Source organism: Paenibacillus sp. J22P90, from assembly GCF_059692195.1.
Genome location: NZ_JCAUAY010000002.1, coordinates 1,211,100 through 1,268,770, shown reverse-complemented (window position 1 = coordinate 1,268,770; position 57,671 = coordinate 1,211,100). Strand labels below are relative to the sequence as shown.

Genomic DNA, 57,671 nt, shown 5'->3' with positions numbered 1-57,671 from the left:
TACAAGGAAACGGGTTGCCCTAGCTCAACAGATTTGTAACCTGCCAAGGCGACAATCGTGGAACGCAAGCCATCTTCGCCTGTAATCGGAACCTGTTCGCCATTCAACAAGGCATGAACGAATGATTTCACTAGATAATCATCCATGGAGTCTCCCCAGAAATTCCAGATGCCTTTCCCATTCTCTAGACTATAGAGGTCATTCTTTTGTGCAAAACCATCAATGGATAGGGTTCCTTTGGTACCAACAACCGTCATGGTGACATCTCCCCAAGTAGGGAAGGCGGGGTTACGCGACCAGCTTGTGTCCAATACGCCAACAACACCGTTTGCGAATTTAACATGGATCATCCCGGTATCATCAATGTCCAGTTGTTCGTGAAATAATGTAGCCGCATAGGCATAGACTTCTTTCACCTCAGACTGGGTAAACCAATTCATTAAATCCATGACGTGAACCGTATGATCTAAAAGGGCTCCGCCGCCAGATAGCTCGGCTTGAAGAAACCAGCCGGAAGGAAGTGAGCCGCGATTGGTTCCCTTAATGGCTAAAATTTCGCCAATCTGGCCCTGATCAATGGCTTCTTTCGCTTTAATCACGGATGCCAAGTAGCGGCAAGGAAATGCGGTCATCAGCTGAACGCCGCCCTCACGGCAAGCCGCAATCATTGCTTCCATTTCAGCAAGGGAGATGCCGAGTGGTTTTTCACAAAGCACGTGCTTACCAGACTTCGCCGCTGCAATTGTGATCTCAGCATGACGGGAATTCTCGGAGCAGATCACAACCGCGTCCACATCTGTAGCAAGCAAATCCTCATACTTTTCGTAATAAGGGAGTTCATATTGGCTGATGACTTTATCGACGCGGGTTTGAACTTCGTCAGAAAAGCCGACAACTTCAACATTGGCCAAAGCCCTCAGTGCATTTAAATATGAGTAGGCATGGCCATGAGCAAAACTAATCATTCCGATTTTTAATTTTTTCATGGTGTTTCCACTCCGATCTTTGAGCTCTGTAGCAGCTGAACAGATTGACCTGTTTGGACAGATTCTATCGCAGCTAGCGTAATTTCTAACGCTTTATAGGCATCGCGCGCAGTGACAACTGGCTCTGAGCCTTCTTGAATGCACTTAATAAAATGCGCTATTTCTATATCATAAGGACTTGCGTACCCTGGGCTTTGCGGCACTTCTGCAAAACGACGGCCTTCAGCTTCGGAAGGAGCTTTGACAATTTGCAGGGAGCTGCTCTTCAGACTATCGCTGCGAACGATGCCCTTGCTGCCTGCGATTTCCACCGCGGTTTGGAACGGACCGTGATAGCCCCAGAAAGCTTCCAGATTCGCGACAGCTCCGCTTTCAAATAGCAGCGTAACCAATGCGTAATCGATCCCATTCACAGTTCGGTTCAAGCCGTAGACAGATTTTACTTCACCGAGCGCCCAACGTAAGAAGTCGATATCGTGGATCATGAGATCGGCAATAACGCCTCCACTTTTCTCTGAATCGCTAAACCAAGGTCGAGCATTTCCTGGGTGAGATCCAATACGTTTGGCATGGGCTACACCAACGCGTCCTAGCTTCCCTTGATCAATCGCTTGCTTCATTTGAACGTATTCAGGAAAGAATCGGACCACATGTCCGACAAAAAGCCGAACCCCATGCTGCTCACAGCTACGGATCATTTCTGCGGCATCACCAAGATGTAAAGCTAGCGGCTTTTCACAAATGACATGCTTGCCAGCTTCCGCTGCCTTCAGTGTAAATTCTTTATGTAAATAGCTCGGTACTGTCACGCTGAGGATATCGAAGTCCGTGTCGCGGAGCATGTCCTCGAAGGAGGTGTATGCTTTCGCTCCCGTTTTAAGGGAAAGCTCTTGTGCTAAACTAACATCCAGATCGCAGACGCCTACCAATTGCACATCTGGGATATTCATGTAACCGAGGGCGTGTACGTTCCCCATCCCCCCGCAACCAACTATGGCTACTTTCATGCTACTTAACTCCTCCGTTTCATCTTTCATATTTATTAACTGCTAACTACGTTATATGATATACATATTGCTGCTTATCGGAAATGCGGGCATTTATGCTTTTTATATCCATATTTGTGTTTATTGAAAGTGGGGTGCCTACGTTACATGCAAATTTTTAAAGAACCGATCCCCTATCAAAACCCATTACTCTGCATGAAAGTGTGGAGATTCACGGCTTCGGGTAAAGAAGGGACAAGCTCGGATGTCTGGCATTATCATAAAGAAGTTGAGTTCATTTTGGTCGAGAAGGGAACGCACGAGATTCAGACGCCTAATCATACCTATATCCTTGAAGCTGGGGATGTGGTAGTTATTGGCTCTTCTCAATTGCATAGAGGACGAAAGCTCAGTGACAAGGATCTCAGTTATATCGTGCTTCATATTGATTTCCAGCCCTATTTTGACCCGGCCATGATGATCTACTATCGGCATTTCTTGGAGATTCTCCACCCCTTAGAAAAGCTGAATTACATATTTCAGGAAAACGAAACTGTGAAAAGCGGCATTGCCAGCATTATCTCGGATACCCACGATGAGGTGATGGATAAAAAGAAAGGCTACGAAATCGCCGTTAGTATGCATATTAAACATTTGCTTTTGTTGCTGCTTCGCTATGACACGCGTGAGCTGTTAACTTCACAAGCGCATGTGGATGCGGACGTGGACGTGATTCGATCGCTCGTCACCTATGTGGATGAACATTTGACAGAGAAAATAGACATGGGAGTCGCCAGTCAAATTGCGGGCATGAGCTATTCGTATTTTTCGAAGTATTTTAAAAAGAAGATGGGATCGTCCTTTACGGATTACGTTAATCAAAAACGCATTTCAAAAGCGGAGCGATTGCTTGTGACCGAAAACCGCAGCGTGAACGAAATTGCCGAATCTGTGGGCATCGAAAATATGGCTCATTTCTATGAATTGTTCAAGCGATTCAACGGATGTACGCCGAAACAATATTTGCACAAAATGATGGGGAGAGACGGCCAATTTTCATAAGTGTCCGGTGTATGTAAAAAGAACCGAGTCTGTCCATGGACAGCTTCGGTTCTTCTCCTATTTAAGTATGAATTTAGGATAGCAATTTCAAAAACTCACGCATAAAACCTGGCAAGTCAGGCCACGCATGTCCGCTGACGAGCTTGCCATCGACATGCAGGGTATCTGTCGTATAGTTGGCACCGAGATTCTCCACATCTAATCGACAAGCGTTATAGGCGGTCATAGTACGGCCTTCGAAATAACGATTATCTTTTAAAGCGGCGAACACTTGCGCCCCGTGGCAAATGGAACCGACTGGTTTATTTGCTTCAAGGAAGTGATTAACAATCCGTGGAACATTTTCATTCGAACGAATGTATTCGGGAGCTCGACCGCCAGGAATGATGAGACCATCATACTGACTAGGATCAACATCAGCGAAAGCGATGTGGGAGGGCAGGAGATGTCCAGGTTTCTCGGTATAGGTCTCCCAGTCTTCAACAAAATCGTGAACAACGGTGCGGAGCACTTTTTTGGTGGGTGAAGCAATAATGGCCTCAAACCCTTCCTCTAAAACGCGAAAATAGGGATAGTAAACCTCCAAAACTTCTGCAGCATCACCAGTTAGAATTAAGATCTTTTTAGACATGGTATCACTCCTTGGAAATGGTTGGTAATCCATGTTTAATTATGAACAAACCTCTATTATTTGTATATGGGTGGAAAATGAAAGGAATTGTCGATTGTTGGACATTCAATATACGTCTATAATAGAAATACAGAATTCTGACTTATGAGGTGGATAATAAAATCATGAAAGCATACTTAGAGTTACTACAGGATATTTTAAATACCGGTGTTGAGAAAGGTGATCGTACTGGAACTGGGACGATTTCTACCTTTGGACGTCAGATGCGAATCAACCTGCAGGAAGGCTTCCCGCTTTTAACAACGAAGAAACTGCATATTAAATCCATCGTTCATGAATTGCTGTGGTTCGTGAGTGGCAGCACGAATGTGCAATATTTGCGAGAAAACGGTGTTACGATCTGGGACGAGTGGGCTGATGAAAATGGGGATCTAGGCCGCGTGTATGGCGCGCAGTGGCGTACTTGGCTTGCACCGAACGGGCAAGTGATCGATCAAATCGAGAAGTTGATTCACCAAATTAAGACGAATCCTGATTCCCGCAGACACTTGGTGAGCGCATGGAATCCTGCTGAAGTTGACAACATGGCGCTGCCGCCTTGTCATTATGCGTTTCAATTTTATGTGGCGAACGGTCGACTCTCTTGCATGTTTCAAATGAGATCTGTGGATACGTTCCTAGGGTTGCCGTTTAATCTGGCGTCGTATGCCCTCTTAACACATATGATTGCTCAGCAGTGCGATCTCGAAGTTGGGGATCTGATTTGGAACGGCGGCGATGTGCATATTTATCAGAACCACGTTGAACAGGTGAACAAGCAATTGCTGAGAGAACCACAAGAGCTGCCAACGCTTCATATTAAAAGAAAACCAGCTTCCATCTTCGATTACCAATTCGATGACTTTGAATTTCTGAACTATACACCGCTGCCGGGTATCAAAGCGCCGATTGCGATTTAAGGAAGTTGCTGCAGCGAAAAGGAGAGTTTTCAGTTGAGTATTTCATTTATTTTTGCCATGGATCGCAACCGTGCGATCGGTGTTAATAATACATTACCGTGGCATTTGCCAGGTGATTTGAAGTTTTTCAAAAACGTGACGATGGGGCACCCCATCCTGATGGGACGCAAAACGTACGAATCCATCGGCAAGCCGCTTCCTGGAAGACGCAACATCATTCTCACGCAAAATACAGCGTACCAAGCCGAAGGCTGTGAAATCTTCCACTCGGTTGACGAAGCGATTGAAGCGTTCCGTGACCAGGAGCTATTCGTAATCGGCGGGGCGGAGATTTTCAACCTATTTGCCGCCAGCGTGACTCGCATGTACATTACGTACATCGAGCATGAGTTCGAAGCCGACACCTTCATGACGGACTTGGACTTGTCTGCGTGGACTTTGGTTTCTTCTGAGCAAGGCGAGCGCAATGAGAAAAATCCTTACGAGTACTACTTCCGGATTTACGAACGAGCGTAGCATTAATAGCTACACGAAAGACTTCCATCAGACTTAGCGACAGCGAGAGGACGTATGTGCCTCAAAATGTAAAAATCCCGTCTCAGCCACAGGCTGGAACGGGATTTTTAAGTTGGCTATTTTTCTCCAAGAACCTCTCCATGAGCTGAGAAATGCAATAGTGCAACCTTTTTCTATCAAAAAAACGATTTCAGCTAAATTGGATGCAAATAGGCATCTATTTCTGCATTTTCAGGTCAGTTGAGACATTTTCGACTCCAAAAGATGCCTTTTTGCATTTATTTAAAATCTTGAAGTGAATTCCAGTGAAAAGGATGCTTTTTTGTATTTTTGCCACCTGTAAACAGCCTTTGCATGTGAACCGTGATTACGCACGTTTTCTAACCAACGATACGATCAAAGCTAGCGCGCCAAGCACCACTGCAGCTATGGAGAGGTACAGGGATGTTTTGGATTCTGAATCCCCAGCGGAACCAGTGCCAGCTGTTACATTTCCGTGGCTATCTGTCGTTGCTCCAGCTGCTGCTTTCGCTTTCACGGTTGTGACAGAAGCTGGCTTGTCAGATCCGTTCGCGCCAACCCATTCCACGACAGAGCCATCCTTGTAGGTTTGGTAAGCTTTCCAAACGATTTGCGTAGCCGTATCAGCCACTTTTCCTTGCATGCTGAAATCACCGAATTCGGTAGCGCCTAAACCTTCACCTGTTGCAGTCCAAGTAACACCAGTGATTTTGCCTGCAGCGTCCTTAGCGATGTCATATTTCCAACCCGCTTTAGGCTCAAAGCGAGAAATAGCGACGGAATCCAGCGGGAATTTAACTTCGACTTTCGTAGTCGCACTATCTTTCTCGGAAGGAACACGAACCGTAAATACTTCATAACTTCCTTGTGTAGCTTCTTTCGGATATACGACGACGTGAGCACTGGCGATTCCTACAAGAAGCATGGAGGCGATCATCATCGAGCTTGCGGTTAACATAAATTTTTTAAACATGGAAATACATTCCCCTTTCAATATCAACTCTTACCATGTTGTCCATATTACCTGATAGACAAGCATATGAGTATGACTCGAGTGGGCTATTTTTTCGACTAGTTTTGTCCTTTTCGTGTCAGTCCGTGTTTTATGGCAAATGCCGTGAGCTGGACACGATTCTCGAGCGATAGCTTGACGAGAATATTTTTCATATGGTTTTTAACCGTATGCTCGGAGATGAGCAGCTTCTCGGCAATGACCCGATTATTGTCCCCTTGGGCCACATAAGCGGTAATTTCTTGTTCACGCGTAGTGAGCATGTGAGGGCTGGGACCTTCTGTATGTACGCCGATCGAGGAGCGGAAGCGTCCAAACAGCTTGTCGGCCATGCCTCTGGCCACCTCCGAATTATCGTCGAGCAGTGCACGCAGGTAGCTAAGCCATTCATCGGGATCCATGTTTTTGAGCAAGTACCCTTGTGCGCCGAATTGTAAAGCAGTAAACAGATCAGCCACATCATCGGATACGGTAAGCATAACAATGCGTATAGCGCCATACGCTTGTTTGATGTGCCGTGTAGCTTGCAAGCCGTCCATTGGCGACATATGGATGTCCATTAAGACGACGTCTGGCGCCAGCTCCCCGCACAGTCGGATGGCCTCTTCACCGCTGCTGGCTTCCCCAACGATAAAGAAATCAGCGCAAGGGGCCAGCATGCTGTGTATCGCTTTGCGAGCCAAAGGATGATCATCTACGATAAGAACGCGAAATGGCATCTGCTCCATCATCAGCTATTCACCTTTCTTTCGGCTTGTACAATTAGTTTCGTGCCAGCGCCTTGCTCACTCTGAAGCTCCATAGTGGCCCCAAGCTCGGAAGCGCGTTTCTGCATGAGGTCGATGCCGTAGGTCTTGCTACTATCCGTCGCCGATGTGAGTTGCATTCCGCATCCGTTATCGGTGATGAGTAGTCGCCAGCCATCGCGCCCAGCTTTCAATTGAATGGCAGCATCTGTTGCCATCGAATGCTTACGAATGTTCGTGAAGGCCTCCTGCATAATGCCGAATAGCTGAACTTCCTCACTAGGTGAGAAGCTATCCTCTGTAATCTGCACGGTCTTCTGAAGCTCAATGCCGGATACCAACCGCCAGTTCTCTAAATAGGCATGAATGCGTTGGCCAAACGATGTTCCTTCTTCTGGAGGCGTTCGCAAATTAAAAATAGCTTGCCGCAGCGAATTGTCGATCTCGGAAACAGCCGCTTTCGCTTCTTCGATATCCCCTTGGCGCAGCTTCACATTAAGGAAGAAGAGGGTTTGAGCTAAATCATCATGCAATTCACGTGCCAAACGCTCACGCTCTTCAAAGACCGCTCTGCGTGCTTCACTAAGCATGATTTTTTCATTACTGCGCTCAATACTGCCAAACATCCATGAGGCAAACAGATACGATAAGAGCAGCGTGATAACCGTAATCGTGAAATTACCGGCCTCCATCGTCAAATACCGCAGCAAATATTCGTGTCGTATATATTCAAAACCACCAATAATCAGGACGGGCACCAATACCGTAAAAAGCTTGTACTTACGCAAGGACATACAGCAGGTCAGCTCCTATTCGAAATAATAGATGAAGGTATGTGTTTCACAGAATAAATGGATGTCGTATTTGGAACGGTTTCTATTATATCAGATCTCGTTTAGAATTCTTCACAAATAATCGGTGAAGGTACTTCTCATAAGATGTACACGTGTGCTACATTATTGATGGATCGTAACACGAAGGGGAAGGGCGTGATTGATTTACGATGTGGAAATCTTTACTGCTTGAGAGAAAAAGCTGGGCCGGATACGTTGGCTTTATAATCCTGCTTCACGTATTAGGCTTGATTGGTTTATACACCGTTGCCAAATCATCTCCTGCGTTCTGGGGGATTGGACTCCTGGCTTATACATTAGGGATGCGTCATGCGTTTGACGTTGATCATATCGCAGCCATCGACAATACAGTGCGAAAGCTTGTGCAACAGAAGAAGAACCCGCTAGGTGTTGGTTTTTATTTCTCGCTAGGTCACTCGTCTGTCGTATTCGTGATGGCAATTGTGACTGCGTTCTCCGTCCAATGGGCAGCACGTGAGCTCCCCTGGATGCAGCGTTTCGGCGGTGTCATTGGGGCTTCCGTTTCCGGACTTTTCCTCGTCATTATTGGTGTCATTAACTTACTGATTCTGATTAGCTTGTATAAAATGTTCCTGAAGTTCCGCGGCGGCAAGTACGACAACGATGAGTTTGAAGAGCTTTTAGAGTCTCGGGGATTTATTACAAGACTGATTAAGCCGCTTTTCTCTTTCATCACTAAAAGCTGGCATGTGTACCCATTAGGCTTTCTCTTCGGTTTAGGCTTTGATACGGCAAGTGAAATCGCGCTGCTCGCGATATCCGCACATGCAGCCAAGGATGCGATCCCGTTTATCGGCGTCATCTCGCTTCCGCTTTTGTTCGCAGCCGGGATGAGCCTATTCGATACAGCGGACGGCATGTTCATGACCAAAGCGTACAAGTGGGCATTCCATACGCCAATGCGCAAGCTGTATTACAATTTGACCGTTACCGCACTTGCAGTGGTTGCGGCACTGATCATTGGCGTAATCGAGCTCGGACAGGTACTCTCCGAAGAATTCAGTATGGAAGGGACGTTCTGGACGTGGCTGCAAGAAATTGATTTTGGAACGTTAGGCTTTATTCTGGTGGGGATGTTCGTCATCGCGTGGATCGTTTCAATTGCCGTCTGGAGAGGCATGAAGCTTGAGGAACGTTGGGGTGCAAAGTACAATCCGTAGAAGAAATTGGCCTCAGCGAATCGCTTGGGGCTTTTATTGTGCATGGTGAACAATGGAATATGAATTTTTTCTAAAGGTAATGCTAGAAAAAAGGATTTTTTCATCTATTCGTTGAAAATAGTCTAGTACTTGAAATTGTGAAAAAGAAAGTAGGACGAATATGATTGAGTTTAAGCATTTGTCGAAAGTATATCCAAATGGTACTGTTGGGTTGAATGACATTAACCTTACCATACACCCAGGGGAGTTCGTAGTTATTGTAGGTTTATCAGGGGCAGGGAAGTCCACATTGCTTCGTTCAATTAATCGTCTGCATGAGACAACAAGCGGTGAAATTTTAATCGATGGAAAATCCATTACTAAAGCGAACGGCGCGGGCTTACGTCGGATGCGTAGAGATATCGGGATGATTTTCCAAACCTTTAATCTAGTCAAAAGATCCACCGTTATTCGCAACGTCCTATCTGGCCGCGTTGGGTACCATTCCACACTCCGTACGATGTTCGGCTTGTTCCCGAAAGCGGATATTGAGCTTTCGCTCAAAGCGCTGGAACGTGTAAACATTCGGGAAAAAGCCTATTCACGCGCCGATGAATTGTCCGGCGGTCAACAGCAGCGTGTGTCCATTGCGAGAGCACTCGCTCAGGAAGCGAAAATCATCCTCGCAGATGAGCCTGTTGCGTCACTGGATCCGCTCACAACCCGTCAAGTTATGGATGACCTGAAACGAATTAACAAAGACCTCGGTATTACAACCGTTGTCAACCTTCACTTTATCGACTTGGCTCGCGAGTACGCAACGCGCATTATCGGACTTCGTGCAGGTAAGGTCGTCTACGATGGACCAGTTGCCGATGCGACGGATGATGTGTTCTCCGAGATCTACGGCCGCGCCATTAAGAAGGACGAGCTGCTGGGGGTGCAGGAGGAATGAGTTCAGCAACTTTCAAAAAACCTCCACGCACGAAGCTTTACATGATTATCGCGATTATGCTGCTATTCTTGATCGGCAGTATTTATCAAACAGATGCGACGCTGACAAGATTGGCGACGGGAACGCCGGAAATCTTTAAATTCATCGCAGAAATGTTCCCGCCAGACTGGCTGTTCTTTGCAGACATTTGGAAGCCGATGGCACAAACGATACAAATGTCCATCCTGGGTACGGTCGTTGGAGCGCTGTTCGCATTCCCAATGGCGCTGCTAGCGGCGCGTAACGTAACAACCTCACCATGGTTGTCGTATCCAGCTCGTTTTATTATGAATTTTGTTCGTACCATTCCTGATTTACTCTATGCAGCCTTATTTGCCGTATTAGTTGGCTTTGGTCCAACAGCGGGTACATTGGCGCTCATTTTCTTTACCTTTGGTATTATTTCAAAGCTTTCGTACGAATCCACCGAAGCTATCGACCCAGGTCCGCTTGAAGCGATGACCGCGGTTGGCGCTAATCGGCTCAAGTTGATCCGTTTCGGAGTCCTGCCACAGGTTGCACCTACGTATCTGGCGCATTTTCTGTACACGTTTGAAGTGAGTATTCGTGCTTCCGCAATTCTCGGTTTGGTTGGCGCGGGTGGTATCGGCTTATTGCTCAAAAACACACTCGATCTGTTCCGTTATGATCAGTCTTGTGCCATTGTTATTTATACGCTGCTGATCGTTGTTATCATTGATTTGGTAAGTACACGATTCCGTACGTATTTGTTAAAAGGAAGTGCCAAGCCGATGTCTGAAACAAAAGCTAACACCTATAAAATTATTGGTGTAGCGGCTGTGATCGGTCTACTGGTTTGGGCGTTAACAGGCTTGGAATTAACAGGTTTCCAACCAACTACTTGGATTCTTACAAAAGCGATGATCAGTGGATTATTCCACCCTGACTGGGCTTATGTCTATATTCCTGAAGGGGAAGATTTACTCCGTTCCCTACTTGAAACCTTGTCCATTTCCTATTTAGGTAACTTCGTATCAGCGATTGTCTGTCTGCCATTTGCTTTCTGGGCCGCGGCGAATATGAGCAAGTACCGGGCTGTTTCGGGCACTGGAAAGCTATTCCTCAGCGTTATTCGTACGATTCCGGAAATCATTATGGCTTTGATCTTTATTAAAGCTGTTGGACCGAATGCGTATGCAGGTGTTATGGCGCTTGGCTTGCACTCTGTGGGCATGTTAGGCAAGCTCTATGCCGAGGCTATTGAGAACATGGATATGGGGCCTACAGAGGCTATGACGGCCGTAGGAGCGAACTTCTGGCAGCGGATGTCGTTCGCCGTCATTCCACAGGTCATTCCAGACTTCATTTCGTATACCCTGTACCGCTTCGAAATTAATGTCCGTTCTGCGACCTTGCTTGGAATCATTGGTGCTGGAGGGATCGGGACACCGCTCATTTTCGCACTGAGCGCCAGACAGTGGCCGCGTGTAGGTATTATTTTGATTGGGATTATCGTGACGGTCTCTGTCATTGACTATATCTCAGGAACACTGCGAAAACGGATCGTTTAAGCGTAAACCATGCATGGCAAATAAAAAAAGGCAGTTCCTGAAGGTCTGGAGATCTTCAAGAACTGCCTTTTTTCATTCTAGATCCAGCTACTTACGATTCCCGCCTTGAGCAACCAAATAGAGGATACGGGGCTCACGAAGACGATGGGAAGCTTGAGGAAGAGGTTCGTCTGGCCCTAGGATCTCGATTTGATCAATCAACGTAATCGGAATCATAATGTTGTTTATTTTTAATAGCTGAAATTCTGGATAGTACTGCGATATGGCCCCCTGTACTTCATCTGTGCCGCACCGGATAATGACTTCTGTTTTTCGCATGATCAGCATTTCGTACATCCCGTTTTTCACCCCACAATGAGTTATGACACGCCGACAAAGTAAACGTTTGATAGCTGTAAGTAAACGAAAAGATTGGACGGGCGTGCCACATTCATAATATGCAAGGAAAGTCTGGTATAGAATGTAAATTTAGAAGGAAAAAACCACCGCGTCATGGTTGCAAATGCTCATGCTGCGGTGGTTTTGTGTACATTATATTGTACGATAGTGGAAATCTTATTTCAAGCCCATAGCTTTGTTAGCTTCACGAACGATGTTGAATTTATCGTCAGTTGTTGCAACATAACCTTGGTGTGTGTATACATCGATGATCACTTTTTTACCTTCTGGATCGTTGCCAATTGCAATGAAAGCATCTTGAATTTTCTTCTTCCAAGCTGCATCCATATCGGAACGAACAGCGATTGTATCATTAGGAATTTTATCAGAGAAAGCAAGAACTTTCGTTTGTTTGAAAATATCTGGGTAATCCTTCAACATGTTAGTACGGATATCTTGGAACACGCCTACTGCATCAACTTGACCGTTCAGAAGTGCAATTATCGCTTTATCGTGTCCTTGGAATTGAACGCCTGTTACATCTTTAACTGGATCTACACCAGCGTTTTTCAAAACAAGACCTGGGTAAATGTAACCAGCTGCGGAAGTAACACCTTGCCAACCCATCTTCTTACCTTTCAAATCAGCTACGGATTTAATTGGGGAATCGGCTTTGACAACGATCATCGATTTATAGAAATCAACAAGATCTTTCGTTGGTTGACCTGTTGTATCATCAACGCCAAAACGTTGTGCTTGTACAAGTAGATCAGCAGCTTTACGGTTATCGTGAGCAACAACATAGTTACTTGGCGGCAAGAAACCAACGTCAACTTGTTTGGAAGACATAGCTTCAATAACAACGTTGTAATCTGTGGAAACGGAAACTTTAACTGGGATTCCTAGTTTATCTCCAAGCAATTTCTCAAGAGGCTTCGCTTTTGCTTCAAGTGTTTCTGCGTTTTGGGAAGGAACGAATTGTACTTTCAATTCTTTAGGAACGAAACCTGCAGCTGCTGGAGTTGCTGTTGCTGCTGTTGTTGCTGCTGCAGTAGAGGAAGCAGCTGGCTTTTCTTCTTTTTTCGCGCAACCTACAAGAGCACCTGCAGCTACGACCATTGACAAACTAAGTACGACTAATTTTTTCATGTTTTTTTGACCTCCGTTTAAATATTTACTTTTTATCTATGATGTACTATAACATTATCATAAGAGATATGGAAGATAGTGTGAAGTATTTGTTAAACTGACAATGCTTATGTAATAATTTACAATTAATTGGAATTGGAGTGAACCGTTTGACGAAGACAGGGCAAGAGAAAATAAGTCATATTTCGATTTTAGAAACGAGTGACCTCCATGGGAATATGTTTCCCATTCACTACGCAAATAATCGTCCCAACGATGTGGGATTGTCAAAAATTTCAACGTTAATTGCTGGGGAACGAGCTAAGGAAGCTCATGTCATAGTGATTGATAATGGAGATCTGATCCAAGGTACCCCGCTGGCGTATCACCACGCTCGTTTGGACAATGAACCCATGAATCCCATGGTGCTGGGATTGAACTATTTGAACTGTGATGCAGCTGTTCTGGGAAATCATGAATTTAACTATGGGATGGACGTATTGCAAAAAGCGGTCAGAGAATCTGAATTTCCCTGGTTATGTGCCAATATTGTGAACGATGCGACGGGGGAGCCTTTCTTTGGCAAGCCGTTTCTCGTTAAGGAATTTCCTGAAGGCGTACGTGTAGGGATTCTTGGGTTAACTACGCCCTACATTCCGAATTGGGAGGACCCGAAGCATATCGTCGGTTTAAGATTCGAAGATCCGATTGCGGCAGCGCGTACCTGGGTGCAATATCTCAAGGAGCAGGAGCGTGTGGATGTCGTTGTGGTTTCTTACCATGGCGGATTTGAACGAGATATTGCCACTGGCGAGCCTACAGAGCCATTAACAGGGGAGAATCAAGGGTATCAGCTGTGTATGGAAGTTGAGGGAATTGATGTGCTACTCACAGGCCATCAGCATAGAAGTATTGCTGGCGTGGACATTAACGGCGTAACTATCGTTCAACCAGGGACTGCCGGTGTTACACTTGGGAAAGTGAGCATCGCGCTAGAGCAAATGGAAGAGGGCTGGCGAATTGCTTCCAAGCAATCGGAGCTTCTATCTGTTGCGAATGTGGAGGCAGACAAGGTTCTGTTGGAGCGAATTAGTTCCTATGAATCGAAGACACAATTGTGGCTAGATCAACCGATTGGCAAGCTAACGGGGGATATGCTCGTGAAAGATCCTATGCAGATTCGTACGGAAGACAATGCGCTGATAGAGTTCATTAACAAGGTTCAAATGGAGCTGTCAGGCGCCTCTATTTCCAATACGGCGTTGTTTGATAATGTTTCACCTGGTTTTCCGGCGGATATAACCATGCGGGATATCGTGTCCAACTATATTTACCCGAACACGCTGAAGGTCATTCGGATCTCTGGTCAGGATATTAAGGATGCATTAGAGCAGTCTGCGGAGTATTTTGAATTGGCGCCAGATGGAGCTCTTCAAGTAAGCAAGTCGTTCATGGAACCGAAGCCGGCGCATTACAACTATGATATGTGGGAGGGAATCTCCTACACGCTAGACATTTCCCGACCTGTTGGGAATCGGGTTGTACAGCTGGATTACGAGGGGGAAGCGATGAATCTCGCAGCCTCATTCGATGTGGTGATGAACAACTATCGCTCTGCTGGCGGAGGCAATTATGCGATGTTCCAGAATAAGCCGGTGATCAAAGATATTCCAACGGATGTCGCTGAGTTATTGGCGGGATATATTATGGAGCGGGGCACCATCGAAGCGAGTGTAAACCATAACTGGAAAGTGATTTGGAAATAGTTTGCATAAAAAAAGCCTGACAAGAGCGTGGGAATCGAAAGGTTCTCTGCTGTTGAAGGGCTTTTTTTCGTATAGCCCAATGTGCTGTTCAAAACCTCGGTTACCTCATAACCTTTGTGATTGAAATAGATGCTTTTCTACACGGTAAGGATTGGCTATTATTAGTTTAGTACGTTAATCGCATGAGGGGGTTTTACATTTGAACGCTGGGACAACGATTGAACTATGGCCTGGAGCCACGCAGGATAGTCAAGGTGAGAAGAATCAAGGCTGCCCAAGCTTAACCTTATTCCCCGTAGAGGGAGATGGCTTGCGTGCAGCAGTCATTGTATGCCCGGGTGGTGGTTATGGCGGGCGTGCTCCACATGAGGGTGAGCCCATCGCAAAATGGCTAAATGGGCTTGGCATTTCCGCTTTCGTGTTGAATTACCGCGTAGCTCCTTATAAACATCCGATACCTTTGCAAGATGCGCAGCGGGCGATTCGGACAGTGAGACATCACGCGGAGGCATGGGGAGTTGATGCTAATCGTATTGGTATTCTAGGTTTTTCGGCAGGTGGTCATTTGGCCGCGACAACAGGCACGCATTTTGATGCAGGAGATCAGACCTCCTCGGATCCGATTGAGCACCAAAGCTCCCGACCAGATCTTATGGTGCTATGTTATCCTGTCATTTCATTTGGGATCAACGTGCATCAAGGTTCACGGGTGAATCTGATTGGCGCAGATGCAAGTGAGGAGTTAGTCAACGATTTAAGTAATGAACTGCAAGTAACAGCAGATACGCCACCAACTTTCCTATGGCACACTGCGGATGATGTTGCGGTTCCTGTTGAAAATAGCTTGCTTTTTGCTAGTGCGCTTAGCCGTAATAAGGTGCCCTTCGACTTGCATGTCTTCGAGTCGGGAATTCACGGAATCGGGATCGCAGATGATCATCCAGAAGCGTATGTCTGGCCAGAGGTTTGCGCAAATTGGCTGAAAAAGCAGCGTTTTGCATGACCCAGCTTGTCTACGAGTGCCATCCGTTAGGGGATTCAGCGATCGTGATCCGGCTAGGGTCGGACATTTCGTTAGCTAATCTACATAGGGTTACAAAGGTAGCGAAATACATAGAGGATAACTGGCACGATGGCTTTATCGAGTTGGTTGCTGCCTATACAACCATTACCATTTATTATGATGCTTTTCGCATTTATAATCATTCTTCCGAAGTTGTGTTAAAAAGTGGACGTACCTATCAGGGGTCAACTTGGCTCCCTTATGATCATGTCTTGCAGTACATCGTGCAGTTTTTAGATGCGTATAAAGAGAACGGTGACCAAGCCGGGCAGCTGGGAACGATCATGGAAATTCCTGTTTGTTATGAGGCGGCCTATGCACCTGATTTGGCGGAAGTAGCCGCCTATCATCAGGTGAGTACAGATGATATCGTGAAGTGGCATACCTCCCGCGTGTATCCGGTGTATATGATTGGTTTTGCACCAGGCTTTCCCTATTTGGGCGGGTTGGACGAAAGACTTGCGACACCACGCAAATCAGTACCTCGCACACAAATTCCAGTCGGATCAGTGGGCATTGGCGGAGCGCAAACAGGTATCTACCCTTTTGAAACACCTGGTGGCTGGCAATTGATTGGGAGAACTCCAGTTCGTATGTTTCGTCCAGAAGCGAATCCCCCTTCTTTGTTACAGGCAGGGGATCAAGTGAAGTTCATACCAATCACATCCGAGCAGTATCAAGCGCTTATAGAAGGGAATTCGAGGAATGGGCTTTGATGTCAAGCAACCTGGTCTTTTGTCCATGTTACAAGATGAGGGACGATATGGTTATCGGAAGCACGGTGTGATTGTGGCTGGGCCGTTGGATCGGTTTGCTCATCGTGCAGCGAACTTGCTGGTTGGCAACGGTCGCGAAGCGGTGACCCTGGAAATGACGCTAAGCGGGGCTATGTTAGTTGCCCAAAAAGATATGCTAGTCGCCATTTGCGGTGCAGATATGGAAGCGAGTGTTGACGGAAGCTCAAGTTCGGCACCTATGTGGCGACCTTTTGTACTTCCGACAGGAAGTGAACTGCAATTTCGCTACGCGACACATGGTTGTAGAACGTATCTAGCTGTGCATGGCGGTTTCAAGGCGGAACATGTGATGGGAAGCCGCAGCACCTACCAGAGAGCGGGTATTGGTGGATATGAGGGAAGAGCTATTCGTGTAGGGGATGAGCTGGAAGTTGAAACAGGTGATTTGTCTTCTCGGCTCATGAACGGAGTCGAGCTACAATCCAAGTCGGTGAGTTCATGGATTCGTCCTGCTTATCGTGACAATCCACTGATACGGATCGTCAAAGGCAAGGAAGCCTCCTTATTTACAGGAGCAAGCTGGTCGAGATTGCTTTCCCAAAGCTTTCAGGTGACCCCGCAATCGGATCGCATGGGGTATCGGTTGTTGAATGAGTCGAAGCTGGAGCTTGAAGCAGGCATGTCCTATGAAATGATCTCGGAAGCAGTTGTTGCGGGAACGCTTCAGGTGCCCTCAAGCGGGCAGCCAATCTTGCTGATGGCGGACTGCCAGACAACAGGCGGCTATCCGCGAATCGGCCACGTGATCACGGCCGATCTTCCGTTGGTCGCTCAAGTGAAGCCAGGCGGCAAGCTGCGTTTTCAAGAGGTTTCGCATTTCGAAGCGCAGGAGCAATTGCTGCTGCAGGAGATGGATTTGAAGCTGCTGGCGGCGGGGATGAGGGCTTGGTTGAGGGGGATGGGGTGAATATCACAACCCCACGGTAACTTTCAAAACTTGAAACCTACAAAATGCAAGCATAGTATGAGCCGAAAAGGTAACTGCTACGACAAAGCATGCATTGAATCCTTTCACTGTGTGCTGTAAAAGGAGTTTATTTACTGCACGAAATTTCAGACAAAGGCCCAGGCACAATGTGAAATTAAAAAAAGGCCATTCCGTAAAGGATGGCCTTAAAAACTTGCCATTGTAGATAGCGCGGAGAACCGTAAAAGACGACAGGTCGATAGGGTACAGTTCAACTCGGGAGTGGCTTTAACTTCATAGTTAAGAGGGAATACTTGTGATGACTTGTTGGTATTCTTCGTGATTATAAGATTCCCCGAACAATAATCGAAGATCATTACAGGAAACTAATAATGGCAGCAGCATAAGTCGTTCTTCCTCAATACGAAGCGTAACCTCGTCATGTTGATTAGCACGCATGGTTGAAATGACTTGATTGACTTGTTCAGACAGCCATGCAATTTGATTCGTTTGCAGCGGGTTCGATTCAACGCTGCTTTGCAAACCTGTGATTGCGAACTGAATTGAACGCGGGAATTCGGAATTGAGCAGCAGGAATTCCATGACTTCCGCGCGCCTCACGTCATTGGCATGAAACTTGCGAAAGGCTTCATAGCCGCCGCAAGATTTCAGGAGAGAAATGAGCCGGTAATAGCGGATTTCGTCATCCAGCCATGTAGCGTCCGTCATCAAATTTGTGAAACTCGCATTGATCAATTGCACCGTATTGCGCGTTCGCTCTACAAATTTGCCAACCTGCATACAATTCCAATTCTCTCCACGAATCATCACAGAATCCGCAACACCGTTAAAGAGAGAGAGCCACTCGCTTATGCGCTTATAGAATAGATAAGGGGTCTGTGACATAATATGGCCAATAGCTTGATCCTTCAGCCATAAATAGAAAGAATTGATAATATCCCAGAGTTCGCCTGGTAGGATGGGCCGAATAGTGCGAATATGATTTCTGACCTGCTGAATACTAGAGAGAATACTAGTGGGATTCGACTGTTCAAAGGTCAAATAGTTAAGGATCGTCCACTCCGTAAATTGCGGGTACAGTGTCTTCAGTTCCGAAGCATCGCCAACGGCCGCAGCAAGCCGCTCCCAGGCATAGTCTTGATCTCCTTGCATTAATTCATGACGCATCGTGTAATTTACGTTGATGACTCTGGCGTAGTTCTCTACTTGTTCCAAGGAACGTCCGATCGAGAACAACAGGTTCGCATAGCGATTAATCAAGTTTATCACCTCGTAAGTGCTCTATATTTGGAATGGCTACGACAATACCCACGTATCTTTGGTACCTCCGCCTTGCGATGAATTGACGACGAGCGATCCTTGTTTAAGTGCCACGCGAGTTAGACCGCCGGGAACGACATAAGTCTCGTTGCCTATGAAGGTGAAAGCACGCAAATCGATATGACGTGGTGCGATACTACCATTGGTGAGGGACGGGCTACAGGACAGCTTCATCGTAGGCTGGGCAATATAGCGCTCAGGATGTTGGACGATTTTCTCAGCAAATGCTTTAATTTCTTGCTCTGTGGCGGAAGGGCCGATTAGCATGCCATAGCCACCAGATAATGAACGCTCTTTGACCACCATGGTGGATAAGCGGGACATGACATATTCTCTTTCATGCGGTCTAGTTAAAATATAAGTAGGAACATTATTCAAGATTGGCTCTTCATTCAAATAGTAGCGGATCATGTCTGGCACGAAGGCATACACGGCTTTATCATCAGCGACCCCAGTTCCGGGTGCATTGGCTAAAGCTACATGTCCAGCTAGATAAGCATCCATAAGTCCAGGTACGCCTAATACAGAATCTTTACGAAAGGCGAGCGGATCCAAGTACTCATCATCAATTCGCCGATAAATAACATCTACTTGACGTAGTCCCTGTCTGCTTTTCAAATAAACAATTCGATCTATAACAACGAGGTCCCCGCCTTCAACAAGATCTATGCCCATTTCTTGTGCTAGAAACGAATGATCATAATAGGCGGAGTTATAAATGCCCGGAGTCAGCAAGACGATAAAAGGGTCTGGTTTAGCATTTGGCGCCAAGCTGCGCAAGCTGCTTAACAAGGCATTCAATCCTTGATCAATATCGCGTGTGCGGTAATCAAAGAACAAACTCGGAAATAAATTCGTCATTAAGGAACGGTTCTTATAAACATAGGACAGTCCTGAAGGCGTTCTTAAATTATCTTCAAGGACGTAGTACTCGCCGGAATGACCGCGAATAATATCAATACCTGATATCGGAATATAGACACCGTTAGGAACATCGAGGCCAATCATCTCAGGCACAAAATAAGGATTGTTGATAATCATGTCACGAGGAATTAGTTCATCGTTCAAAATATGTTGTTCATGGTAGATATCCCATATGAAATGATTGAGCGCTTTAACCCTTTGCTTCAAACCAGCGTCCATCGGAGCCCATTCGTCCGAAGTTAGGATGCGTGGAATCAAATCGAATGGTATCGTTCTCTCCTGTGTGGACTCCTCTGGTTGATTGCCATATAGGGTAAAGGTGATCCCTTGCGTCACCATCTCCGATTGCATGATTGCATCTCGTTTTAATAATTCCTCAGGCCCCATACCAGACATTCGCTGCAGCATGGTACCATAGTGGGGTCTTACTTTCCCTCGCCCTTCAAACATTTCATCATAAAAAGCTAGATGTTCATAATCAGCAAAAAGCTGGTTCATGTTATCCTTCATCATCAGCATAGCCATGACAGAATCCCTCCACTGTTTTTTATCACTTCATCCTCGATAGGAGTGTAAACTTATATAACATACGGATAACACAGGCTAAGTATAGAGCAAGGGTACAATGAAAGGTTGTCGAATCAGCACGGCATAAATGTGTCTATTTTATGACGATTAATGAACGGCCCGCTGTACAAATAATTTACCAACTTATTTATTGCTGATAAAAAAAGTAAGATTAAAGAAATATGTACTTATCATGCAATCCAATTCTAAGATTAATCATCAGGGAGGTTCCTGCAGTGAGATTCACGATTCGAAGCAAGCTGGTAATCAGCTTTATTTCTGTTGCATTCTTTGTAACCGTAGTCAATATTACAGCCTATTATTACAATGACAAACTGAATGTATCGTTCAATGAATTATTAGACCAGCAAGGTACGGTACTGAGTAAAGCCAAAGATATTCAGTATTTGTCCGTGCAGGAAACCAACAGCTTGAGAGGTTATCTGTTGACGCATGATTCCGAATTTCTAACGGAACTCCAGACAGCGAATGAACAGCTCAATCTTCTGACTGGCCAAGTCGGTTCGATGCTCAAACAGCCTGAGGTGAAAGAGTCCTTCCAGAAATTCTATGAGATGAATCAATCCTTCTTGCGAAACTATGAGAGAATGCTGGATACGCTCAAAAAAGATAATAATCAAGAGGCTGCGTTAGCTTACTTCCAAAGTGACGTGTTACCCATCGGCCAGAAGCTAGGAGCATTTTCTAAAGCTTTTGCAGATAGTCAACAGGCTCTAGTAGATCAGGGTAAACAAGAAAACAGCTCGATGGTTGATTTCGTGAATGGTATGACAGCTATACTAACCGTGATCACGTTCCTATTGACCTTGTTAATTGGTTTGCTACTTTCTCATCGTATCACTAGCAATTTGTTCAAAATTACAAGTGTCATCACAGGCTTCACGTATGATTCGAACACGGCCTCCAAATTGCCGCACATCGAAGTCCGCACTGAAGATGAGATTGGCGACATTGCGACTTCTTTTAATGAAATGGCCAAAACCTTAAATAACTATGCCATTTTGGAACAAGAGCAGCGCTGGCTTGAAACGAACGTCGTCGAAATGGCGATGAAATTTCAAAGTGTGCATAACTTGGAGTCCTTGGCACAATTGTTCATTACGACCATCACACCGCTCGTCGATGCGAGTTATGGTGTATTTTATTTGAATCAAGGCAATGGTTGGCGTCAGCAATTAAATAGACTGGCATCTTATGCCTACCAGCCAATGAGCCTTGGTGCCGAGTCCTTTAAGCAAGGAGAGGGGCTTGTCGGACAAGCTGCTTTAGAAGGACGTACCATTTTACTTAACAATATCCCAGAGAATTACATTCAGATTTCCTCGGGTTTAGGGAAGGCAGCCCCAGCTAGTCTGCTCATAATGCCTGTGCAATTCGAAGAAGAAGTCGTAGCTGTCATTGAACTGGCCTCATTCGGGACATTTAGTATGATACAACAGACATTTCTGCAACATATCTCCACGCATTTAGGCAGCGTATTAAGCAGCTTGACTGGACGTATGCAGGTTGAGCAGCTGCTGGCTGAATCACAGGTGTTAACCGAGGAACTGCAAACGCAGTCCGAAGAGCTGAAGGGCATTAACGGAAAGCTAGAAGAGCAATACAAAAACTCCGAGCAGAAGACGAAGGAATTAGAGAAGACCAAGTCGTTGCTGGAGGAAAAGGCTAGACAGCTTACGCTTAGCTCCCAATACAAGTCGGAATTCTTAGCCAACATGTCACATGAGCTGCGTACTCCTTTAAATAGTTTGCTCATTTTATCGAGCATTCTGACAGAAAATATCGATGGCAATTTGAATGATAGTCAGGTGAAATATGCCCAAACGATTCATCAATCGGGGAATGACCTGCTTGAATTAATTAACGATATTCTCGATCTGTCGAAGATCGAATCAGGCAAAATCGATTTGGTTCACGGGATGGTTGGGTTACGCGACCTTATTGACTCTTCCGAGCAGCAGTTTCACCCCGTAGCTCGTCAGAAAGGGCTGAAGTTCACAACGATTCTCGATACGGATCTGCCATCCGGGATTTATACAGATGAGCAGCGTTTATTGCAAATAATCAAGAATCTGTTGTCGAATGCCTTTAAATTCACGGAGCGGGGCGAAGTGAAGTTGCACATACATCGCGCGGATAAAAAGTTGCTCGTTGACCAAATGAAACCGCTTGCGATACAGGCTGGGATTGCTTTCTCCATTACAGATACAGGTATAGGAATCCCGCTGGAAAAGCAGAGTCTTATATTCCAGGCGTTCCAACAGGCAGACGGGACAACGAATCGCAAATATGGCGGTACTGGATTGGGTCTCTCCATCAGCTCCAACATGGCACATTTGTTGAATGGTGCGATTTACGTTCAAAGTGCGGTAGGGCATGGAAGCAAATTTACTCTCGTCGTTCCTTGCGAAGAATCGAATGTGTTAGAAATCCCAGCGAGACAGCAACTTGAATCAGCTGCAACCCTTGCGAATAGCCTTGACATTGAGGAGCCTTATGCACCGAATGATGTGGAGCGTGATGATGAGGTCTGGATCGGTAAAAAAATACTAATAGTCGACGATGATATGCGAAACATTTACGCCACTACGATTGCGTTAGAAAGCAAGAATGTGACCGTGTTTTTCGCTGAAAATGGCGTTTATTGCTTGAAAATCCTAGAGGAGCACCCTGATGTGGATCTGATACTCATGGATATAATGCTGCCCGAAATGGATGGCTACGAGACCATGCGTACGCTGCGGCAAATGCCGGGCTTCGCCACACTCCCTATCATTGCTTTAACGGCGAAGGCGATGAAGGAAGACAAAGAGAAATGCCTTGAAGCTGGTGCATCCGATTACATCAGTAAACCCGTAAAGCTGGATCAGTTATTTGACCTGATTCATTATTGGCTCAATAGATAGGTGGTTAGACTTGTGTGTATGAACGATAATGAACAGATTGACGACCGGGAACGAATTGAAATTGAACTTTTACTCGAAGCACTTTACCGGTATTATGGCGTAGATTTCCGGAACTATGTGTTCCCGACGATACGTCGCCGAATTTGGTATCGAATCCGAGCAGAGCGCCTGAAGACGATCTCTGGCTTACAGGAGAAGGTACTGCATGATCGACATACGTTTAAGCAACTCACCAATGACTTCTCAATTAATGTGACAGAGCTATTCCGAGACCCCAGCTTTTTCGTGGCTTTCCGGAATAAAGTCGTTCCTCTGCTACAGCATTACCCAAGTGTTCGCATCTGGCATGCTGGATGCTCAACTGGCGAAGAAGCCTACTCTATGGCTATTCTGCTGGATGAGGAGAACCTGTTGAATAGAACGCGTATCTACGCGACAGATATGAATGAGGCGGTCATCGAAGAAGCCAAGCGTGAATCATTTCCAGTCGAACGCATGCAACAGTATGTGCAGAATTATATGCTCGCAGGCGGCAAGAAATCCATACAGGACTATATATCTGTCTCTAATGGTCGTGCGGAATTTAAGCCATATCTAGGTGGTAAAATCACATTCGCCCAGCACAACTTAGCTGTTGATGAATCTTTTAATGAGTTCCATGTCATCATTTGTCGTAACGCGATGATCTACTTCAATGCATATCTTCAGAACCGCGTACATGAATTGTTCTATCAAAGCCTATCTCCAATGGGATTCCTTGGGCTTGGACATAAGGAAAGCATAACCTTTACGAGTTTCGCAGACTGTTACAAGGAGATGGAACATAATGAAAAGCTTTACCGCAAAATTAGATAGTCCACTGTCGAAAGTCAATATCTTAATGGTCGATGATCGACCGGAAAATTTAATTGCCATTGAGGCGATACTGGACTCGCCGAATTACCAATTGTTCTCTGCCCACTCGGGGGAGGAGGCCTTGCGGCATGTTTTGACGACGGAATTCGCTGTCATTCTATTAGATGTACAAATGCCAGGTATGACGGGCTTTGAAACAGCTAGATTAATTAAATTAAGAGAGCGCTCGAAGTATGTTCCTATCATTTTTATAACAGCTATTAGTCAGGCTGCAGAGCATGTGAAACACGGGTATGCGGTCGGTGCTATTGATTATATTTTCAAACCATTACATCCCGAAACGCTGAAAATGAAAATCGAAGCCTTCATAAAAATGTATCAATATCAAGAGCAAATCAAGCTCCAGAATGAATTATTAAAAGTAATTGGTGAGACTTCTAACGATACAATCGTAACTGTCGATGAATATGGCTATATGCAAACGCTGAATCCAGTAGCAGCCAAAATGTTCGGCTATATGCCGGATAAGCTGGTCGGTCAACCTATTAATCGGATCGTCCCTGAGCTATCTTCCAGACTTTTTGCACAGAAGAATCAGACTAACGAACTTATTGAAACAACAGCTCTACGAAAAGAGGGGATCCCGTTCCCGGTCGATATTCAAATTGGTAAAACGAGCATCGTTGGGCAACAGCTCTACGTGTGTTCCATTCGAGATGTCACAGATCGGAAAATGATGGAAGAAGAGCGTTTTCGCCAAATTTTCGATACGATGCCTTGCCTGATTTCCCTACGATCGATGAAAGACAAACGCTACATTAATGTCAATGCAAGGTTGCTAAACGCTGTAGGCCTTACGCCAATCGAAGTTTATCATGAAACAGCCGACTTGTTGCAATATATTGTTGACTCCGATGACCAGAAGAAGCATGATCCTTGGCAAGCCGCACAGAATGTGCGCATTCGGTATATGACGCATACGGGTAATTTGTGTGAAGCTTTAATGTCCAATGAAGTCATGCAGGTGCGTGGAGAAGATTGCCTCTTAAGTGTCGTGACCGATATATCGGAACGCGTCTTTCTGGAGAAGGAAATGATTCGATTGGATCGGTTGAATTTAACGGGGGAAATGGCAGCTGGGATCGTGCATGAAATTCGCAATCCAATGACGACAGTGCGTGGTTTCTTGCAGCTGTCCAAAAGCCATCCATCCAATGAACACACCGATATCATGATCGAAGAATTGGATCGGGTGCACAACATTGTGACTGAATTTCTCTCCGTTGCTGCTCATGCGCCGACGAAGCGCACGCAAAGACAACTAAATACCATCATCGAGAACTTGTTTCCCCTTATCCATTCGAAAGCGATGATTGGGAATCACAATGTTGTGCTGGAATTAGGAGAATGTCCGCACATTCTCTTGGATGAGAAGGAGATTCGCCAGCTCATACTGAATCTCGTTCTGAATGGGCTGGATGCAATGATAGCCCGCGGCACATTAACAATCAAGACATACGCGAAAGAGGGGCAAGTGGTGTTAGCGATATCAGATCAAGGCCAAGGTATTAAAGAGGAATTCCTCGCCAAGCTCGGTACGCCGTTCTTCAGCACGAAGTCCAATGGGACGGGGCTAGGTTTATCGATATGCTATGGCATTGCCGAGCGACATGATGCTGTAATCAAGGTGCAGACGAGCTCAGGGGGAACGACATTTTTTGTGAATTTTAACCTTGATCATTTGGGGAATCCGTCTGAAGGTTAATGTGGAAGCTTGCGAAGGCGTTCTATTAGCGGTAGAAAATGGGGAGAGCATCCCTCTGTGGGAAATTACCACTAAGGGAGCAACCTCGGACCTCGGTGTCTGGTAAGCCAGGGACAATTGACTGGTTCGCTCTCTTCCGTAGCTAATTATTAATGGGAATCTAACTGCAAAAGTCGGATGAAGAAACAACAATTGGAGGATGCCTTCGAATTTGTGTCGTATAAAATCAACAAACTAGATAAGACAAATATTCCATATTGCATGACATTACGCTTCCATCCGTTAAAGGTAAGACAATAAAAATAGATCATGTTGTTGTTTCTAAAAATGTGATATTTTTAAATGAAACAAAGATTTATACAGGCTGGATTACAGGAGAGGAAAAGTCAGATTATTGGACACAAGTCATTTATAAACGTAAGAAAAAGCTCTGTAATCCGCTTAGACAAAACTATGGACATATTCAAGCATTAAAAGCATGATCGAGTGAATTTGAGGAATTAACTTTTACTTCGATAATATGCTCAGTAAATATACCCCAAATGGAGAATTTCCAATTAATCCTCTGAGTGAGTTGTGTGGGGGGCGTGTAGCAGGAGCTGGGTGATGAATGGGATTAGTAGTGAATGAGCTGAGTAATGATGATTGAAGATGAATGATTAAAGAATGAAAGATTGAAGAATGAGCGAATAATGATGCCAGAGTGGCATTCATTGAAGTGGAGGGTGAAGTAGTCATGTTGCGCATTGACTTGAATTGCGACATGGGCGAAGGCTTCGGCGCTTATCGCCTCGGCCGCGATGCGGAGCTGCTCGACTATGTCAGCTCCGCCAACATCGCCTGCGGGTTCCACGCAGGCGATCCCGCAACCATGCGCAGCACCGTGCAGCTGTGCGTGCGCAAGGGCGTTGCGATCGGGGCCCATCCGGGCCTGCCCGATCTGCAGGGCTTCGGCCGGCGCGAGATCGTGATCACGCCGGCTGAGGCTTACGAGCTGACGTTGTATCAGCTCGGGGCGCTGCAGGCGTTCGTCCACGCCGAAGGCGGACGCCTGCAGCACGTCAAGCCGCATGGCGCGCTCTACCACATGGCTGCGAAGCGCCATGAGTTAGCCGCCGCGATTGCGGCTGCAACGGCCAGCGTCAGCGCGGAGCTGACGCTGTATGGCCCGCCCGGCAGCGAACTGCTGCGGGCGGGCGCCGCCGCGGGGCTGCGGACCGCGAGCGAGGCTTTCGCGGACCGCAGCTACCAGCGGGACGGCTCTTTGACGCCCCGCGACCAGCCGGGGGCGCTGCTGGAGAGCGCCGCCGAAGCTGCGGCGCAGGTGGAGCGGCTCGTCCGCGAAGGGAAGGTTTTCTCCCGTGAGGGAGAGGACCTGAGCATGCGCGCGGACACGATCTGTATCCACGGCGATGGCGTTCACGCCGTGGAGTTCGCGCGCGATATCCGCGCGCTGCTGGAAAGAGGCGGCATTGCAGTCATGCCGCTTGGGACCTAGCGTAACGCTAGGTCCTTTTTTTTTGCATTTGTGACAACCCAACTCCCCCAGCAAGTATCCGAATTACCTCACCCCAAACTCTACCACCAACCATCTCCACAAATCACTTACAACTCATCCAACCCTCACCATCATCTACTCCTCACACATCCTTCCATTGGCAGAAACGTTCTGTGATTCCCCTGCATCTTGCTGGTATCGCGGCATTATCTACAGCTAGTAAGTCTCTTTTCCTCTAACATTAATCGCAGGAAACGCGAGCGGGTAAGCGATGAATGGAACTTCAAGATCGGAACATGACCAATAATGACTGATGCTACCAACGAGTTTCAAATTACAACTGACAAAATTTGAAATTTGTTACTGACCTAATTACTCGAAGAGTATATTGCTTGCCAGTACGGCAGGCTCAGTCGCATCCTGCACATCCTGCACTTCCTCCACTCCTTCCACACCCCCAACAAGGAAAGAATCCCTATAACCATTCTTTCACTTGAGACCAGCTCCGCAATATGAGTTAATAGGGTATGTAGCCGGCCGGCTTCCATGCCTTCAGAAAGGAGTGATCAAGGTGATTACAACGCAAACAGAGGTGATCTCTGCGTAAGCAGAGATCACTGTTCCAAGCGGGGGCCCTAGGCCCTCGCATAACTTTTACGAACGAGTAGACAGCGAGAAGCTTTTTACATATAATGAGAATTGTGAACACGAAGTGAACACAACAATAAACTATGGTGAAGGGAGTGCTTTTTAATGTACACAATGACAATGACAGTAGCGATGAATGTTGCGGCCGCCGCAGAGGTACTCGTCTCCTAACTGAATATCATTCGTGGAATAACCGTTCACCTGAATTGTATAATTGCATATACAACCGACAGGCACGATTATGATCGTGTTTTTTTTATTCCATTTTTGAGAATGGTAGGAGGTTAAGGGGCGATGAAGATACTCTCTGCAAATCCGTCGAAGTTTTAGTTTTGCGACAATTTGAGGAGGTTTTCATCCATGAGTTATAAGAACGGGAAAGATGTTCTTCCCCCTAACCTATTAAAACAATTACAAGAATATATCCAAGGCGAAATCGTGTATATCCCTAAGAAAGAGCAGAAACGTGCTGGCTGGGGAGAAAATAACGGCACTCGCATCATTATTGAGCGGAGAAATCGTGAGATTTTCCGTTTGTATCAAACGGGATCGACCGTATTGGAGCTGATCAAGGTGTTTCATTTGTCCGAAGACAGCATTCGCAAAATTATTGTTAAAACACGTGAATTAACAGCCAATCAGGCATAGCAGCAGCATCCATCGTGATGCTGCTTTTTTCTTTTTTACCTATCGCTGTAGGAATCCGCAGTTTTCTCGCCGAAAACATTCATATAGATCATTTAGAAGAAATTAGGAGGAGTAGGGATGATAGCCGTATTTGTGTATGGAACGTTACTTGTAGGAGAAAGTAATCATTTTGTTGTCTCTCCGTATTTACTTGACGTGCAACCTGGGGCAATTGAAGGACGTTTATATGATGTGGGACCTTATCCAGCACTAGTCCGATCGGGAGATGAACATACCGTTGTGGGGGAATGGATTCAAGTTACTGAGGCAGGGTTAGCTGCCATGGATGTCTTGGAAACGTACTATGGCCCGAATCATGAGGACAATGAATATGAACGGATATGGGTGAAGGATGTCAGCGGAGAGCGGGAAGGCTGGGTCTATTGCTGGACAAGTTCTCGCGGATTGCCGGAAATCAAAGGCTCTTCATGGAAGTCCCATTTACACGAGAAGAAAGTGTGATTTCTTTCGGGGTTTTCCGACATTTTTCTATCGTGGCTACAGGGATGATGCTATAATTAATGTAATTCATAGACTTGAGGAGAGAGAACATGTCCGCTTATAAAATTTTGCTCGCCGATGATGAGTTGGCTCTTCGATTTCTCCTAACGGAAACGTTATCGGACGAAGGATACGTCATTACAGAGGTTGAGGACGGTCAACAAGCGATCGAACAACTCGGCAAGGAAACGTACGATTTAATTATTTTAGATTACATGATGCCAGAGCGAACGGGCGTTGAGGTATGTTCTTGGCTGCGACAAAGCGACAATGTGAATCGGGACTTGCCGGTCATTCTTTTGACTGCCAAAGCGCTAGAGAAAGATAAAGAAAAGGCGAAGGCAGCAGGCGTCACCACGTACATTGTGAAACCTTTCAGTCCACTTCAATTATTGGACACCATAGGGCAGCTTTTGCAACGATAGGTCGAACAGGTTAGTGATGTGACTAGTTAGATTAAGCTTATAAAGGGTGATGTCTGTTATGAGCCATAAAAACATAGAGAGAATAAAAGAATCAGGTTCAGAAACTGATCGTGATGCAAGAATTCTTAAACAAGGCAAAAAGCTGTTTATGCGTGAATATGACAAGCAGCTCCAGCAGCTGCAGTCTTTGCTGACAGCGGTTCAAGTGGAGCCTGTCTTAGAGGATTTACAGCAAATCTATCGGATTGCGCATACGCTCAAAGGCAGTGCGCCGGTTTTTGGTTATGTGAGAATCGGAAAATTGGCGGAAGACTTAGTTCGGATATGGGAGTGGACGTTAGCGGTTAACTCGTTGGAGGATGAGCTGCTCTCGTCGATGAGTCCGGTCTATGAGTGCTTGGATCGTACGGCTGGCATTATATTTGAGCTGAAAATAGAGCTGGATATCGGCTTAACGGAAATTCAGATGGATGAACAGCAGGATCCTGCTGTGAGTTCGATGCTGCGAACGATGAAAGGCCGCATATTGCTGGTCGATGATGACGATGCACTGCGTTCCTATTTGACCAGAAGATTGCAGCTCGATGATTGTGTGGTTGATGAAGCAGCTGACGTGGAGTCGGCTAAAAAATTACTTCGCGAGCATACGTATGATCTCGTTACGCTAGATCTGATGATGCACCCGCAGTCGGGGTATGAGCTCTTTGAGTTCCTCAAAGAAGATCCTACGCTCAAGTGGCTGCCGCTTATTGTTTTATCCGGACGTGACGATGTAAGTGATAAAGTTCGCTGTTTTCATCTAGGAGCGGATGATTATGTGACGAAGCCGTTTCAGTACGAGGAATTGGCGGCTCGGATATACGGACTTCTGAAGCGGACGCGAAATTTTGAACAATTGGCTTTTCGTGACCCGCTGACAGGTGTGTTCAATCGTCGATATTTTGATCTGCAAATTGGTCTCGAGCTGCAGCGGATTGAGCGCTATCCGGCGCCAATTTCTCTCGTGTTTATCGATATTGACAGCTTCAAAAGCGTTAACGATACGTACGGACATCACGTAGGGGATTTGGTGCTTCAAGGCTTGGCTCACTTAATGCAGGTGAATCTGCGATCTACGGACTTATTGGCGCGTTTTGGCGGTGAGGAATTTGTCATTGCACTACCGAATACATCCGTGGAACAAGCTCGTTCCATCATGCAGGATATCCTTGATAAAGTGCGTGTAAAGCCTGTTGCTCAAAATGATGGGCAAACGTTCTCCATCACGTTTTCGGCTGGCGTAGCGGAATGGCAAGTAGGTATGACCGTTGCGGAATGGGTAGATAAGGCCGATGATGCGATGTACCAAGCGAAGCAACAGGGCAAAAATCGTATTATACTTGCAGACCTCGAGGATGAGGGTGCACAGTTTACGAAGCTTGTCGCCCATGCGAATGCCCAGCTTCAGAAGAAGAAGCTTCTGATCGTAGATGATGATCCGATTCTACGAGCTATCCTGATTTCACAATTGGAGCATTTACCTATTACGATTACGCAGGTTTCCGATGGTGAGCAGGCGTGGCAGCTGTTGACTAGTCAAGCTTTTGATGCCTGTATTTTGGACGGCGTATTGCCAGGATTAGATGGATTTACGATTTTGGAGCAGGTGAAGACAGATCCCAGATCTCTCTCCAAAGAGATGAAGATTCTCATGTTATCTGGGAAAAAGAAGGAAGCGGATGTCGCCAAAGGCTTACGAATGGGCGCCGATGATTATATGACGAAGCCATTCTCGCTCGTTGAGCTGGAGAACCGCGTCAAACAGTTAATGAAACTCGACTAGAAGGAGGGAGCCGTTGCCCCTCCTTTTTGCTTTTTACGGGGGCGAAGTGATGTGCGGTGGCGATGATCTCGACGTGGATGTTTGCGACGCCAGCACTTTCTGCTACAGTAGGGATATGTACGAAGTTACTTATGAAGGAGTAAGATGGCATGTCGGATAAAGAAAATCTGGTGCGTTTCGGTATTTCGATGCCGCAATCCCTTATCGAGCAATTCGATCGATTGATTGCGACGCAAGGGTATGATAATCGCTCGGAGGCGATTCGAGATTTAACGCGCAAGGCGCTTTTAACCTCTAGCAGCATGCAGCCCAACGAAATGGTCGCCGGAACCATTGTGATGGTTTATGACCATGAAATTAGAGATTTACCCATTACGTTAATGGAGCTTCAACATGACTATCATCATGCGATTATTTCGACGATGCATATTCATTTAAACCATCAGCAATGCTTGGAAATACTTGTAGTGCGAGGGGAAGTGCAGAAGCTTCGAGAGCTGCAGCAACGCATTCAGGTGTTAAAAGGGGTCGGCTACGCGGAGCTGTCCGTTACCCATGTGGACGAGCATAGTCAGAGCCATGGACATGGCCATCATCACGGTCACCATCATGATCATCACCATGATCACGATAAGCCCCGCACGGACGAGCAGAATTCGTAGTTCTTCATTTTTTTTGCTAGAATAAAGGACATGGAGGTGCGTTATGTCTGAGAAAAAATGGTTCTCGTTGGAAGAGGCCAATCATTTATTGCCTTTTGTAGATCAGGAACTGAAAAAAATGCAAGCCTTGAAGAGTGAGTTTGAGGAGAAATATATGGAGTTACGCCATAAAAAGAATGAATACGCCGAGAAACCTGGCACGGAAAAGGATCCATTTTTTGTCATGGAAGCTGCGCTGGAATTTCTTCAAATTGAAGCCCGTGGGCTCATTCAAAGCTTTCAAAAGACGGGCATTGAGCTGAAGGATATCGATTCGGGACTTGTTGATTTCCCAGCTCTTATGAATGGAGAAGAAGTGTTGCTGTGTTGGAAGCAAGGAGAGGATCAGATTCGTTATTATCACGGAGAGCAAGATGGTTTTGCTGGCCGTAGACCAATAGCGGATTAAGGGATATCATGCGACCTAATAACCATCGAACCAAGAAATGGTTCCTACGATTGCCACTCGGCTTGATTGCCGTGCTGGCGTTTATGCTGTTGAGCGCTGTTCTAGCGCCGCAATCCGCCTCTGCGCATGCTTCATTAGTCGAGGCTACACCGGAAGCGGGAGCGAAGCTTGAAATCTCGCCTGCGCAAGTGTCCGTTACGTTTAATGAGCAATTAGATAGCGGACTCTTTTATATTAAGGTGTATGATCATAGCGGAGCTGAAATAACGAAACGCAAAGCTACGATGAGTAAAGAGCAGATGGGCATCCAGCTGGATCTGCCAAAGCTCGAAGAAGGCGTGTATTTGATCAGCTATCACGTTATTTCAGCAGATGGACATCCTGTGGGCGGCAGCTATCCGATTACGATCGGTAATCCACCGCAGGAGGATGTTCTCGATGTGCCTACCGCCCATACGGGGCACGATCATAGCGCGGGGCCGCTGACAACGAAAGGCTTGATCCAATACGCCTCACGGGGCTTATGGTTCCTCATGCTGCTAGCTTTGACTGGCTGGGCATTCTGGCTGCGATTGGTGAGACCTCCGGGCGAAGAAGCACAGAAATCGGTGTCCGCCTGGACGCTCAATCTGCAACGCGCACATATCGTTGCACTCTTGCTGCTTATTTTCACACATATTGAAGATCTATTAGGTGGCGGCGGTTTGGATGAAATCGTGCAGCTGCTCACCTCAACGAATATCGGGATTTCGTGGGTGCTGCTTCTCGTCTTATCCTTCCTAGGCTTTGTACTGCTGGGCAGGTTAGCTTGGTTGGATGTAAGTTGGTCAATCGCTTTATTGGCTGTCAAAAGCTTTAGCGGACACGCGGCTTCCTTTAAACCGCTGTTGGCGACGATTGGACTCGACTTTATCCATCTGGTTGCCGCGGCTTGTTGGGTAGGTGGATTAGTTCTCCTTTACGCAAAATGGCGTCATAACAAGCTGGATCTCGGCAGCTATATGCAGAAGTTTTCTAAATTTGCACTGATTTCGATTCTTGTTTTAACCGTTTCAGGGGTCCTGTCTGTCCTGCTATTCTTACCGAGCTTACGATACTTGACATACACCACTTGGGGAATTCTTTTGCTTGTAAAAGTAGGCGTAGTAGTGCTAGTTGCACTCATTGGTTTCGTCATCCGACTATTCCTTCGCAGGAAAAAAGTGAATCAATCGATCGTCTGGGTGAAGCTGGATCTGTCTCTCATGGTCGTCATTGTTGTCTTGGTCGGTCTGCTTACCTATATGGCGCCGATTCCGGCTAATGAACCGCTTGCGTGGCATCAAATGGGAGAGAAGGTCCACGTTACCGTGGATATTTCACCTAAAATCCCAGGTAATAACACGTTCGTCGCCAAAGTTTGGCTGCCAGAGAAATCAGGCAAACCGAAGCAAGTTCTTTTGATTTTGCATAACAAAGATGATGAGGATATTGCACCAATTGCTGTGCCGTTAACACCATACACGGATAATAAGGAAGAGGAGTCTTACGGTTTTGCTAAATTCAGCTATAAATCCGAAGGACCGTACTTGCCTTTTATAGGGAATTGGGAATTAGAAATGCGCGTCATGGATGCAGAAGATAATGAGACGGTGTATACCAAAGACTTCATAGTGTATTAGGGAGGATGACCATGGCTTGGATTCCCATTCTAGATAAAGACCAGCTGTCAGTCAAACTAGATGACAAAGATGATTCTGCTCTAATTGAGATCAATGACGGCGGGATCTCGCCGAACTATGTAACAATCCGACTGAATGAACATGAAGTGGATGAGTTGATCGAAGCTCTTCAACGAGTTAAGCAATCGATGCAATAGTGTCTATAAACGAAAGAACCTTCCCAGCGACTGAAACACAGTCATAAGGGAAGGTTCTTTTTCTCAAAACAAGCTCCAGTCGAATTCTTGGGATAAAATGCCGAGGAGATGAACACCAGCGGTACTGTTGCCCTTACGGTTCAATGCAGGCCCAACGAGGCCGATACCGTACTTCCCAGGCACCATGGTCAAAACACTGCCGGACACGCCGCTCTTCGCAGGCAGCCCAACATTCATGGCGAATTCGCCAGAAGCATTGTACATCCCGCAGGTAAACATGAATGTCTTAGCAATTTGTACGAAGCGCCGCGGAATGAGGCGCTGGTTCCGGATCGGATCCACGCCATTATGCGCGAGAACGAGCGCCATTCTAGCTAGATCCGTACAGTTCACCTCAATGGAGCAATGGCTGAAATAGACCCGAAGAACATCGTCCACTTCACTGTCCAAGACACCGTTATCCTTGAGAAAATAGGCTAAGGAACGATTGCGGTGAGCCGTATCGGACTCGGATTTGAAGACGTTTTGATTGATGCCAAGCGCCTGATTATCGGCAATATCTCGAAAGAAATGAAGGATTCGCTCGATCTGTTCATCCGTGTTGTTGCCCGCAATTAATGACGAGATGGCAATCGCTCCTGCATTAATTAACGGATTGAAAGGGATGCCAGGCTCAACAAGCTCGAGCTTTAGCATAGAATTGAAGTCATCCCCTGTTGGCTCCATGCCTACTTTGGAGAAGACAACATGTTCGCCATTATCCATGAGGGCTAGAATCAAGGTGAATACCTTTGAAATGCTTTGCAGTGTGAAGCGAAAGTCCGATTCCCCAGAAGTTAAGGTTTGCCCTTCGCTTTCCATGATACAAATACCGAGGATATCCCCAGATGCATTCGCTAATTCAGGGATGTAAGAAGCGACATGACCTTCCTTGGTATGTGATTTGCTGAGAGCAACCCACTCGTCGAGGTGATCATGTAGGCTCTTCCAGGTTGCAACGTCCTGTTGGTCAGGCATGGCCAAGTCAGTCCTTCCTCTTCTCTAGGCTTTCCAAGCTTGCGGATGATTGTCACTGATAAGATCAGTTGCCGCTGCATTCGCAATGACTTGCTCAGGGTTTTTGCAGCCTGGAATAACGGAAGTGACAGCATCATGCTTCAAGCACCAAGCCAATGCCCACTTGGCCATGTCCATGCCTTCTGGTACTTCATTTTGCTGGATGCGCTGAACTTCTTCCAGCTTCAGTCTGACACTTTCAGCATCGTGGCGATGACGAACGTCCGTATTCCCGAATACGGCACCTGGCTTATATTTACCGCTTAGATAACCGCTAGCCAGCGGGACACGTGCGAGAACACCAAGATCTTGCTCTATACAGGATTGGAACACCTGATCTTCCGGCGCACGATCCAGACGATTGTAGACAACTTGAATCGCTTTAGAATTCACTTTTGTGGAAGCCGCGGTCTGATGAATATTCGCATTGCTGCCGATCGATGTACCGAGGTGGCGGATTTTACCGGCTTGCACTTGTTTATCAAGCGTCGTCCATAGATCATCGTTATCGAATAGCGCATCAGGTCCCGAATGGAATTGATATAGGTCGATGTAGTCCGTATGTAAAGCTTTCAAAGACGCATCCAGCTGCTTGATGACGGATTCGGCGCTAAACTCATCCGTTCGTGTAAATAAATCATGGAAGTGGTGACCGAATTTCGTTGCGACAACCCACTTATCACGATCGCGGCGGGATAAATAATTACCGATAAATGATTCCGAAAGATGATCACCATAGCATTCAGCGGTATCGATTAAGTTGATGCCAAGCTCTGCCGCTTGATCTAGAATCGCGTCTGCTTCTGCTTGGGTATATGTTAATCCCCATTCACCGCCAAATTGCCAAGTGCCAACACCAACGATGGAAACTTTCAGATCTGTTTTGCCAAGTCTACGATATTTCATTGTAGCGCACTCTCCTTATTAGGGTATCCAAATTGATTATACAACAACATTTTATTTTAGTTTAATGTTAGCTTTCCATAAATGGGTTAAGGTGTAAAGAGGGAATGATTCAAACTGAAAGGTTGTTGGTACAATTGTTTAAAAAGTACGTGCTAAGCCTGTTAAAGGAATGGGTGCCTACGATCGCGTTCGCTTTCATTCTTGCACTTGTGGTCAATACCTATGTTGCACAAGCGATGAAAGTACCCACGGGGTCCATGCTGCCTACGATTCAATTACAAGACGAGCTGATTGTTGAGAAAATGAAGCCATTAACCGATTTTGGATTCGGTGATATCGTTGTGTTTTGGCCGCCGCTGGAGGGGAATGAGGACCGCTATGTGAAGCGTCTGATCGGACTGCCTGGCGATACCATAGAGATCAAAGAAGGCGCCTTATATCGAAATGGCGTCAAAGTTGACGAGCCCTACATCCAAGCTCCGATGACATACACGTATCATCAAGTCACGGTGCCTGAAGGCAAGTATTTCTTCTTAGGCGATAATCGCAATGACAGTTATGATTCCCATCTGTGGCCGTCGACACCTTTTGTAGATGAAAAAGACATTATCGGTAAAGTTGTATTTCGGATTTTCCCTTTTAATCAGATCGGAACTGTAGAGTAAAAGCATAAATAAAGAAGCTCCCGACCTCGTTAGAGGAAGGGAGCTTTTAGCTGTCTCAAAGAATTAAGCGAGATGCGGTGTCACTTGGTTTTCATCTTCGCCGTTGCCATCGTCTTTCTTCGATTTACGGTCAGAAAGCTTAATGTTGCCTACGAAGAGCGTCAGTACAGCGCCGAGGAGTACAAACACTAAACCATACAGGAATACTTGATGAAGGGAAGTAACTAACGCATTTTTAAGCAAAGGCACCATATGCTCCACGAATTCTTTTGGCATTTTAGCTAAGGATTCTGGCACCAAAAGGGATGAATATAGTGCTTGCGGATTCGTATGAATCATATCGGTCATCGAATTAGCTAGCTCACTTGCTTCCGCGGGCAGCTGCTTCACGACAGGCTCTAAATCTCTTTCAAGCAAGACTGTTGATTTATGATTCATAATGGCACCGAGAATCGTCATCCCGAATGTACCACCGATTTGACGGAAGAACTGGCTTGAAGATGTTACAACCCCTAGCTCTGATTTCGGGAAGCTTTCTTGCAGGGCAAGTGTAAGAATTGGCATAACAAGCCCCATCCCTAAACCAAGAAGAACCATGTAGCTGGATGCGATTAACTTAGTCGTTGAAATACCCATTGTGCTTAGGAACAAGAAGCCTACGGCCATCACGATCATACCGATGAGCATTTGTTTGCGAACACCGACTTTAGCGATGAATTGACCAGAAACAACGCTCGCAATAATCATCGTAATCATCAGTGGTGTCATGACCGTACCAGATGCCGAGGCACTAATCCCGACGATACCTTGCATGAATAAAGGAACGAACATAATCGCGCCGAACATACCAACGGCCATCAGGAAGCCTACACCGTTAATGGTGGAGAAGGTTCTATTTTTAAATAAACGAACTGGAAGAATCGGTTCTGCTGCTTTACTTTCAATAAATATGAAGGCAGTTAAGGATGCTACAGCAAGTACAAAGAGACCAACGATTTGCCAAGAACCCCAAGCGTATTCACTACCGCCAAACGTAAGAGCAAGAAGTAAGCTCACAACCCCGACGATCATGGTAACAATACCTGGAATGTCGAATTTCACTTTTCCTACTGATTTATGTTTCGGTAACGCAATTGCGATCAAAATAACAGCTAGGATCCCAACAGGCAGGTTAATGTAGAACACCCAACGCCAGTCCCAAGCATCTACGATCCAGCCGCCAACTTGCGGCCCAATAACAGAGGACAAACCGAAGATCGCTCCAAAAACCCCTTGCCACTTGGCACGTTGCTTACCAGTAAATAAATCCCCGATAATAATCATCGCCATTGGCATCATGATACCACCGCCAAGACCTTGCAAACCACGGAACAAAATAAGTTCAGTCATGTTTTGTGACATACCGCAAAGCGCAGAAGCAACGATAAAGATGATAAGTCCTGTTACATAAATGACGCGGCGGCCGATTAAGTCGGCCAGTTTACCCGCGATAGGCACGACGACTGTCGATGTTAACATGTACGCTGTCGTTAGCCATGTCATCAGTCCGAGTCCGCCAAATTCCCCAACGATACGCGGCATTGCTGTACCGACGATCGTACCGTCCAAGGCTCCGAAAAGCATGGCGATGATCAAGCCGGTGAGCAGGAGCCCCCTATTTTTGAGTTCTGGTGCAGCAGCTTCGGAGATATCCTTGGGCGCTGCTTTTTGAATGTTTTCCATGTGTGACCACTCCTTTGGTGTGAAAAATAAAAATAATTAATAAAATGAAACAAACTTTTCAAAAGCATTTACGAGAATTTTCAGTTCATCAGGAGGCAGCTGTGACAGCCCTTGGGCAATCACTTTCTGCTGAACTTCGTTTGCGCGGGCAAGAACCGCGGCGCCTTCATCTGTATTTTCCACGAGTACAATGCGTCGATCCGTTTCATGATGCTTACGTATAACATGCCCACTTTGGACAAGTCGATCAATCATCACGGTGATTGCACTTGGTTTAACGCCTAGTTTATCAGCAAGGTGGGATTGCTTCGGTGTTTTCTCCTTGGCGATCATCGCTAACATGAATAATTGCGGAGCTGTTAACTCTGAATTGAGTTCACTAAGGACACTTTGCGTAATCTTACGGTGAGTCAGCTCAAATGAAGTACGGAAGCGATTGGTGTAGGTCGTCAATTCATCTTCCAAGCCATAACCTCCTATAAAATTATTAGAATTGTCTAATAATTAAATAATATAAATATTAAATAAAGTAATAGTTAAATTGTTTAATTAAAATATATACCTGTCGAATAATGAAGTCAATGGGATATTTCTGAAACTTTCTGAAAGAAGGTCTGATGTACTTGCATATCCTTTGTATCTTGCATATAATAACTGGTACATATACGTGGAAATGCTTTGACGGAGAAGAGTACGCAGTGCTTCTTGACAGGGAGGGAAAGCCGATGATTGAGAGCTGGCCCCGAGAATCAGGCTGTGGAAGTTCGCTCCCGAGCAGTCCTTTGAACAGAAAGCTTAAACCAAGCTTCTCATTAGAGGGAACCGGACACATCGTCCGTTATCTGGAATGAAGTGAGACTCGTTTATTTGGCGATTGCATTTTGGCAATTGGACATAGACGAATCTAATTAGGGTGGTACCACGGCTTTTCGTCCCTTGCGAGGGAGCGGAAAGTCTTTTTTGTGTTGTCATAAAGGGCGATTCAGAGGCCTAAATCAGGAGGGATTTCGATGAAAGAGCGTTTAGAAGCTTTGAAGCAGGAAGCGCTGCAGGAGCTTAGCGGGGTTGGAAATCAGCAGGAATTGAACGATTTGCGCGTTAAGTATTTAGGTAAAAAAGGTCCGTTAACCGAGGTTCTTCGCGGTATGGGCGCGTTAAGTGCTGAAGAAAGACCGGTCATCGGTCAAGTGGCGAATGATGTCCGCGCAGCAATTGAAGCTGTGATCGAAGAGAAGCAAGCAGCGTACACGAAGCAAGAAACAGAGAACAGACTTCGCGCTGAAATGATTGACGTTACGTTGCCAGGACGTCCTTCGCAGCAAGGTGCTGTGCATCCTTTGAACAAGGTCATTCAAGAAATCGAGGATATCTTCATCGGGATGGGCTACACCGTAGCTGAGGGTCCTGAAGTCGAGCAAGACTATTATAACTTCGAAGCGTTGAACCTGCCGAAAGATCACCCGGCTCGTGATATGCAGGATTCCTTCTATGTTACTGAAGAGATTTTGATGCGTACGCAGACATCACCTGTACAAGTAAGAACCATGGAGAAGCGTAAAGGCGAGGTTCCGATCAAAATCATTTGCCCAGGCAAAGTATACCGCCGCGATGACGACGATGCGACTCACTCTCACATGTTCCAACAAATTGAAGGTCTAGTCATTGACCGCAACGTGCGGATGAGTGATCTTAAAGGCACATTGCTGCAATTCGTACAAGAAATGTATGGCCCTACAACGAAAATTCGCATGCGTCCAAGCTTCTTCCCATTCACAGAACCGAGTGTTGAGGTCGATGTGAGCTGTGCAATGTGTGGCGGTGAAGGCTGCCGTACATGTAAGCAAACAGGCTGGTTGGAGATTCTCGGAGCAGGTATGGTACATCCGCGCGTGCTTGAAATGGGCGGCTACGATCCGAAGGAGTACACAGGCTTTGCATTTGGCATGGGCGTTGAACGTATCGCGATGTTGAAATATGGTATCGAAGATATTCGTCATTTCTATACGAATGATTTGCGTTTCTTAAAACAATTTTTACATGTGTAAGCAATAGGAAAAGGAGGGTATAAGCATGAACGTTTCTTACCAATGGTTATCCGAATACGTGGATGTAACAGGCTTCACAGCCGAGGAATTAGCTGAAAAATTAACCCGCAGCGGGATCGAAGTAGATATCGTCGAGGATCGTAATAAAGGTGTTTCAAATGTAGTTGTTGGATTCGTAAAGTCGCGCGAGAAACACCCAGACGCTGATAAACTTAGTGTTTGCGTAATTGACGCAGGGCAAGGCGAAGACTTGCAAATCGTTTGTGGCGCTAAAAATATTGATGCTGGACAAAAGGTTCCTGTCGCGATGATCGGCGCTGTCCTTCCGGGCGGACTGGAAATCAAACGTGCTAAGCTTCGTGGCGTGGAATCACAAGGTATGATCTGCTCCGCTAAGGAGCTTGGACTTAATGATAAGCTGCTTCCAAAAGAAATCCAAGAAGGCATCCTCGTATTGCCTGAGGATACGCAAGTCGGAAGCTCCATTCTTGATGTATTGGCGATTAGCGACAAAGTCATGGAGCTTGACTTGACGCCTAACCGCTCCGATTGCTTGAGCATGCTCGGAGCGGCTTACGAGATCGCGGCGATCCTTGGCCGCGAGATAAAGCTGCCTGATACGGAAGCTGCGCTGAAAGCGGCAGGCACTGCCGGCGTGAAGGCTGCGGACCGCATCAGCGTGAAAATCACAGCGACTGAGCAGTGCACACACTACGCGGCTCGCCTGATCGAAGGCGTACGCGTAGGCACTTCTCCGCTGTGGATCCAGAACCGATTGATGGCTGCGGGCATCCGCCCCATCAACAACATCGTCGACATCACGAACTTCGTGATGTTGGAGTACGGCCAGCCGCTGCATGCGTTTGACGTAGAGCAGCTGAACAATGGCCACATCGATGTCCGACTCGCCGAAGCTGGCGAGAAGCTCGTGACACTCGACGATGTGGAACGTACTTTAGAGCCGCACATGCTGCTCGTCACGGACGGCACCAAGCCTGTGGCAATCGCCGGAGTAATGGGCGGGGCCAACTCCGAAGTAACTGAGGGAACTTCGCGGATCCTGCTTGAATCCGCGAAGTTCGCAGGCAGCTCTGTGCGCCGTACGTCGCGCCAGCTAGGTCTTCGCTCGGAAGCGAGCCTTCGCTTCGAGAAAGAAGTGAACCCGGAAGCGGTGCTTCCGGCACTGAACCGTGCTGCTGCGCTGATTGCGCAATACGCAGGCGGTAAAGTCGCTGACGGCATCGTAGAAGCCGCTAGCGGAACGCACAAGTCGGTCGCTATCTCCCTTGCAGCTGACCGCGTGAACAACTATCTCGGCACAGCGCTTTCCTTGACCGAGATGGGGCAAATCCTTTCCCGCTTGAACTTCACATTCGAGCAAGCTGGCGAAGGCAAGCTGCTCGTGCATGTGCCGAGCCGCCGCGGAGACATCACGCGTGATGTCGATTTGATCGAAGAAGTGGCACGTCTCTTCGGCTATGACAACATCCCGACAACCTTGATGACCGGCGTGACTACACCAGGGTCGTTGTCTAAAGAGCAATCCATCCGCCGCATTACACGGAATGTTTTGACGCAAAGCGGATTGAATGAAGTTATTACTTATTCCTTCACAAACCCTCGCTCACACAGTGGCGCAGGAGCGGAAGTGAATCAACAATCACAAGTAGATGCGATTCCTGGCCTTTTCCCTGCGGCTAAGCCGATCTCACTAGCGATGCCGATGAGCGAAGACCGCAGCCAGCTGCGCACGAGCCTAGTACCGCATTTGCTGGATGTTGTCAGCTACAACCGCAATCGTACGATGGATGATGTCGCCATTTTCGAAATTGGCAAAGCGTTCATTACAGATGAAGCGTCACTTACAGCTCTACCGCAAGAAAAGCTGCTGTTGTCCATCGTATTGACAGGCAAACGCCGTCAATCTCACTGGGCTCAGAAGTCGGAAGCCGTTGATTTCTATGACATCAAAGGTATTTTTGATCGCTTAGTGCAATACCTAGGAATCAAAGGTCTGTCCTACACATCAGCAGCGCCAGAGGGCTTCCACCCAGGTCGTACAGCTGATATTCTACTGGCATCGAAGGTTATTGGCCGCGTAGGTCAATTGCATCCGACTGCGCAGCAACAGCGTGATTTGGATGATACGTATGTGCTAGAAGTAGAACTATCTCCGATCTTGGAAGCTGCTGGCGATGAGATCGTATATAAATTATTGCCGCGTTATCCGTCTATCGGACGTGACATTGCCGTTGTGGTGAATACAAGCGTACCTGTGGGACTTATGGAGCAAGCAATTGCCGAAGTTGCAGGGGAATTGTTGGAGTCCATTCAGGTGTTCGATATCTATACTGGAGAGCGTCTTGGAGCTAATCGGAAAAGCGTAGCGATCGCACTCGTGTACCGTCATGCGGACAGAACGTTGCTGGATGAAGAGGTAACGGAGCTCCACGCCAAAGTTGTGGCAACACTTGAACAACAATTTGAGGCGGAGTTAAGAAAATAGTGTAACTTTCCTTATAAGTTGCAGGAATATAGGCTGGTCTTATCGAAATTATTCTCGATAGGACCAGCCTTTCATTTTAAGGGAGGATATAACATTGACGACTGAAGATAAAACAAGAATTACTGTTGATATATATGGACACCAATATAAGCTCAAAGCAGATACAAGCACGAATCATATGAAGCGAGTTGCTGAATATGTGAATGATCAAATGTTTCGCATTGCCAAAGGCTATCCTCGTTTGGATTCACAGCGAATCGCAGTTTTGGCCGCAGTGAACATGGCGGATGATTGCTTCCGCATGAATGAAATTGTGGAAGAGCTGAGCAAAGCGCAAAAAGAGCAAGAAGCGACTAAACTTGCCTACGATAAGTTAGCTGCGCAGTATCAAGAACTGAAACAAAATGAAGATAAGAATCAAGTGCTACTCGCTGAGCAAAGTGGGAAACTGAATCAACTGACAGAACTAGAAAAACAACTAAAACAAGAAACTCAAAAAGCTAGACAAGAACAGGAACAAACGAACCAACAATTGCTGCAGTTGAAACAGCAGTACGAGCAGGGGAAGCAGCAGTTAAATCAGACCAAGCAACAGCTAGATCAATCCAACCAGCAGTTGAATCAGGCAAAACAACAGCAAGTTCAATCTAAGCAGCAGCTAGATCAAGCTAAACAGCAAATTGAACAAGCAAAACTACAACAAGAGCAATGGAAACAACAACAAGAGCAATCAAAACAGCAACAAGAGCAAGCGAACCAACAATTAGAACAGGCTAGACAACAAATCGATCAGGTAAACCAACAATTAGAGCAAGCTAAACAACAACAAGACCAAACAAAACAACAGCAAGAGCAAGCGAAACAACAACAAGATCAAGTTAATAAACAGTTGGAACAAGTTAAACAGCAGGTTGACCAGGAAAAACGACAAAACCTGCAAGTAAAACAATTACTAGACCAAGAAAAACAACAACATCAACAAACCAAACAGCAGCTGGAGCAAGCACAACTGCAAAAATCGCAACAGCTTGTTAAGTTGGCTGAACAGCATAAAGCTGAGCTTGCAGCGATCGCTGATACGCATAGTAAAGAAAACGAAAGTTTGCTAGGCCAACTGCAGGAAGAGAAAGAAGCACTTATTCAGTTGCATCTTCAAGACAAAGAAAGCGCGGAACTTCGTCATCAAGAAGAGCTGGCGGTAGCGGTTAAGCAAAGTGGTACTGATATTGCGGACATTCACAATCAGTACAAAGCACAGATCGAATACTTAACGAAGCAACATCAAGATGCGCAAGCAAACATGGCACGTGAGCATCAATCCCAACTTGCTTCCTTACAAAAAGAGCATCAAGATGTAGTGGTGAATCTTAAAGATGAGCATGAGGTGGCAGTATCTCTCTTAGCTGAGGAACATCAAATTGCAATCGACCTTCTCGTAGAGGAACATCAAGGTGCCATTGCGCTTATAAAAGAAGAACATCAAGCAGATGTATTCGCTGACGCCGATCGTCATCTGAGTGAAATAGAAACAATTTCGGATGAATATCAAACAGAGTTAACAGCCATCACGGAGAAACTTCAAAAAGAACTAGCAAATCAAACCGATGAGCACCACTTCGAGATCGCTTCATTGACAGAGAGTCACCAAATTGAAGTAGCTTCTATCGCACAGAATCACCAACACGAGCTGAATGCTATCTCAGAAAAGTATCAAAATGAATTGAGTGCTATGTCTGAGCAGCACCAATCCGAACTGGCAATATTAGCTGAGCAACATCGAGATGAACTAGTATCTAACACAACGAATAATCATAACGAAATTTCAGCTATCGTACGTGGCCATCATGCTGAGATTCATGCGATTAAACAGAAGCATCAAGCCGAACTTGAGGTTGCAGCAAGCACACATCAAGAGGACATAGACTCTTTAGCTTTGCTTTATCAGGAAGAGGAAGAGGCGAAGGTTCGACGTCTTGAAACAGAAAAAGGCGAGCTGGAAGATCAGTATCACGTTCAGCAATCTAACTTTATGCAGCAGCTTGAAGAGCAGAAGGCGATAATTATTCAGCACTATCAAGGCAAAATAGAAGAGCTGCTTATGCAAATTCAGGCTGAGCGAAATACGCGTGCACAACAGTTTGAGGAAGAGAAAGAACTTATTTTAGCTCAAGCTCAACAGGAAAAAGAAGAACTTCTTCAAATGAGCATGAACGATGAAGCTCAACAAGAAGAACTTCAAGCGATCAAAGAAGAGTACAGGAAATTGCGTGAGGAATACGCCAAGTTGCAAATCGAATATAACGAATGGATTGAGCTTGTAGAAGCTGATAGCCCAGTCGGGTAGCCCTAAGTGACATTGAATACACTAGACTACGTCTTGATGTCGGTCATAGGCTTAGGATTGCTCATTGGTTACTTTCGCGGATTTATCGCTCAAATCGTTTCCATCTCGGGTATGATCCTTGCTTATCTGGTTGCCTTTTATTTTTACAAGGACCTTGCTCCACTGCTCAAGAGCGCAATTTCACTACCAACCTATCAAAATTATCAAAAATACGAATTCATCGTGAAAGGCCTCAATTTAGATACTTATATTTTAAATGCGATCGCCTTTGCGCTCTTATTCTTCGGTGTAAAGCTCGCGCTCATGATCATTGGCAGAGCATTGAATGTTCTAGCCAAAACCCCTGGGCTCAATGCCATTAACCGTTGGAGCGGTGCATTACTGGGCTTAGCGGAAGCGCTGCTCATCATTGTCATTGCAGTTAACGTCATGACCATCATTCCCTCTGATGGTCCCCAAAAGCTACTAGCAAGCTCGTCCATAGCTCCTTATCTGATTAACGAGCTTCCGCAGGTAGCAGGTAAACTCCATGATCTATGGAAACAAGGGATCTCCTTATAGCAACTACTGTCTTTCATATTGAAAGCGGTAGTTTTTTTGTGTTTAAAGCCATTAGAAAGAGTGTGTGACTGGCCATATATGTGGCAAAATATTTTTTCTGAAGTATCTACAATGCGATGAATCACAGGGACGACCAGTTAATTCTTACAACGTAACGGATAAAGTCAGTAATAACCAGACTAGCCTAGACAACCGATATCGATTGTAGTTACCTCAGAAAATGAAATACGCAGAAACATCTCCTCCCAAACATACATTTTTTTCTTTACATGGAAACAAATGTTCGATATAATAAATATAGGAACACAAGTTCTTGTATCGGAGTTGATCTTATTATGCAAATGCACCTTATAGGCTCAATGGATATGGCTGCTTTTCAGACAGAAGAAGATTGTGAGAAGTTCTTAATGAAAAGTCGTTGGGCTCATGGGTTCTACTGTCCAAGATGTGATCATGAAAATTTTTATCAAGTGAAGACGCGCAATTTACTTGAGTGTAAGGAATGCGGTACACAAATATCGATAACATCTGGTACCATCATGCATAAATCTAAGCTGCCTTTATTGCTTTGGTTTAAAGCCATTCGTTTGTTGATCGAAGATAAGATGAGCTATTCAATCCCAGCGTTTGCAGATTTACTTGGCGTGAATTATCGTACAGCTAAGTTGATGTTGGAGAAGCTTCAACTAGCGCTACATAAACAGTATGTACGCAAGGGCAATAAAAAGTTCCTTAAATCAACAAAAGAGGCCTTGGAAGAAGCAAATGAAGAGCAGCAGAGTGAAGTGAGAATTGTCAAACAAAAGAAGTGTACGAGTAGCTTAGCAAGATTCCTGTTTAAGACCCGTAGAAACGTTAGATATTCAGAACACGTTATATTCACTAAATGGATGGATGCCTGTTTTTCTGTCTATTTATACCCTCATTTTTTAGGGTATTTTCAGGTTGTCTGATGCGATATTTGATGTATTGTGTAGAATCTCAATAAAAAAAGCCCAATCACGAAAAACGTGATCAGGCTTCGTATAGCAAATCTAATATTTACTCAACGATAAGTGTTGTTTTCATATTTGCATGTCCAGATCCGCACATGACGGAGCAGGTGATTGGGAATGAACCTGTTTTATCTGGTGTAAAGGTAGCAGTTTTATTGCCATTGTTGAGGTTAATACCGAACTCTTTAATGGATGCGCCGTGAATACCTTGGGAATTATCAAGTGTAATTGTTACGGATTCACCTTTTTTGATTCGATATTCAGTCTTATCAAATTGAAAATTTGTAGCTTTGAGGACGACTTGTTGTCCTCCGGCAGCAGCTTGGGTAGTTGCAGCTGGTGAAGCAGAAGCAGCAGTAGTTGCAGCTGCTGTTGGTGATGAAGCTGGTTTAGTAGTAGCTTGTGTAGTTGAGGCTGGTGTAGCTGTTGCTGCAGCTTCCGATGTCTTGGAGTCTTTGTTTCCACATGCTGTGATGGCAATAATAACTGCTAGTCCCATCAGAAGAATCGTAAGTTTTTTCATGGGTTCCCCTCCATATACATAATGATATCAATCACTATTGTACACGACGTTTTTCCAAAATACAGTGACAAACTAGTGAAAAACATAGAAAAGATCGGCCCGGCGATTAAAAACGCAGCAGGCCGATCTTTTTTGGGCTTTACCTTGGCTGTCAGTTATGGAAACTGACAGGTTTTTATCGACGATCTTCTCTACCTGTGATCCCTTGCTCGAAAGGGGTTTTCACTGGAATGAACAAGTCGATGATCCCAATGACTAAAGCAGCTAAAATGGCACCTATCATGCTCGTAGATACATTGGTCACAATGAATTGAGCGGCCCAAATGACTAATGCGCTCACAATAAACCCTACGATACCTCTGCCAAACGGTGTGATTTGTTTACCGAAGACCCCTTCAATGATCCACGCCGCGATGGCAATGACGAGTGCCAAGAAAAAAGCGCTCCAAAACCCACCGACCTTAAATCCCGGGACTAACCAGCTTACAAACATTAAAACCAAAGCTGAAACAATAAACCTTACCAGATGTCCAAGAAGATGCATGTCGTGAACCTCCTTCTTTATGCTTTGATTGTGACGATTTGCAATTCCTTGGCAGAGGAGTAGATGCATGAGCTTAGTGTGTCCATAATTGAGATATTTATGGTGGGGAGAATCTTCCATATAATCATAGTCTCCATAGCTAATCGGGTTCAAATTGGTTTATAATATAGGGTAGAGAAAAGAGGTTGGGAACTTTGAATCCGAAAATTATAAAAACATTAGAATATCAGAAGATTTTACATAAAGTAGCTCATCATGCTTCGACATCACTTGGAAAAGCAGCAGCAGAGCAGCTTGAGCCCAAAGGGGACTTTGAACTCGTCAAGCTACGTCTGCAGGCAACAGATGAGGCTGTAAATGTAGAGCGTCTTAAAGGAAATGCCCCTTTCGGCGGCATCAGAGATATTCGCTCTGCTTTGCATAGAGCGCGTATCGGAGGGATGTTGAATCCTACAGAACTCCTGGAGATTTCAACAACGATGTTTGGAACACGTAGATTGAAGCGATTTGTCCTGGCTGTTCATGAGGAATATGCGATACCGATGTTGAAGTCGCAAGTGGAATTATTGACAGAGAACAAGCAATTAGAGGATAAAATCAATAGCTGTATCGATGAAAATGCGGTTGTCGTAGATGGAGCAAGTCCTGAACTGGGGAGAGTACGAAGTGAGCTTCGAACAGGCGAAGCAAGAGTTCGTGAGAGATTGGAACAGATGATTCGCAATTCTTCCGTTCAGAAAATGCTTCAAGATGTGCTCATTACGATACGTAATGACCGGTTTGTAATTCCGGTGAAAGCGGAATACCGTTCCAGCTTCGGCGGGATGATTCATGATCAATCGGCTTCTGGTGCGACACTTTATATTGAACCGGATACCATTGTGCAATTGAATAATAAAATTCGTGAACTCAAGTTTAAAGAAGAAGCTGAGATTGAGAAAATTTTGCGTGCATTGACTGAGCTGGTTGCCGAGCAGGTGGAAGTGCTTGTTTTGGATGTGGATCAGCTGGCAGAGCTTGATTTTACGTTTGCCAAAGCGGGATTGGCTAGAGAGCTAAAGGCAACGATGCCAAGATTGAATGACCGCGGCTTCATTAAAATCAAAAAGGGAAGACACCCGCTAATTGCAGCTGATGTTGTCGTGCCGCTTGATTTGGAGCTGGGCAACGACTTCTCACAAATTATCGTAACAGGGCCGAATACAGGGGGGAAGACAGTATCCCTTAAAACAGTTGGTCTTCTTAGCCTAATGGCGATGTCAGGACTTTTTGTTCCTGCGGAGGAAGGGACGCAATTGTGTGTATTCGATGCCATTTATGCGGATATTGGCGATGAACAAAGCATTGAACAAAATTTGAGTACTTTTTCGAGTCATATGACGAATATCATTAGTATTTTGCGGGATATGACGCCGAAGAGCTTAGTACTGCTCGATGAGTTAGGCGCGGGTACAGATCCTGCAGAAGGATCTGCCTTGGCGATCTCGATTTTGGACTACATTCATCAGATTGGCTGTCGCATCATCGCAACAACGCACTATTCTGAACTGAAAGCATATGCTTATCAAAAGGCTGGTACGATCAACGCGAGCATGGAGTTTGATATCCAAACGTTGAGCCCGACTTATCGTTTGCTTGTAGGTGTACCTGGACGTAGTAACGCGTTCGCGATCGCTGAGCGGCTTGGACTATCTCGACGTATTATTGAGCATGCTCGCACACAAGTTGGCGAGGAAGATCAGCGTGTGGAGTCTATGATTGCTTCTCTTGAGGAGAATCGTTTGATTGCAGAATCGGAGCGAAACGCTGCGGCAGAGATCCGCAAAGAAGCAGAAGCGATGCGCAAATCGTTAGAGGCGCAACAGCTCAAGTTCGACGAGCAGCGTGATAAGCTGCTGGAGAAAGCAGAGCGCGATGCGCGTGAGGCCGTTATTAAAGCTCGTCGCGAAGCGGACGAAGTGATTGCCGATCTTCGCCGCATGGCGCAAGAGGAAAAGGGTGGTGTTAAGGACCACCGTCTAGTGGAAGCAAAACGGCGTCTTGATCAAGCGACGCCAGAGCTGCGCAGCAAGCAAGTTCGCGCGTTGAAGAAGCGCCCTGAGCAGATTGAAGCAGGAGATGAAGTACGCGTCATCTCACTGGGTCAAAAGGGGCACGTGGTTGATTTAGTAGGGACAACAGAAGCGAATGTACAGTTGGGCATCATGAAGATCAAGGTGCAGCTATCCAATCTGGAGAAGACAGGCAACGCACCACAGCCTAAACAACAGCAGAAAACAGCAACTACCCTCAAACGTACACGTGATGACAATGTTAAAATGGAATTGGATATGCGCGGAATGAATATGGAGGAAGCGATGATCGAAGCTGATCGATTCTTGGATGAGTCCTTCTTGAGTAATTTTGGGCAAGTGTATTTAATTCATGGCAAAGGGACAGGTGTGCTGCGGACAGGGATGCAGGACTATTTGCGCCGTCATAAGCACGTAAAAAGCTATCGTATGGGTAATTACAATGAAGGCGGAGCTGGGGTTACAGTCGTCGAATTGAAATAAGTTTAAATTTTTCATCCTTTTTGAAACTCATTCTCTGGTGTTGCGTATGAAATAGGTATAAAAGAGTAATAAACCTTAGGAGGAATTTTAAAATGGGAATTTTCAAAAGACTTCGTGATATGACTATGGCATCCATCAATGATTTATTGGATAAGGCAGAAGATCCTGTCAAAATGCTAAATCAGTTCTTGCGTGATATGGAAGAAGATATTATGGAAGCAGAAGCTGCAGTTGCGAAGCAAATTGCTATCGAGAAGAAATTCAAACTGCAAGTTGAAGAGTCCGAAGAAATGGTTACCAAACGTACAGAGCAGGCTATGAAGGCCCTCGAAGCAGGGAATGAAGATTTGGCCCGCCGCGCACTAGCAGATAAGAAAGAGCATCAAGGTCGTTACGATGAGTTGAAACGTCAATATGATCTTGCTAAAACGAATGCAGATCAGCTTCGTGCTCAATTGACAGAAATGAAAGACGAGTTCACGAAAATGAAAAACAAAAAGGATTTGTTGATTGCTCGTGCAGAAACAGCGAAAGCACAGAAACAAATCAACCAAGCTATGTCTGGCTTCGGTACTGACAATGCTGCTAAAGGCTTCGATCGCATGAGTGAAAAAGTGCTTCAAATGGAAGCTGAAGCGCAAGCAAGTGGAGAAATTCGTGCGAAAAGCCGCAGCCTAGACGACGAATTAGATAAGCTAGGCGCAAGTAGCAGCGGAATTGACGATGAGCTCGCTGCAATGAAAGCAAAGCTTGCTGAAAAAAAACAATCCTAATGTTATACTAGTTGTACCTGCGAGAGACTGAGTCATACTCAGTCTCTACTACCATATATAGGGATTAAGGGATCTTTAATCGAGTTAAAGTCTCTCTACTTGTGTAAAGGAAGGCAGGAGATGATATGAACGAAGAGGTGGATGTCTTGTTAAGTAACCCGTATTTATCAACGCTTGCATTTTTTGCTGTAGCAGTAGTCGCGCTAGTTGTTTTTCTTACCATCTTTGAAATGGTTACGAAGTATGACGATTGGGCTGAAATTAAAAAAGGTAATTTATCGGTAGCCATGGCAACCGGCGGGAAAATTTTTGGGATTTGTAACTTGTTCCGTTTTGCCATTTTAAACAATGACACCATGATTCACTCTCTCGTTTGGGCTGGCTATGGCTTCTTGCTGTTGTTGGTTGCCTACTTTATTTTTGAATTCCTCACCCCTTACTTCAAAATCGATGAGGAAATTAAGAAGGATAACCGCGCTGTAGGTTTCTTGTCTTTAACGCTATCTGTCTCCTTATCCTATGTGGTTGGAGCATGTGTAACTTAGTATCATACATAGTTTTGGAGGCTTAAACAATGAAATACCTGTGGGGAACCTTGTTTGCTATCGCACTTGTGTTTGTAGCAGCAGGGGTTTATTATGTATGGAAATATGCATGAATGCAATTAGGTGGAGGATTTCGCAATGAGCAGCAATGAAGAAGTTGTATGTCCGTGGTGCCAAACAGAGATCGTTTGGGATCCGGAGATTGGACCTGAAGACGAGTGTCCACATTGTTTTAATGAATTGAGTGATTACCGCAGCATTGATCTAAAGGTGAAGCAAACGGGTCAAAAGCTGCGCTTCAATGAACAGGAGTATGTTGAATCGGATGAGGATTTATCATTGGCTTGGGATGATTCCGACGAGCCGCTTGATAAGTACGGCGAAAAGGTTCAACAGCTGACGGATGAACAGGAAGAAGCGCCAGAGTGCTCGAATTGTCATGAGTTCATGCTCCATGCTGGAACGGAAGTGACAAGCGAAGCTTCCTTCACGCCGAATATTCCGAAGACGCTAGGAAGTGCGTTCCTAACAGGACCATTCACGTCGGATGTGTATGTGTGCCCTTCATGTTTTAGAGTGGAAAAAGTGCTCTCTGACACAGATCGTTTGCTGATGGTGGAACGAATTAAATCAGAAAAATAGGATTAAATAGAAACCGAGTCCAGATGGATTCGGTTTTTTACTTGCATTTGCCTCATATTTTCACTCCAAAGGGGAAGCTTAACAAAAGCCAATACTCACACTTAGGTAGGAGGAGGAGAATGCAAAGTCATCAACCGAACGTGAAAAGCAAAGGGAGGCTGGATGCTCAGGCGATCCTTTTGCTTATTGTTCTTGCGTTATTCGGCGGAGCGAATGCTTTATCAGGCACATTTGTCGGCGTTTATTTGTGGAAAGCGAAAAATGATTTTACATTAATTGGCTGGTTTACTCTGACGACTCATTTGACCATGGCGATTACCTTCTGGTTAGCTGGCAAGTGGGTGAAAGAACACAATAAAATGATTTGTTTGCGTTTAGGTGTTTCCATATCCGCTTGTTTCTACATGCTGGTTCTCTGGTTGGGGACGAGCAGTGTCCATTATTTCGTTTGGTTAGGTTTAGTACAAGGGATCTCCGTAGGCTTCTTCTGGCTAGCATTTAACGTCGTTTACTTCGAAGTGACGGATCCAGACAACCGAGATCGATTCAATGGTTGGGTTGGCCTTCTAGGTGCTTTTGCCGGCATCATTGCTCCGTGGATTTCAGGTTTTCTCATTGTCAGTTTAGGTGATGGACCAGGTTATCGCCTCATCTTTTCAATCTCACTAGGCATATTTGTACTAGGCGTGGTGATTAGTTTTTTTCTGAAAAAGAGAAAGTTGAGCGGCACTTACGAGTGGCTGCTCCCATTGCGGATACTTAGGCAACCTACAACACCCTGGAGGCGAGTGAGTTTGGCTTTACTTTTTCAGGGCGTACGTGAGGGTGTATTTGGTTTTATGATTGGGCTACTGGTGTACATATCCACGTCAAGTGAAGCAAGCCTAGGCAATTTCGCTCTAATTACGTCATCCGTTGCGCTAGTTAGCTTCTGGGCAGCAGGTCGATTCATCAGGCCGTCTTTCCGCAAAATGAGCATGTTCATTGGCTCTGTAATGGTCGTTCTCGTCATTTTGCCGTTCTTTTGGAAAGTAACGTACAGCACCTTGTTGATGTTCGGGATCGGATCTGCACTCTTTTTCCCTATGTACTCTATCCCTATGGTTTCAGTTGTCTTTGACTTAATTGGCTCGGATGATGAAAGTGCAAAACAAAGGGAAGAATACATCGTTCTGCGGGAACTGTCTTTGAATGTGGGGCGGGTATGCGGTGTGTTGTTATTTATCTGTGTGATCTCATGGAGCAAAGAGCCGCTGGTGATTAACATACTGCTGTTGGTGATCGGAAGCTCAACCTTCTTCTCCTGGGTGTTTATAAGAAATAAGTTGCCTGTAACCAAGTCTTGACAGGGACTGGGTTTCCACATGAAAATGTGAATATTATCATTGTGGGATGAGGAGGGGGCACGAATGTCCAAAAAGATGGTTAACAGCATCACAGAGCTAATCGGAGATACCCCCGCGGTACGGATTAACCGTTTGGTGGATGGGGAAGCTGCTGAGCTGTACGTGAAGCTGGAGTACTTCAATCCAAGTGGAAGCGTGAAGGATCGGGCTGCATGGAATCTCATTGATCAAGCTGAGAAATCAGGAATGCTTCAGCCAGGAGCGACAATTATTGAGCCTACCAGCGGAAATACGGGGATTGGACTTGCAATGAACGCGGCGGCTAAGGGCTATAAGGCCATTTTGATTATGCCGGATAATATGAGTAAAGAGCGCATCAATATTTTGAAGGCTTATGGAGCCGAAGTCGTGCTGACGCCAGCCGCTTTACGGATGCCTGGTGCCATTGCGAAGGCTATAGAGTTGCGGGATCAAATTCCCGGCAGCTTTATTCCACAGCAATTTGAAAATCCAGCCAATCCAAGTATTCATCGGGTCACGACTGCACCTGAAATTTTGCAGCAAATGGAAGGCCGTTTAGATGCGTTTGTTGCCACTTCGGGTACGGGGGGGACGATTACTGGGACGGGTGAAGTACTTCGGGAACAACTGCCGAATATTCAAATATACGTCGTTGAGCCTCAAGGATCACCTGTGCTTTCCGGTGGAAGTCCCGGGCCTCATAAGCTAGTGGGGACTAGCCCAGGCTTTGTTCCAGCAATTTTGAACACCAGCATCTATGATGAAATTGTACAGGTGTCCGATGAGGACGCGCTTCAAACGATGAGGGATTTGGCGAGCAAGGAAGGCATCCTCGTCGGTCCGTCTGCAGGAGCATCGGTATGGACAGGCATTCAGGTTGCAAAGAAGCTTGGTGCAGGAAAACGAGTGATCTGTATTGCACCGGATACGGGTGAACGTTATTTAAGTATGGATCTTTTTTAACCAAATATAAGGTGAATATGGCAATCAAAAGTCACTTGGAGAGTCATCCAGTGGCTTTTTATTTTGCCTATAGAAGTGGAATTTTCAAATATATATAAATATTCTGCCTTTCTCAGCGATCAGTAATTGAATTAGGACAGTGATTCATTGTAAGATGAATGGATGAATGAAACATATTTCAGAAAGGTAGGTTTAACCATGGATACTTTGAAGCTTAAAATTCTCGAATTACTAAAGGAAGACGCCCGCAGGAGCGCGGATCTGATCGCCACCATGTTAGATACGGCGGAGGCCGAAGTTGCGCGAGCGATAAGCGAGATGGAAGCGGATAAGGTCATCGTCAAATACGCGACAGTCGTAAACTGGAGCAAAGTAGATGACGAGAAGGTTACTGCCCTAATTGAAGTGCAAATTACGCCGGAGCGCGGGCGCGGGTTTGATGCGATTGCGGAACGGATCTATTTATATCCGGAAGTCAAATCGGTTTATCTCATGTCAGGAGCGTATGATTTGCTCGTCGAGATTGAGGGCAGCTCGCTGAAGCAGGTTGCTTCTTTCGTTTCCAATAAGCTATCGCCAATTGATCGAGTTCTCTCCACGAAAACGAATTTTATTTTGAAAAAATACAAACAAGACGGCATTATTTTCGAAGATCAGGAAGATGATCATCGGATGCTTGTGTCGCCGTAAGGAAGAGGTAGCGCCATGATCAAGGATGAGACAACGATTCAAACAAGTAAAAAATCCATGCAGGATTACCTCGCTCCTGCCGTGCGTGAGATGAAGCCGTCTGGCATTCGGAAGTTTTTTGATCTCGTAAGCAATAGCAAAGAGGATATTATTTCACTTGGTGTTGGCGAACCGGATTTCTCCACGCCTTGGCACGTTCGTGAAGCGGCTGTTCACTCCTTGGAGCGCGGCAGAACCAAATATACGCCAAACTCTGGGATCCCGGAGCTGCGCGAAGCGATTGCGAACTATTTGTATACGTCATTTAAAGTGAAATATGAGCCATCGAATGAAGTGCTCGTTACGGTTGGCGGCAGTGAAGCGATTGATCTTGCTCTTCGCTCACTGATTACACCGGGGGATGAAATTCTGATTCCTGAGCCTTGTTATATTTCTTACTCTCCCATCACAGCTATTAGTGGCGGGGTGCCCGTTGGTATCGAAACGTTTGCGAAGGATCAGTTTAAGCTAACGGAAAAGGCGCTTCGTGATGCGATTACGCCAAAATCCAAAGTATTAATCCTCTGCTACCCAAGCAATCCAACTGGCGGTATTATGTCCTATGAGGACTGGCTGCCGATTGCTAAAGTTGTTGAAGAACATGATCTGATCGTTATTTCTGATGAGATTTATGCAGAGCTAACATACGGTCAGAAGCATGTGAGCTTTGCCGCGGTTCCGGGAATGCAGGATCGGACGATTCTAGTTAGCGGATTCTCCAAGGCGTTCGCGATGACAGGCTGGCGGATGGGGTATGCTTGCGGTCACCGAGAGCTGATCTCAGCAATGACCAAGATTCACCAGTACACAGTCATGTGCGCTCCTGTCATGGGCCAAGTAGCCGCGCATGAAGCGTTGACGAATGGATTGGAAGAGAAGGATCGGATGATCGAATCTTACAATCAACGGAGACGGCTGGTTGTTAAAGGCTTCCGTGAAGTAGGACTTGAATGTCATGAACCACAGGGCGCATTCTATGCGTTCCCAAGTATTGTGGCGACAGGCCTGACTTCTGACGAATTTGCGCAGCGTCTCTTGTACGAAGCTAAGGTTGCTGCTGTGCCTGGGGATGTTTTTGGATTGGGCGGAGAAGGTTTCCTGCGTTGCTCTTATGCCTACAGTGTTTCTCAACTCAATGAAGCTTTAGAAAGAATTGGTAAATTCTTAAGGAAATTATAACTTTTGTGATTAATTTTGTAACATTTTCATATATTCATAGGCGGCGAAAACTGGTATTCTTATAGTAAGGAGGGATGAGCATGGCTTTTATGGAATATCAGCTTACTAACTTTCAAAAGCAATTTCAAATTCGCGAGCAAGAGTTCGGACAGCGTTGGCTGACCAGACATGCCAAGAAGCAAAATTCCCTAAACTTACTTGAAGAAGAAATCAACACGTTGCGGCGTAAAATGGAACAGATGGTCATGGAAGGAAAAGAAATGACATCTGATGCAGTTGTTGAATTAAGCACAATGCTGGATCTAAAAATAAACGAATATATGGCAGCTGGAAAGAAAAGTCGGTGAAAACCGACTTTTCTGGCGACTATCGATAAGAGAGAGCAATGACGGAGGGAAATACGTACATGAAGGCGAAATGGCTACTCGTTGTATTGCTAGGCATGATGCTGACGCTGACGGCTTGTGGAGGTCCGAAAGCAGATGTTTCCATATTTATTATGGGACCTAATGGTTTCCCAAGCGAAGCGGCGGAGAAAATGGAAACTTCTTTGAAACTTAAGATAGGGGAACTTCCGACAGTGAAGCTGAATACATCTCCTATTTTTTCAATGGAAAAAATGATT

General features: G+C 45.7%; 55 protein-coding genes (2 of these 55 cut by a window edge). 39 read left to right on the top strand and 16 right to left on the bottom strand.

The window, feature by feature from the left end; translation table 11 throughout:
- Both AC58UX_RS10255 and AC58UX_RS10250 read right to left on the bottom strand, forming a co-directional pair.
- A protein-coding gene (locus tag AC58UX_RS10255) for a Gfo/Idh/MocA family protein (protein WP_497252059.1) crosses the window boundary here: on the bottom strand, positions 1-986 show its 5' portion. Its footprint begins 1 nt before the window's first position; only the first 986 of its 987 coding nucleotides appear in the window; the start codon lies at positions 984-986; only part of the stop codon is in view: it crosses the left edge, with 2 bases visible at positions 1-2.
- Positions 983-1,993: a Gfo/Idh/MocA family protein gene (locus AC58UX_RS10250; protein ID WP_497252057.1), complete on the bottom strand. Its 1,011-nt coding sequence runs from the start codon at positions 1,991-1,993 to the stop codon at positions 983-985. Before AC58UX_RS10250 ends, AC58UX_RS10255 begins: the two co-directional genes overlap by 4 nt.
- Before the next feature lie 195 nt (positions 1,994-2,188).
- On the opposite strand from AC58UX_RS10250, the gene AC58UX_RS10245 reads away from it, so the two are divergent.
- Positions 2,189-3,034, top strand: coding sequence for a helix-turn-helix domain-containing protein (locus AC58UX_RS10245; protein ID WP_497252055.1), 846 nt, complete (start codon positions 2,189-2,191; stop codon positions 3,032-3,034).
- A 73-nt stretch (positions 3,035-3,107) separates the two neighbouring features.
- On the opposite strand, the gene AC58UX_RS10240 is transcribed toward AC58UX_RS10245, so the two are convergent.
- The gene (locus AC58UX_RS10240) at positions 3,108-3,665 is read right to left on the bottom strand and encodes a DJ-1/PfpI family protein (RefSeq protein ID WP_497252053.1); all 558 of its coding nucleotides are present in this window, start codon (positions 3,663-3,665) and stop codon (positions 3,108-3,110) included.
- 164 nt (positions 3,666-3,829) lie between these two features.
- On the opposite strand from AC58UX_RS10240, the gene thyA reads away from it, so the two are divergent.
- A complete protein-coding gene (gene thyA / locus AC58UX_RS10235; protein WP_497252051.1) occupies positions 3,830-4,624 on the top strand; it encodes a thymidylate synthase in 795 nt (264 codons plus the stop codon).
- A gap of 33 nt (positions 4,625-4,657) precedes the next feature.
- Positions 4,658-5,140 (top strand): dihydrofolate reductase, encoded by a 483-nt coding sequence (locus AC58UX_RS10230; protein ID WP_497252049.1) that lies wholly within the window; start codon positions 4,658-4,660, stop codon positions 5,138-5,140.
- Between the two features lie 367 nt (positions 5,141-5,507).
- On the opposite strand, the gene AC58UX_RS10225 is transcribed toward AC58UX_RS10230, so the two are convergent.
- From AC58UX_RS10225 to AC58UX_RS10215, 3 genes are all read right to left on the bottom strand, one after another.
- Positions 5,508-6,134 (bottom strand): YcnI family copper-binding membrane protein, encoded by a 627-nt coding sequence (locus tag AC58UX_RS10225; RefSeq protein ID WP_497252047.1) that lies wholly within the window; start codon positions 6,132-6,134, stop codon positions 5,508-5,510.
- 98 nt (positions 6,135-6,232) lie between these two features.
- Positions 6,233-6,904, bottom strand: a complete 672-nt coding sequence (locus tag AC58UX_RS10220; RefSeq protein WP_497252045.1) for a response regulator — start codon at positions 6,902-6,904, stop codon at positions 6,233-6,235.
- Positions 6,904-7,713, bottom strand: a complete 810-nt coding sequence (locus AC58UX_RS10215; protein ID WP_497252043.1) for a sensor histidine kinase — start codon at positions 7,711-7,713, stop codon at positions 6,904-6,906. The genes AC58UX_RS10220 and AC58UX_RS10215 overlap by 1 nt, the downstream gene beginning before the upstream one ends.
- Positions 7,714-7,922: 209 nt before the next feature.
- Here AC58UX_RS10215 and AC58UX_RS10210 point away from each other — a divergent pair, with 209 nt between their 5' ends.
- From AC58UX_RS10210 to phnE, 3 genes are all read left to right on the top strand, one after another.
- Positions 7,923-8,954, top strand: a complete 1,032-nt coding sequence (locus tag AC58UX_RS10210; protein ID WP_497252041.1) for a HoxN/HupN/NixA family nickel/cobalt transporter — start codon at positions 7,923-7,925, stop codon at positions 8,952-8,954.
- Between the two features lie 160 nt (positions 8,955-9,114).
- Positions 9,115-9,888 carry a phosphonate ABC transporter ATP-binding protein gene (phnC, locus tag AC58UX_RS10205; RefSeq protein WP_497252039.1) on the top strand — a complete coding sequence of 258 codons (774 nt, stop codon included), beginning with the start codon at positions 9,115-9,117 and terminating at the stop codon, positions 9,886-9,888.
- Positions 9,885-11,459, top strand: coding sequence for a phosphonate ABC transporter, permease protein PhnE (gene phnE, locus AC58UX_RS10200; RefSeq protein WP_497252037.1), 1,575 nt, complete (start codon positions 9,885-9,887; stop codon positions 11,457-11,459). The genes phnC and phnE overlap by 4 nt, the downstream gene beginning before the upstream one ends.
- Positions 11,460-11,546: 87 nt before the next feature.
- On the opposite strand, the gene AC58UX_RS10195 is transcribed toward phnE, so the two are convergent.
- Entirely contained in the window at positions 11,547-11,786 is a 240-nt protein-coding gene (locus AC58UX_RS10195) for a hypothetical protein (protein ID WP_497252035.1), read from the bottom strand.
- A gap of 228 nt (positions 11,787-12,014) precedes the next feature.
- Entirely contained in the window at positions 12,015-12,986 is a 972-nt protein-coding gene (locus AC58UX_RS10190) for a phosphate/phosphite/phosphonate ABC transporter substrate-binding protein (RefSeq protein ID WP_497252033.1), read from the bottom strand.
- 149 nt (positions 12,987-13,135) lie between these two features.
- Here AC58UX_RS10190 and AC58UX_RS10185 point away from each other — a divergent pair, with 149 nt between their 5' ends.
- From AC58UX_RS10185 to AC58UX_RS10170, 4 genes are all read left to right on the top strand, one after another.
- Positions 13,136-14,731 (top strand): bifunctional metallophosphatase/5'-nucleotidase, encoded by a 1,596-nt coding sequence (locus AC58UX_RS10185; protein ID WP_497252031.1) that lies wholly within the window; start codon positions 13,136-13,138, stop codon positions 14,729-14,731.
- 199 nt (positions 14,732-14,930) lie between these two features.
- Positions 14,931-15,734, top strand: a complete 804-nt coding sequence (locus AC58UX_RS10180; RefSeq protein WP_497252029.1) for an alpha/beta hydrolase — start codon at positions 14,931-14,933, stop codon at positions 15,732-15,734.
- Positions 15,731-16,510 carry a 5-oxoprolinase subunit PxpB gene (gene pxpB / locus AC58UX_RS10175; RefSeq protein WP_497252027.1) on the top strand — a complete coding sequence of 260 codons (780 nt, stop codon included), beginning with the start codon at positions 15,731-15,733 and terminating at the stop codon, positions 16,508-16,510. The genes AC58UX_RS10180 and pxpB overlap by 4 nt, the downstream gene beginning before the upstream one ends.
- Positions 16,500-17,498: a 5-oxoprolinase subunit C family protein gene (locus tag AC58UX_RS10170; RefSeq protein WP_497252025.1), complete on the top strand. Its 999-nt coding sequence runs from the start codon at positions 16,500-16,502 to the stop codon at positions 17,496-17,498. The genes pxpB and AC58UX_RS10170 overlap by 11 nt, the downstream gene beginning before the upstream one ends.
- 300 nt (positions 17,499-17,798) lie before the next feature.
- Here the strand turns inward: AC58UX_RS10170 and AC58UX_RS10165 are convergent, their stop codons facing one another.
- Entirely contained in the window at positions 17,799-18,779 is a 981-nt protein-coding gene (locus tag AC58UX_RS10165; protein ID WP_497252023.1) for an alpha-E domain-containing protein, read from the bottom strand.
- Between the two features lie 36 nt (positions 18,780-18,815).
- Complete coding sequence (locus AC58UX_RS10160; RefSeq protein ID WP_497252021.1) at positions 18,816-20,288, bottom strand: circularly permuted type 2 ATP-grasp protein; 1,473 nt, start codon at positions 20,286-20,288, stop codon at positions 18,816-18,818.
- Between the two features lie 278 nt (positions 20,289-20,566).
- Between AC58UX_RS10160 and AC58UX_RS10155 the strand changes: the two genes are divergently transcribed.
- The 13 genes from AC58UX_RS10155 (at position 20,567) to AC58UX_RS10095 (ending at position 34,426) form a co-directional block, all read left to right on the top strand.
- On the top strand, positions 20,567-23,257 hold the full coding sequence (locus tag AC58UX_RS10155) for a response regulator (RefSeq protein WP_497252019.1): 2,691 nt from the start codon (positions 20,567-20,569) through the stop codon (positions 23,255-23,257).
- An 18-nt stretch (positions 23,258-23,275) separates the two neighbouring features.
- Complete coding sequence (locus AC58UX_RS10150) at positions 23,276-24,112, top strand: CheR family methyltransferase (protein WP_497252017.1); 837 nt, start codon at positions 23,276-23,278, stop codon at positions 24,110-24,112.
- A complete protein-coding gene (locus tag AC58UX_RS10145; RefSeq protein WP_497252015.1) occupies positions 24,084-25,877 on the top strand; it encodes a response regulator in 1,794 nt (597 codons plus the stop codon). Before AC58UX_RS10150 ends, AC58UX_RS10145 begins: the two co-directional genes overlap by 29 nt.
- Before the next feature lie 257 nt (positions 25,878-26,134).
- Positions 26,135-26,359, top strand: a complete 225-nt coding sequence (locus AC58UX_RS10140; RefSeq protein ID WP_497252013.1) for a nuclease-related domain-containing protein — start codon at positions 26,135-26,137, stop codon at positions 26,357-26,359.
- A gap of 254 nt (positions 26,360-26,613) precedes the next feature.
- Positions 26,614-27,375: a LamB/YcsF family protein gene (locus AC58UX_RS10135; RefSeq protein ID WP_497252011.1), complete on the top strand. Its 762-nt coding sequence runs from the start codon at positions 26,614-26,616 to the stop codon at positions 27,373-27,375.
- Between the two features lie 1,008 nt (positions 27,376-28,383).
- Complete coding sequence (locus AC58UX_RS10130) at positions 28,384-28,671, top strand: CD3324 family protein (protein WP_028556449.1); 288 nt, start codon at positions 28,384-28,386, stop codon at positions 28,669-28,671.
- A gap of 117 nt (positions 28,672-28,788) precedes the next feature.
- The gene (locus tag AC58UX_RS10125; RefSeq protein WP_497252009.1) at positions 28,789-29,172 is read left to right on the top strand and encodes a gamma-glutamylcyclotransferase family protein; all 384 of its coding nucleotides are present in this window, start codon (positions 28,789-28,791) and stop codon (positions 29,170-29,172) included.
- Positions 29,173-29,261: 89 nt separating this feature from the next.
- On the top strand, positions 29,262-29,636 hold the full coding sequence (locus AC58UX_RS10120) for a response regulator (RefSeq protein ID WP_497252007.1): 375 nt from the start codon (positions 29,262-29,264) through the stop codon (positions 29,634-29,636).
- 58 nt (positions 29,637-29,694) lie between these two features.
- On the top strand, positions 29,695-31,458 hold the full coding sequence (locus AC58UX_RS10115; RefSeq protein ID WP_497252005.1) for a response regulator: 1,764 nt from the start codon (positions 29,695-29,697) through the stop codon (positions 31,456-31,458).
- 149 nt (positions 31,459-31,607) lie between these two features.
- Positions 31,608-32,120, top strand: a complete 513-nt coding sequence (nikR, locus tag AC58UX_RS10110; protein ID WP_497252003.1) for a nickel-responsive transcriptional regulator NikR — start codon at positions 31,608-31,610, stop codon at positions 32,118-32,120.
- A gap of 43 nt (positions 32,121-32,163) precedes the next feature.
- A complete protein-coding gene (locus AC58UX_RS10105; RefSeq protein WP_497252001.1) occupies positions 32,164-32,568 on the top strand; it encodes a DUF2203 domain-containing protein in 405 nt (134 codons plus the stop codon).
- 8 nt (positions 32,569-32,576) lie between these two features.
- Complete coding sequence (locus tag AC58UX_RS10100; protein WP_497251999.1) at positions 32,577-34,229, top strand: copper resistance CopC/CopD family protein; 1,653 nt, start codon at positions 32,577-32,579, stop codon at positions 34,227-34,229.
- A gap of 11 nt (positions 34,230-34,240) precedes the next feature.
- Entirely contained in the window at positions 34,241-34,426 is a 186-nt protein-coding gene (locus AC58UX_RS10095) for a hypothetical protein (protein WP_497251997.1), read from the top strand.
- A 63-nt stretch (positions 34,427-34,489) separates the two neighbouring features.
- On the opposite strand, the gene glsA is transcribed toward AC58UX_RS10095, so the two are convergent.
- Together glsA and AC58UX_RS10085 are read right to left on the bottom strand one after the other, a co-directional pair.
- Positions 34,490-35,443 (bottom strand): glutaminase A, encoded by a 954-nt coding sequence (gene glsA / locus AC58UX_RS10090; RefSeq protein ID WP_497251995.1) that lies wholly within the window; start codon positions 35,441-35,443, stop codon positions 34,490-34,492.
- 24 nt (positions 35,444-35,467) lie between these two features.
- Entirely contained in the window at positions 35,468-36,388 is a 921-nt protein-coding gene (locus AC58UX_RS10085; RefSeq protein WP_497251993.1) for an aldo/keto reductase, read from the bottom strand.
- Positions 36,389-36,492: 104 nt separating this feature from the next.
- Between AC58UX_RS10085 and lepB the strand changes: the two genes are divergently transcribed.
- Positions 36,493-37,053, top strand: coding sequence for a signal peptidase I (gene lepB / locus AC58UX_RS10080; RefSeq protein WP_497251991.1), 561 nt, complete (start codon positions 36,493-36,495; stop codon positions 37,051-37,053).
- A 63-nt stretch (positions 37,054-37,116) separates the two neighbouring features.
- On the opposite strand, the gene AC58UX_RS10075 is transcribed toward lepB, so the two are convergent.
- Together AC58UX_RS10075 and AC58UX_RS10070 are read right to left on the bottom strand one after the other, a co-directional pair.
- The gene (locus AC58UX_RS10075) at positions 37,117-38,775 is read right to left on the bottom strand and encodes an MDR family MFS transporter (RefSeq protein WP_497251989.1); all 1,659 of its coding nucleotides are present in this window, start codon (positions 38,773-38,775) and stop codon (positions 37,117-37,119) included.
- 36 nt (positions 38,776-38,811) lie between these two features.
- Positions 38,812-39,240 carry a MarR family winged helix-turn-helix transcriptional regulator gene (locus tag AC58UX_RS10070; RefSeq protein WP_497251987.1) on the bottom strand — a complete coding sequence of 143 codons (429 nt, stop codon included), beginning with the start codon at positions 39,238-39,240 and terminating at the stop codon, positions 38,812-38,814.
- Between the two features lie 545 nt (positions 39,241-39,785).
- On the opposite strand from AC58UX_RS10070, the gene pheS reads away from it, so the two are divergent.
- From pheS to AC58UX_RS10045, 5 genes are all read left to right on the top strand, one after another.
- A complete protein-coding gene (pheS, locus tag AC58UX_RS10065) occupies positions 39,786-40,820 on the top strand; it encodes a phenylalanine--tRNA ligase subunit alpha (RefSeq protein ID WP_497251985.1) in 1,035 nt (344 codons plus the stop codon).
- A gap of 25 nt (positions 40,821-40,845) precedes the next feature.
- Positions 40,846-43,326: a phenylalanine--tRNA ligase subunit beta gene (pheT, locus tag AC58UX_RS10060; RefSeq protein WP_497251983.1), complete on the top strand. Its 2,481-nt coding sequence runs from the start codon at positions 40,846-40,848 to the stop codon at positions 43,324-43,326.
- A gap of 94 nt (positions 43,327-43,420) precedes the next feature.
- Positions 43,421-45,670: a hypothetical protein gene (locus AC58UX_RS10055; protein WP_497251981.1), complete on the top strand. Its 2,250-nt coding sequence runs from the start codon at positions 43,421-43,423 to the stop codon at positions 45,668-45,670.
- A gap of 6 nt (positions 45,671-45,676) precedes the next feature.
- Entirely contained in the window at positions 45,677-46,231 is a 555-nt protein-coding gene (locus tag AC58UX_RS10050) for a CvpA family protein (protein ID WP_497251979.1), read from the top strand.
- Positions 46,232-46,500: 269 nt separating this feature from the next.
- A complete protein-coding gene (locus AC58UX_RS10045; RefSeq protein ID WP_497251977.1) occupies positions 46,501-47,184 on the top strand; it encodes a transposase in 684 nt (227 codons plus the stop codon).
- A gap of 88 nt (positions 47,185-47,272) precedes the next feature.
- On the opposite strand, the gene AC58UX_RS10040 is transcribed toward AC58UX_RS10045, so the two are convergent.
- Positions 47,273-47,749: a cupredoxin domain-containing protein gene (locus tag AC58UX_RS10040; protein ID WP_497251975.1), complete on the bottom strand. Its 477-nt coding sequence runs from the start codon at positions 47,747-47,749 to the stop codon at positions 47,273-47,275.
- A 175-nt stretch (positions 47,750-47,924) separates the two neighbouring features.
- Positions 47,925-48,293: a phage holin family protein gene (locus tag AC58UX_RS10035; protein WP_497251973.1), complete on the bottom strand. Its 369-nt coding sequence runs from the start codon at positions 48,291-48,293 to the stop codon at positions 47,925-47,927.
- 194 nt (positions 48,294-48,487) lie between these two features.
- Between AC58UX_RS10035 and AC58UX_RS10030 the strand changes: the two genes are divergently transcribed.
- The 10 genes from AC58UX_RS10030 to AC58UX_RS09985 form a co-directional block, all read left to right on the top strand.
- Positions 48,488-50,848, top strand: a complete 2,361-nt coding sequence (locus tag AC58UX_RS10030; RefSeq protein ID WP_497251971.1) for an endonuclease MutS2 — start codon at positions 48,488-48,490, stop codon at positions 50,846-50,848.
- Positions 50,849-50,940: 92 nt separating this feature from the next.
- Entirely contained in the window at positions 50,941-51,621 is a 681-nt protein-coding gene (locus AC58UX_RS10025; protein ID WP_497251969.1) for a PspA/IM30 family protein, read from the top strand.
- Positions 51,622-51,746: 125 nt separating this feature from the next.
- A complete protein-coding gene (locus tag AC58UX_RS10020; RefSeq protein WP_497251967.1) occupies positions 51,747-52,166 on the top strand; it encodes a DUF350 domain-containing protein in 420 nt (139 codons plus the stop codon).
- Positions 52,167-52,304: 138 nt separating this feature from the next.
- Entirely contained in the window at positions 52,305-52,808 is a 504-nt protein-coding gene (locus AC58UX_RS10015; RefSeq protein ID WP_497251965.1) for a hypothetical protein, read from the top strand.
- A gap of 119 nt (positions 52,809-52,927) precedes the next feature.
- The gene (locus AC58UX_RS10010; RefSeq protein WP_497251963.1) at positions 52,928-54,154 is read left to right on the top strand and encodes an MFS transporter; all 1,227 of its coding nucleotides are present in this window, start codon (positions 52,928-52,930) and stop codon (positions 54,152-54,154) included.
- A 63-nt stretch (positions 54,155-54,217) separates the two neighbouring features.
- Positions 54,218-55,138, top strand: coding sequence for a cysteine synthase A (cysK, locus tag AC58UX_RS10005; protein WP_497251961.1), 921 nt, complete (start codon positions 54,218-54,220; stop codon positions 55,136-55,138).
- Between the two features lie 198 nt (positions 55,139-55,336).
- The gene (locus tag AC58UX_RS10000) at positions 55,337-55,828 is read left to right on the top strand and encodes an Lrp/AsnC family transcriptional regulator (RefSeq protein WP_497251959.1); all 492 of its coding nucleotides are present in this window, start codon (positions 55,337-55,339) and stop codon (positions 55,826-55,828) included.
- Positions 55,829-55,843: 15 nt separating this feature from the next.
- Positions 55,844-57,046 carry an aminotransferase class I/II-fold pyridoxal phosphate-dependent enzyme gene (locus tag AC58UX_RS09995; RefSeq protein WP_497251957.1) on the top strand — a complete coding sequence of 401 codons (1,203 nt, stop codon included), beginning with the start codon at positions 55,844-55,846 and terminating at the stop codon, positions 57,044-57,046.
- 80 nt (positions 57,047-57,126) lie between these two features.
- The gene (locus AC58UX_RS09990) at positions 57,127-57,393 is read left to right on the top strand and encodes an aspartyl-phosphate phosphatase Spo0E family protein (protein WP_497251955.1); all 267 of its coding nucleotides are present in this window, start codon (positions 57,127-57,129) and stop codon (positions 57,391-57,393) included.
- A 59-nt stretch (positions 57,394-57,452) separates the two neighbouring features.
- On the top strand, positions 57,453-57,671 hold the beginning of the coding sequence (locus AC58UX_RS09985; protein WP_497251953.1) for a hypothetical protein. 309 nt of this gene lie beyond the right edge of the window; only the first 219 of its 528 coding nucleotides appear in the window; it begins with the start codon at positions 57,453-57,455; its stop codon lies off the right edge, out of view.

Coding starts and splice junctions, on each gene's coding strand:
- AC58UX_RS10250 (WP_497252057.1), bottom strand. CDS start 1,993: ATGAAAGTAGCCATAGTTGGTTGCGGGGGGATGGGGAACGTACACGCC.
- AC58UX_RS10245 (WP_497252055.1), top strand. CDS start 2,189: ATGAAAGTGTGGAGATTCACGGCTTCGGGTAAAGAAGGGACAAGCTCG.
- AC58UX_RS10240 (WP_497252053.1), bottom strand. CDS start 3,665: ATGTCTAAAAAGATCTTAATTCTAACTGGTGATGCTGCAGAAGTTTTG.
- thyA (WP_497252051.1), top strand. CDS start 3,830: ATGAAAGCATACTTAGAGTTACTACAGGATATTTTAAATACCGGTGTT.
- AC58UX_RS10225 (WP_497252047.1), bottom strand. CDS start 6,134: ATGTTTAAAAAATTTATGTTAACCGCAAGCTCGATGATGATCGCCTCC.
- AC58UX_RS10220 (WP_497252045.1), bottom strand. CDS start 6,904: ATGATGGAGCAGATGCCATTTCGCGTTCTTATCGTAGATGATCATCCT.
- AC58UX_RS10215 (WP_497252043.1), bottom strand. CDS start 7,713: ATGTCCTTGCGTAAGTACAAGCTTTTTACGGTATTGGTGCCCGTCCTG.
- AC58UX_RS10210 (WP_497252041.1), top strand. CDS start 7,923: ATGTGGAAATCTTTACTGCTTGAGAGAAAAAGCTGGGCCGGATACGTT.
- phnC (WP_497252039.1), top strand. CDS start 9,115: ATGATTGAGTTTAAGCATTTGTCGAAAGTATATCCAAATGGTACTGTT.
- phnE (WP_497252037.1), top strand. CDS start 9,885: ATGAGTTCAGCAACTTTCAAAAAACCTCCACGCACGAAGCTTTACATG.
- AC58UX_RS10195 (WP_497252035.1), bottom strand. CDS start 11,786: ATGCTGATCATGCGAAAAACAGAAGTCATTATCCGGTGCGGCACAGAT.
- AC58UX_RS10190 (WP_497252033.1), bottom strand. CDS start 12,986: ATGAAAAAATTAGTCGTACTTAGTTTGTCAATGGTCGTAGCTGCAGGT.
- pxpB (WP_497252027.1), top strand. CDS start 15,731: ATGACCCAGCTTGTCTACGAGTGCCATCCGTTAGGGGATTCAGCGATC.
- AC58UX_RS10170 (WP_497252025.1), top strand. CDS start 16,500: ATGGGCTTTGATGTCAAGCAACCTGGTCTTTTGTCCATGTTACAAGAT.
- AC58UX_RS10160 (WP_497252021.1), bottom strand. CDS start 20,288: ATGGCTATGCTGATGATGAAGGATAACATGAACCAGCTTTTTGCTGAT.
- AC58UX_RS10150 (WP_497252017.1), top strand. CDS start 23,276: ATGAACGATAATGAACAGATTGACGACCGGGAACGAATTGAAATTGAA.
- AC58UX_RS10145 (WP_497252015.1), top strand. CDS start 24,084: ATGAAAAGCTTTACCGCAAAATTAGATAGTCCACTGTCGAAAGTCAAT.
- AC58UX_RS10135 (WP_497252011.1), top strand. CDS start 26,614: ATGTTGCGCATTGACTTGAATTGCGACATGGGCGAAGGCTTCGGCGCT.
- AC58UX_RS10130 (WP_028556449.1), top strand. CDS start 28,384: ATGAGTTATAAGAACGGGAAAGATGTTCTTCCCCCTAACCTATTAAAA.
- AC58UX_RS10125 (WP_497252009.1), top strand. CDS start 28,789: ATGATAGCCGTATTTGTGTATGGAACGTTACTTGTAGGAGAAAGTAAT.
- AC58UX_RS10120 (WP_497252007.1), top strand. CDS start 29,262: ATGTCCGCTTATAAAATTTTGCTCGCCGATGATGAGTTGGCTCTTCGA.
- AC58UX_RS10115 (WP_497252005.1), top strand. CDS start 29,695: ATGAGCCATAAAAACATAGAGAGAATAAAAGAATCAGGTTCAGAAACT.
- nikR (WP_497252003.1), top strand. CDS start 31,608: ATGTCGGATAAAGAAAATCTGGTGCGTTTCGGTATTTCGATGCCGCAA.
- AC58UX_RS10105 (WP_497252001.1), top strand. CDS start 32,164: ATGTCTGAGAAAAAATGGTTCTCGTTGGAAGAGGCCAATCATTTATTG.
- AC58UX_RS10100 (WP_497251999.1), top strand. CDS start 32,577: ATGCGACCTAATAACCATCGAACCAAGAAATGGTTCCTACGATTGCCA.
- AC58UX_RS10095 (WP_497251997.1), top strand. CDS start 34,241: ATGGCTTGGATTCCCATTCTAGATAAAGACCAGCTGTCAGTCAAACTA.
- glsA (WP_497251995.1), bottom strand. CDS start 35,443: ATGCCTGACCAACAGGACGTTGCAACCTGGAAGAGCCTACATGATCAC.
- AC58UX_RS10085 (WP_497251993.1), bottom strand. CDS start 36,388: ATGAAATATCGTAGACTTGGCAAAACAGATCTGAAAGTTTCCATCGTT.
- lepB (WP_497251991.1), top strand. CDS start 36,493: ATGATTCAAACTGAAAGGTTGTTGGTACAATTGTTTAAAAAGTACGTG.
- AC58UX_RS10075 (WP_497251989.1), bottom strand. CDS start 38,775: ATGGAAAACATTCAAAAAGCAGCGCCCAAGGATATCTCCGAAGCTGCT.
- pheS (WP_497251985.1), top strand. CDS start 39,786: ATGAAAGAGCGTTTAGAAGCTTTGAAGCAGGAAGCGCTGCAGGAGCTT.
- pheT (WP_497251983.1), top strand. CDS start 40,846: ATGAACGTTTCTTACCAATGGTTATCCGAATACGTGGATGTAACAGGC.
- AC58UX_RS10045 (WP_497251977.1), top strand. CDS start 46,501: ATGGAAACAAATGTTCGATATAATAAATATAGGAACACAAGTTCTTGT.
- AC58UX_RS10040 (WP_497251975.1), bottom strand. CDS start 47,749: ATGAAAAAACTTACGATTCTTCTGATGGGACTAGCAGTTATTATTGCC.
- AC58UX_RS10035 (WP_497251973.1), bottom strand. CDS start 48,293: ATGCATCTTCTTGGACATCTGGTAAGGTTTATTGTTTCAGCTTTGGTT.
- AC58UX_RS10025 (WP_497251969.1), top strand. CDS start 50,941: ATGGGAATTTTCAAAAGACTTCGTGATATGACTATGGCATCCATCAAT.
- AC58UX_RS10020 (WP_497251967.1), top strand. CDS start 51,747: ATGAACGAAGAGGTGGATGTCTTGTTAAGTAACCCGTATTTATCAACG.
- AC58UX_RS10015 (WP_497251965.1), top strand. CDS start 52,305: ATGAGCAGCAATGAAGAAGTTGTATGTCCGTGGTGCCAAACAGAGATC.
- AC58UX_RS10010 (WP_497251963.1), top strand. CDS start 52,928: ATGCAAAGTCATCAACCGAACGTGAAAAGCAAAGGGAGGCTGGATGCT.
- cysK (WP_497251961.1), top strand. CDS start 54,218: ATGTCCAAAAAGATGGTTAACAGCATCACAGAGCTAATCGGAGATACC.
- AC58UX_RS10000 (WP_497251959.1), top strand. CDS start 55,337: ATGGATACTTTGAAGCTTAAAATTCTCGAATTACTAAAGGAAGACGCC.
- AC58UX_RS09995 (WP_497251957.1), top strand. CDS start 55,844: ATGATCAAGGATGAGACAACGATTCAAACAAGTAAAAAATCCATGCAG.
- AC58UX_RS09990 (WP_497251955.1), top strand. CDS start 57,127: ATGGCTTTTATGGAATATCAGCTTACTAACTTTCAAAAGCAATTTCAA.